This is a genomic window from Pseudomonas sp. KSR10, from assembly GCF_022355455.1.
Taxonomy (GTDB): domain Bacteria; phylum Pseudomonadota; class Gammaproteobacteria; order Pseudomonadales; family Pseudomonadaceae; genus Stutzerimonas; species Stutzerimonas stutzeri_E.
This window is the reverse complement of the sequence record NZ_JAKOEN010000004.1, coordinates 113821-170491: the sequence shown is the minus strand read 5'-3', so window position 1 is coordinate 170491 and position 56671 is coordinate 113821. Positions and strand designations below refer to the sequence as shown.

General features: G+C 61.6%; 51 protein-coding genes. 23 read left to right on the top strand and 28 right to left on the bottom strand.

Annotated features, from left to right (window positions below; genetic code table 11):
• Nucleotides 1-236: 236 nt before the first annotated feature.
• The 3 genes from MCB86_RS01595 to MCB86_RS01585 form a co-directional block, all read right to left on the bottom strand.
• Nucleotides 237-1502, bottom strand: a complete 1266-nt coding sequence (locus MCB86_RS01595) for an OprD family porin (protein ID WP_239609320.1) — start codon at nucleotides 1500-1502, stop codon at nucleotides 237-239.
• 103 nt (nucleotides 1503-1605) lie between these two features.
• Nucleotides 1606-2199, bottom strand: a complete 594-nt coding sequence (locus tag MCB86_RS01590) for a peroxidase-related enzyme (protein ID WP_045161934.1) — start codon at nucleotides 2197-2199, stop codon at nucleotides 1606-1608.
• 70 nt (nucleotides 2200-2269) lie between these two features.
• Complete coding sequence (locus MCB86_RS01585) at nucleotides 2270-3946, bottom strand: AMP-binding protein (protein WP_045161933.1); 1677 nt, start codon at nucleotides 3944-3946, stop codon at nucleotides 2270-2272.
• A 244-nt stretch (nucleotides 3947-4190) separates the two neighbouring features.
• Between MCB86_RS01585 and MCB86_RS01580 the strand changes: the two genes are divergently transcribed.
• The 4 genes from MCB86_RS01580 (at nucleotide 4191) to MCB86_RS01565 (ending at nucleotide 9790) form a co-directional block, all read left to right on the top strand.
• A complete protein-coding gene (locus MCB86_RS01580; protein WP_045161932.1) occupies nucleotides 4191-5354 on the top strand; it encodes an isovaleryl-CoA dehydrogenase in 1164 nt (387 codons plus the stop codon).
• Between the two features lie 79 nt (nucleotides 5355-5433).
• The gene (locus MCB86_RS01575) at nucleotides 5434-7041 is read left to right on the top strand and encodes a carboxyl transferase domain-containing protein (protein WP_045161931.1); all 1608 of its coding nucleotides are present in this window, start codon (nucleotides 5434-5436) and stop codon (nucleotides 7039-7041) included.
• Between the two features lie 38 nt (nucleotides 7042-7079).
• A complete protein-coding gene (locus MCB86_RS01570) occupies nucleotides 7080-7883 on the top strand; it encodes a gamma-carboxygeranoyl-CoA hydratase (RefSeq protein WP_239609318.1) in 804 nt (267 codons plus the stop codon).
• A complete protein-coding gene (locus MCB86_RS01565; RefSeq protein WP_239609316.1) occupies nucleotides 7880-9790 on the top strand; it encodes an acetyl/propionyl/methylcrotonyl-CoA carboxylase subunit alpha in 1911 nt (636 codons plus the stop codon). The genes MCB86_RS01570 and MCB86_RS01565 overlap by 4 nt, the downstream gene beginning before the upstream one ends.
• A gap of 179 nt (nucleotides 9791-9969) precedes the next feature.
• Here the strand turns inward: MCB86_RS01565 and MCB86_RS01560 are convergent, their stop codons facing one another.
• Nucleotides 9970-11592 (bottom strand): methyl-accepting chemotaxis protein, encoded by a 1623-nt coding sequence (locus tag MCB86_RS01560; protein WP_239609313.1) that lies wholly within the window; start codon nucleotides 11590-11592, stop codon nucleotides 9970-9972.
• Nucleotides 11593-11763: 171 nt separating this feature from the next.
• Between MCB86_RS01560 and MCB86_RS01555 the strand changes: the two genes are divergently transcribed.
• The 8 genes from MCB86_RS01555 to MCB86_RS01520 all read left to right on the top strand — a co-directional run bounded on the left by MCB86_RS01555 (nucleotide 11764) and on the right by MCB86_RS01520 (nucleotide 20094).
• Nucleotides 11764-12660: a hydroxymethylglutaryl-CoA lyase gene (locus tag MCB86_RS01555; protein ID WP_239609476.1), complete on the top strand. Its 897-nt coding sequence runs from the start codon at nucleotides 11764-11766 to the stop codon at nucleotides 12658-12660.
• A gap of 77 nt (nucleotides 12661-12737) precedes the next feature.
• Nucleotides 12738-13433 (top strand): CoA transferase subunit A, encoded by a 696-nt coding sequence (locus MCB86_RS01550; RefSeq protein ID WP_045161924.1) that lies wholly within the window; start codon nucleotides 12738-12740, stop codon nucleotides 13431-13433.
• Between the two features lie 2 nt (nucleotides 13434-13435).
• Entirely contained in the window at nucleotides 13436-14062 is a 627-nt protein-coding gene (locus MCB86_RS01545) for a CoA transferase subunit B (RefSeq protein ID WP_239609311.1), read from the top strand.
• Nucleotides 14063-14192: 130 nt separating this feature from the next.
• Entirely contained in the window at nucleotides 14193-14588 is a 396-nt protein-coding gene (locus MCB86_RS01540) for a MerR family DNA-binding transcriptional regulator (RefSeq protein ID WP_045161921.1), read from the top strand.
• A 412-nt stretch (nucleotides 14589-15000) separates the two neighbouring features.
• Nucleotides 15001-16086, top strand: a complete 1086-nt coding sequence (locus tag MCB86_RS01535) for a TRAP transporter substrate-binding protein (RefSeq protein ID WP_239609308.1) — start codon at nucleotides 15001-15003, stop codon at nucleotides 16084-16086.
• A 224-nt stretch (nucleotides 16087-16310) separates the two neighbouring features.
• Nucleotides 16311-16892 carry a TRAP transporter small permease subunit gene (locus MCB86_RS01530; RefSeq protein ID WP_345772235.1) on the top strand — a complete coding sequence of 194 codons (582 nt, stop codon included), beginning with the start codon at nucleotides 16311-16313 and terminating at the stop codon, nucleotides 16890-16892.
• 16 nt (nucleotides 16893-16908) lie between these two features.
• Nucleotides 16909-18276 carry a TRAP transporter large permease subunit gene (locus MCB86_RS01525; protein WP_239609303.1) on the top strand — a complete coding sequence of 456 codons (1368 nt, stop codon included), beginning with the start codon at nucleotides 16909-16911 and terminating at the stop codon, nucleotides 18274-18276.
• A gap of 333 nt (nucleotides 18277-18609) precedes the next feature.
• On the top strand, nucleotides 18610-20094 hold the full coding sequence (locus MCB86_RS01520) for a sigma 54-interacting transcriptional regulator (protein ID WP_239609301.1): 1485 nt from the start codon (nucleotides 18610-18612) through the stop codon (nucleotides 20092-20094).
• 233 nt (nucleotides 20095-20327) lie between these two features.
• Here the strand turns inward: MCB86_RS01520 and MCB86_RS01515 are convergent, their stop codons facing one another.
• The 3 genes from MCB86_RS01515 to MCB86_RS01505 all read right to left on the bottom strand — a co-directional run bounded on the left by MCB86_RS01515 (nucleotide 20328) and on the right by MCB86_RS01505 (nucleotide 23221).
• A complete protein-coding gene (locus tag MCB86_RS01515) occupies nucleotides 20328-21098 on the bottom strand; it encodes a 3-hydroxybutyrate dehydrogenase (RefSeq protein ID WP_045161917.1) in 771 nt (256 codons plus the stop codon).
• A gap of 567 nt (nucleotides 21099-21665) precedes the next feature.
• On the bottom strand, nucleotides 21666-22307 hold the full coding sequence (locus tag MCB86_RS01510; RefSeq protein WP_239609475.1) for an FMN-binding negative transcriptional regulator: 642 nt from the start codon (nucleotides 22305-22307) through the stop codon (nucleotides 21666-21668).
• Nucleotides 22308-22519: 212 nt separating this feature from the next.
• Entirely contained in the window at nucleotides 22520-23221 is a 702-nt protein-coding gene (locus tag MCB86_RS01505; protein ID WP_045161915.1) for a helix-turn-helix transcriptional regulator, read from the bottom strand.
• A 74-nt stretch (nucleotides 23222-23295) separates the two neighbouring features.
• On the opposite strand from MCB86_RS01505, the gene MCB86_RS01500 reads away from it, so the two are divergent.
• Entirely contained in the window at nucleotides 23296-24546 is a 1251-nt protein-coding gene (locus MCB86_RS01500; protein WP_239609299.1) for an MFS transporter, read from the top strand.
• 20 nt (nucleotides 24547-24566) lie between these two features.
• On the opposite strand, the gene gcvA is transcribed toward MCB86_RS01500, so the two are convergent.
• Nucleotides 24567-25481 (bottom strand): transcriptional regulator GcvA, encoded by a 915-nt coding sequence (gcvA, locus tag MCB86_RS01495; protein WP_239609297.1) that lies wholly within the window; start codon nucleotides 25479-25481, stop codon nucleotides 24567-24569.
• A gap of 154 nt (nucleotides 25482-25635) precedes the next feature.
• On the opposite strand from gcvA, the gene MCB86_RS01490 reads away from it, so the two are divergent.
• On the top strand, nucleotides 25636-26409 hold the full coding sequence (locus MCB86_RS01490) for an SDR family NAD(P)-dependent oxidoreductase (RefSeq protein WP_239609295.1): 774 nt from the start codon (nucleotides 25636-25638) through the stop codon (nucleotides 26407-26409).
• 13 nt (nucleotides 26410-26422) lie between these two features.
• A complete protein-coding gene (locus MCB86_RS01485) occupies nucleotides 26423-26758 on the top strand; it encodes a carboxymuconolactone decarboxylase family protein (RefSeq protein ID WP_239609293.1) in 336 nt (111 codons plus the stop codon).
• 153 nt (nucleotides 26759-26911) lie between these two features.
• On the opposite strand, the gene MCB86_RS01480 is transcribed toward MCB86_RS01485, so the two are convergent.
• From MCB86_RS01480 to MCB86_RS01445, 8 genes are all read right to left on the bottom strand, one after another.
• A complete protein-coding gene (locus MCB86_RS01480) occupies nucleotides 26912-28075 on the bottom strand; it encodes an MFS transporter (protein ID WP_239609292.1) in 1164 nt (387 codons plus the stop codon).
• Nucleotides 28072-28620, bottom strand: a complete 549-nt coding sequence (locus MCB86_RS01475; protein ID WP_239609290.1) for a TetR/AcrR family transcriptional regulator — start codon at nucleotides 28618-28620, stop codon at nucleotides 28072-28074. Before MCB86_RS01475 ends, MCB86_RS01480 begins: the two co-directional genes overlap by 4 nt.
• 238 nt (nucleotides 28621-28858) lie before the next feature.
• Entirely contained in the window at nucleotides 28859-29647 is a 789-nt protein-coding gene (gene map / locus MCB86_RS01470) for a type I methionyl aminopeptidase (RefSeq protein ID WP_239609288.1), read from the bottom strand.
• Nucleotides 29644-29856 carry a ParD-like family protein gene (locus MCB86_RS01465; RefSeq protein WP_045161908.1) on the bottom strand — a complete coding sequence of 71 codons (213 nt, stop codon included), beginning with the start codon at nucleotides 29854-29856 and terminating at the stop codon, nucleotides 29644-29646. Before MCB86_RS01465 ends, map begins: the two co-directional genes overlap by 4 nt.
• A gap of 309 nt (nucleotides 29857-30165) precedes the next feature.
• Nucleotides 30166-31830: a phosphoglucomutase (alpha-D-glucose-1,6-bisphosphate-dependent) gene (pgm, locus tag MCB86_RS01460; RefSeq protein WP_239609286.1), complete on the bottom strand. Its 1665-nt coding sequence runs from the start codon at nucleotides 31828-31830 to the stop codon at nucleotides 30166-30168.
• Between the two features lie 455 nt (nucleotides 31831-32285).
• The gene (locus MCB86_RS01455; protein ID WP_239609282.1) at nucleotides 32286-33524 is read right to left on the bottom strand and encodes a nucleoside permease; all 1239 of its coding nucleotides are present in this window, start codon (nucleotides 33522-33524) and stop codon (nucleotides 32286-32288) included.
• A gap of 30 nt (nucleotides 33525-33554) precedes the next feature.
• Nucleotides 33555-34649, bottom strand: coding sequence for a sugar phosphate isomerase/epimerase (locus tag MCB86_RS01450; protein WP_239609280.1), 1095 nt, complete (start codon nucleotides 34647-34649; stop codon nucleotides 33555-33557).
• Nucleotides 34646-35782: a Gfo/Idh/MocA family oxidoreductase gene (locus MCB86_RS01445; RefSeq protein ID WP_239609472.1), complete on the bottom strand. Its 1137-nt coding sequence runs from the start codon at nucleotides 35780-35782 to the stop codon at nucleotides 34646-34648. The genes MCB86_RS01450 and MCB86_RS01445 overlap by 4 nt, the downstream gene beginning before the upstream one ends.
• Before the next feature lie 263 nt (nucleotides 35783-36045).
• On the opposite strand from MCB86_RS01445, the gene MCB86_RS01440 reads away from it, so the two are divergent.
• Complete coding sequence (locus MCB86_RS01440; RefSeq protein WP_045161902.1) at nucleotides 36046-37050, top strand: LacI family DNA-binding transcriptional regulator; 1005 nt, start codon at nucleotides 36046-36048, stop codon at nucleotides 37048-37050.
• A gap of 121 nt (nucleotides 37051-37171) precedes the next feature.
• Here MCB86_RS01440 and MCB86_RS01435 read toward each other — a convergent pair whose 3' ends face one another.
• The 5 genes from MCB86_RS01435 to MCB86_RS01415 all read right to left on the bottom strand — a co-directional run bounded on the left by MCB86_RS01435 (nucleotide 37172) and on the right by MCB86_RS01415 (nucleotide 42703).
• Nucleotides 37172-39436, bottom strand: a complete 2265-nt coding sequence (locus MCB86_RS01435; protein ID WP_239609278.1) for a xanthine dehydrogenase family protein molybdopterin-binding subunit — start codon at nucleotides 39434-39436, stop codon at nucleotides 37172-37174.
• Entirely contained in the window at nucleotides 39433-40431 is a 999-nt protein-coding gene (locus MCB86_RS01430) for a xanthine dehydrogenase family protein subunit M (RefSeq protein ID WP_239609276.1), read from the bottom strand. The genes MCB86_RS01435 and MCB86_RS01430 overlap by 4 nt, the downstream gene beginning before the upstream one ends.
• Before the next feature lie 2 nt (nucleotides 40432-40433).
• Entirely contained in the window at nucleotides 40434-41081 is a 648-nt protein-coding gene (locus MCB86_RS01425) for a 2Fe-2S iron-sulfur cluster-binding protein (protein WP_239609274.1), read from the bottom strand.
• A gap of 60 nt (nucleotides 41082-41141) precedes the next feature.
• Nucleotides 41142-42062 (bottom strand): AraC family transcriptional regulator, encoded by a 921-nt coding sequence (locus MCB86_RS01420; protein ID WP_239609272.1) that lies wholly within the window; start codon nucleotides 42060-42062, stop codon nucleotides 41142-41144.
• Nucleotides 42063-42298: 236 nt separating this feature from the next.
• Complete coding sequence (locus MCB86_RS01415) at nucleotides 42299-42703, bottom strand: RidA family protein (protein ID WP_239609271.1); 405 nt, start codon at nucleotides 42701-42703, stop codon at nucleotides 42299-42301.
• A gap of 142 nt (nucleotides 42704-42845) precedes the next feature.
• Between MCB86_RS01415 and MCB86_RS01410 the strand changes: the two genes are divergently transcribed.
• Entirely contained in the window at nucleotides 42846-43772 is a 927-nt protein-coding gene (locus tag MCB86_RS01410) for a LysR family transcriptional regulator (RefSeq protein ID WP_045161894.1), read from the top strand.
• A gap of 37 nt (nucleotides 43773-43809) precedes the next feature.
• Here the strand turns inward: MCB86_RS01410 and MCB86_RS01405 are convergent, their stop codons facing one another.
• From MCB86_RS01405 to MCB86_RS01395, 3 genes are all read right to left on the bottom strand, one after another.
• Complete coding sequence (locus MCB86_RS01405) at nucleotides 43810-44409, bottom strand: LysE family translocator (RefSeq protein WP_239609268.1); 600 nt, start codon at nucleotides 44407-44409, stop codon at nucleotides 43810-43812.
• 104 nt (nucleotides 44410-44513) lie between these two features.
• Nucleotides 44514-45359, bottom strand: a complete 846-nt coding sequence (locus MCB86_RS01400; RefSeq protein WP_239609266.1) for an AraC family transcriptional regulator — start codon at nucleotides 45357-45359, stop codon at nucleotides 44514-44516.
• An 85-nt stretch (nucleotides 45360-45444) separates the two neighbouring features.
• Nucleotides 45445-46332 (bottom strand): LysR family transcriptional regulator, encoded by an 888-nt coding sequence (locus MCB86_RS01395; RefSeq protein ID WP_045161891.1) that lies wholly within the window; start codon nucleotides 46330-46332, stop codon nucleotides 45445-45447.
• A gap of 114 nt (nucleotides 46333-46446) precedes the next feature.
• Here MCB86_RS01395 and MCB86_RS01390 point away from each other — a divergent pair, with 114 nt between their 5' ends.
• On the top strand, nucleotides 46447-46872 hold the full coding sequence (locus tag MCB86_RS01390; RefSeq protein WP_239609264.1) for a VOC family protein: 426 nt from the start codon (nucleotides 46447-46449) through the stop codon (nucleotides 46870-46872).
• A gap of 156 nt (nucleotides 46873-47028) precedes the next feature.
• On the top strand, nucleotides 47029-47943 hold the full coding sequence (locus tag MCB86_RS01385; RefSeq protein WP_239609262.1) for a DMT family transporter: 915 nt from the start codon (nucleotides 47029-47031) through the stop codon (nucleotides 47941-47943).
• Between the two features lie 27 nt (nucleotides 47944-47970).
• Here MCB86_RS01385 and MCB86_RS01380 read toward each other — a convergent pair whose 3' ends face one another.
• Together MCB86_RS01380 and MCB86_RS01375 are read right to left on the bottom strand one after the other, a co-directional pair.
• Entirely contained in the window at nucleotides 47971-48297 is a 327-nt protein-coding gene (locus tag MCB86_RS01380) for a gamma-glutamylcyclotransferase (protein ID WP_239609260.1), read from the bottom strand.
• Nucleotides 48298-48379: 82 nt separating this feature from the next.
• Nucleotides 48380-49204 carry an AraC family transcriptional regulator gene (locus MCB86_RS01375; RefSeq protein WP_045161887.1) on the bottom strand — a complete coding sequence of 275 codons (825 nt, stop codon included), beginning with the start codon at nucleotides 49202-49204 and terminating at the stop codon, nucleotides 48380-48382.
• Nucleotides 49205-49411: 207 nt separating this feature from the next.
• On the opposite strand from MCB86_RS01375, the gene MCB86_RS01370 reads away from it, so the two are divergent.
• Nucleotides 49412-50209: an alpha/beta fold hydrolase gene (locus MCB86_RS01370; RefSeq protein WP_239609258.1), complete on the top strand. Its 798-nt coding sequence runs from the start codon at nucleotides 49412-49414 to the stop codon at nucleotides 50207-50209.
• A 113-nt stretch (nucleotides 50210-50322) separates the two neighbouring features.
• On the opposite strand, the gene MCB86_RS01365 is transcribed toward MCB86_RS01370, so the two are convergent.
• Nucleotides 50323-51216, bottom strand: a complete 894-nt coding sequence (locus tag MCB86_RS01365; protein ID WP_239609256.1) for a LysR family transcriptional regulator — start codon at nucleotides 51214-51216, stop codon at nucleotides 50323-50325.
• Between the two features lie 107 nt (nucleotides 51217-51323).
• Between MCB86_RS01365 and MCB86_RS01360 the strand changes: the two genes are divergently transcribed.
• Nucleotides 51324-52106: an NAD(P)H-dependent oxidoreductase gene (locus MCB86_RS01360; RefSeq protein ID WP_239609254.1), complete on the top strand. Its 783-nt coding sequence runs from the start codon at nucleotides 51324-51326 to the stop codon at nucleotides 52104-52106.
• A gap of 215 nt (nucleotides 52107-52321) precedes the next feature.
• Complete coding sequence (locus MCB86_RS01355; RefSeq protein WP_045161883.1) at nucleotides 52322-52738, top strand: hypothetical protein; 417 nt, start codon at nucleotides 52322-52324, stop codon at nucleotides 52736-52738.
• Here the strand turns inward: MCB86_RS01355 and MCB86_RS01350 are convergent.
• Nucleotides 52735-54375: a Na+/H+ antiporter gene (locus tag MCB86_RS01350; RefSeq protein ID WP_045161882.1), complete on the bottom strand. Its 1641-nt coding sequence runs from the start codon at nucleotides 54373-54375 to the stop codon at nucleotides 52735-52737. The genes MCB86_RS01355 and MCB86_RS01350 overlap by 4 nt on opposite strands.
• 524 nt (nucleotides 54376-54899) lie before the next feature.
• On the opposite strand from MCB86_RS01350, the gene MCB86_RS01345 reads away from it, so the two are divergent.
• The gene (locus MCB86_RS01345; protein WP_239609253.1) at nucleotides 54900-56627 is read left to right on the top strand and encodes a tannase/feruloyl esterase family alpha/beta hydrolase; all 1728 of its coding nucleotides are present in this window, start codon (nucleotides 54900-54902) and stop codon (nucleotides 56625-56627) included.
• Nucleotides 56628-56671 lie beyond the last annotated feature (44 nt).

The window sequence follows — 56671 nt, the reverse complement described above, 5'->3', positions numbered from 1 at the left end:
TCTAACCTTGATTATTGTTGTTGGTTATGGCGCAGGTCGCTGCGTGACCTTTACGTAAACGATAACAACCGCTTACGACTCGAGGCAAGCTGCAATTTCAAACGGCCGATTGACTTCTGGAGTCAATGATTCGAGGCCGCCCGAACGGAATTCCTCATTGAAGGTAGCCTAAAAAACCGGGCCACAACGGCCCGGCAAAGATCAACGAGGAGGGGTTGCGGTGTTGCGCTCTCCGGTTACCAGAGCGCCAGGGTGTAGCTGAGGATCAGACGGGTTTCGTTCAGGTCGGAGCCGAAGTTGCTGCGCACGGTCGCGTTGCGCACTTTCATGCCAAAGTTCTTCAGCGGTCCACTCTGCACCACGTAGGCGATATCGGTGTCACGCTCCCACTCCTCGCCTTCCCCACCGGCGGCCAGGTTGACGTTGTCACCGGACACGTAACGAGTCATCAGGCTCAACCCTGGCACGCCCACGGCAGCGAAGTCATAGTCGTAGCGAACCTGCCATGATTTCTCATCTTCGTTACCGAAGTCATTGATCTGCAAAAGGTTGATCAGCATGTTGTCGCCACCGCTGACATATGCAAAGCCGGTGTCGCCGCTCATCTTCTGATAGCCACCGGTAAAGCCATGGCCGCCGAGCCGGTAGGTGAACAGCGCGCCGAACGCGTTGTTGTCGACGTTGCTGCCGCCGTCGTCGGTGGAGCGCACGTAGCGCAGATCGGTTTTGAAGCTCTGGTTCTCACCCAGCGGCATGATATGGACCAACTGCATGTTGTGCTGGTCGTAGATGCCGTCCAGTCCGCCGTAGTAGTAGCTGCCGGTCAGTTCGGGGCTGAACTGATATTTGCCCCCAGCAAACAGGAACTCGTCGCTGGTCTTGGTGCTACCCAGCTGGATATTCCGTGCGCCGCCATTGAATACTGCCATCTCCTCGTAATCGGACGAGTCGCGATAACTGGTGCGATCGAGCCGCCCCGCATCCAGGATCAGCCCTTGGACTTCTTTGCTCTGCAGCCAGGCACCGCGGTAGACGTTGGGGAGCAGGCGGCTGTCGTTGCGCATCAGCACCGGAATGATCGGCTGCAGGGTGCCAACGTGCAGCGTGGTGTTTGATAGTTTCGCCTTGGCGGTCAGCCCCGCGGTGCCGTAGTCATCCTGGGCGCGCTTGGTCTCCAGGTCGCGCTGCAGAATGCCGGTGCCGGAACGATCAGGGCTGGAGTCGAGCTTGACGCCCAACAGGCCGATGGCGTCGAGGCCGAAGCCGACCGGCCCGTCCGTGTAGCCTGATTCGATTTTCATGATGAAGCCCTGAGCCCATTCGTCGGCCTTGGACTGGCTCGCACCGCTTTCGCGGAAATCACGGTTCATATAGAAGTTGCGAAGCTCGACGGCCGCCTTGCTGTCGTCGAAAAACGCGGCTGAAGCCATCGTCGAGGCGCCCAGGGCGGATGCCGTCAGGCTGCTTAGGATGAAAAAACGGCTCAGGGGTTTCAGTTGCATAGTCATCTCTCTTGTTATTGTCTTGGTTGATGCAGCTGTGAGCCCGACCTGCTCCAGCCGGGGCTCGTATCTACCGCATATGCGGCAAATCCAGGGCTGTCGCTCAGCTCGCGGCAGGCTTGGGCACGCGGCCCAGCAAATAGAATTCGTCGTTGGGCGGTGTGCGCGCCATCGACACCAGACGATTGGATAGACCGAACAGCGCGGCAATCGCGCCGATGTCCCAGATGTCGTCCAGCGTGAAGCCCAGACTCTCCAGTCGTGTCTGCCAAGCGTCATCCAATACGCCACGCTTGGCAGCCAGGTGCAGGGCGAAATCGAGCATGCCCCGCTGGCGTTGGCTGATCGGCGCGGTGCGATAGTTGACGGCGACCTGATCGGCGATCAGAGGATCCTTGGCCAGGATGCGCAGGATCGCGCCATGGGCCACCACGCAATACAGACAGCCATGATCGGCGCTCACCGCGACCACGATCATCTCTTTCTCGGCCTTGGTCAGGCTGGTGGACTCGCGCTCCATCAGCGCATCGTGGTACGCGAAGAACGCGCGAAATTCAGCAGGCCGATGAGCCAGCATCAGGAAAACGTTAGGAACGAAGCCTGCCTTCTCCTGCACGGCGAGAATACGCTCGCGTACATCCGCAGGCAGCGCGGCGAGATCCTCGACGAGCGGGAAACGACTGATCGATTGAGTCATGTGGCGCTCCGTATCGTTGCGATCGACAATGCGAGCGGCCGGTGCTGCTGACCGGCACGCCGCTGCTTGGTTACTCAGCAAGGCCCAGCTCAGCGACGCTGACTTCGCGCATCTTGAATTTCTGGACTTTGCCGCTGATGGTCATGGGAAATTCGTCGACGAACTTGATGTGGCGCGGCGTCTTGAAGTGGGCGATGCGCCCCTTGCAGAACGCGCGCAGATCGTCCGCCGTAGCCTCATGGCCGGGATGCAGCTTGACCCAGGCGACGATCTCTTCGCCGTAGGTCTTGTCCGGCACCCCGATCACCTGCACGTCAGCCACGGCCGGATGGGTGAAGAGGAATTCTTCGATCTCGCGCGGATATACGTTCTCACCGCCGCGAATGATCATGTCCTTGTTGCGCCCAACGATCTTCAGATAGCCCTCGTCGTCCATGATCGCCAGGTCGCCGGTGTGCATCCAGCGCGCGCCGTCGATGGCACCGGCGGTGGCCTCCGGGTTGTTCCAGTAGCCCAGCATCACGCTGTAGCCACGGGTGCAGAGCTCGCCGATCTGCCCGCGCGGGACGATGCGGTTGTGCTCGTCGACCACCTTGCTCTCCAGATGCGGCTGGGTACGCCCGACGCTGGTCACGCGGCGCTCGAGGTCATCGTCGGCACTGGTTTGAGTGGACACCGGGCTGGTCTCGGTCATGCCGTAGGCGATCTGCATTTCGGCCAGGTGCATGTCGTCGATGACCCGTTTCATCACCTCGATCGGGCAGGTCGAGCCAGCCATGATGCCGGTGCGTAAGCTGCTCAGATCCAGTGAGGGGCGTTCCGGGTGGTCAAGCATGGCGATGAACATGGTCGGCACACCGTACATCCCCGTGGCTTTTTCTTCGGCCGCGGCCTGCAGCGCCGCTAGCGGTTCGAATGCCGCGCTCGGATAGATCATGGTGGTGCCGTGGGTGACGCAGCCCAGGTTGCCCATGACCATGCCGAAGCAGTGATACAGCGGCACCGGAATCACCAGCCGGTCGTGCTCGGTCAGCTTGAGGCTCTCTCCGACCATGTAGCCGTTGTTGAGGATGTTGTAGTGGCTGAGCGTCGCGCCCTTCGGAAAACCGGTGGTGCCCGAGGTGTACTGGATGTTGATCGGGTCGTCGAATTGCAGCTGCTCGCTGCACAGTCGCAGCTGCTCGGGTCCGACCTGATCGGCCATGTCCATCAGCCCTTTCCACAACAGCATGCCGTCCACCGGTGTGTCGCACAGGCTGATCACGCCGCGCAGCTCCGGGAGCATGTGACTTTGCAGGGCGCCAACGGCCGATCGCTCCAGCTCCGGCAGCAACTCGTTGAGCATGGCGTGGTAATCGGAGGTTTTGAAGGCATCGGCGCAGATCAGCCAACGGCAGCCGGACTGCTTGAGCGCATACTCGAGTTCGTTGAGGCGATAGGCCGGGTTGATGTTCACCAGGACCACACCAATCTTGGCGGTCGCGAACTGGGTGATGCACCACTGAGCATTGTTCGGCGACCAGATGCCCACCCGTTCGCCCGGCTGCAGACCGAGCGCCAGCAGTCCCCTTGCGCAGCGGTCTACCTCATCGGACAGCTGGGCCCAGGTGTAGCGCAAGTTCTGATGGCGAACGACCAGGGCCTCACGCTCGGCGAACCGCTCGACTGCCCGATCGAACGCCGCACCGATGGTCATCGCCAACAGGGGTTTGGTCTGCGGACCGCAGGTGTAACTCGGAAGACTCATGTCGGACTCCTCAGTCTTATGTTTGTTATGAGGCCTTGCCGTCCGGGGATATCGATGAGTTGACAGTCATCCCGGCGTTTGATTACGTTAACGTAAAGGTAACAAGCGTGACAACCCACCGCACCCTACACCTAAAGTCGCTGTTGGAGCGTGGTGAGCGAACAGGCCGGACGACAGGCGTTATCAACGTTTCGCGACGTCCGGCAGTCGAACCAGAACAACTACAAAACAGAACAGGTGGCACATGAACTACTCCGGCCTCAACTTCGCCCTCGGTGAAACCGTCGACATGCTCCGCGACCAGGTGCGCGGTTTCGTGGCTGACGAGCTGGCGCCCCGCGCCGAAGCCATCGACCGTGACAACCTCTTCCCCAGTGACATGTGGCGCAAGTTCGGCGACATGGGTCTGCTCGGTATCACCATAGACGAGGAATTCGGCGGCGCTGGCATGGGTTATCTGGCGCACGTCATTGCCATCGAGGAGATCAGCCGCGGCTCGGCTTCGGTTGGACTCTCGTACGGTGCGCATTCGAACCTCTGCGTCAACCAGATCAACCGCAACGGCACACCCGAGCAGAAGGCCAAGTACCTGCCCAAGCTCGTTTCAGGCGAACACGTCGGCGCCCTGGCGATGAGCGAGCCGAATGCCGGCTCCGACGTGGTCTCGATGAAGCTGCGTGCAGACCGCAAGGGCGATCGCTTCGTGCTCAATGGCAGCAAGACCTGGATCACCAACGGCCCGGACGCCAACACCTACGTGATCTATGCCAAGACCGACCTGGACAGAGGCGCCCACGGCATCACTGCGTTCATCGTCGAGCGTGACTGGAAGGGATTCTCGCGTGGGAACAAGTTCGACAAGCTCGGCATGCGCGGCTCCAACACCTGCGAGCTGTTCTTCGATGACGTCGAGGTGCCGGAAGAGAACGTGCTGGGCGTCGAGAACGGCGGCGTGAAGGTACTGATGAGTGGGCTGGACTACGAACGCGTGGTACTGGCCGGCGGCCCGGTCGGAATCATGCAGGCCTGCCTTGATGTGGTCGTGCCCTATATCCACGACCGCAAGCAATTCGGCCAGAGCATCGGCGAATTTCAGTTCATCCAGGGCAAGGTGGCCGACATGTACACCCAGCTCAATGCCAGCCGCGCCTATCTCTACACCGTGGCGCAGGCCTGCGACCGCGGTGAAACCACCCGCAAGGATGCCGCTGGAGTGATCCTCTACACCGCCGAAGCGGCAACGCAGATGGCCTTGCAGGCCATCCAGATCCTCGGCGGCAACGGCTACATCAACGAATTTCCCACTGGCCGACTGCTGCGCGACGCCAAACTCTACGAAATCGGCGCCGGTACCAGTGAGATTCGCCGGATGCTGATCGGCCGCGAGCTGTACAACGAAACCAAATAAGTTCGCCGAATAACGGTGGGCTGAAGCGGAACGTCGCTCGGCCCACGCTACGCAAGATATTCAATTCGGAGTGAGCCGCATGGCTATCCTGAATACCCAGATCAACACCCGCTCCCCCGAATTCGCCGCCAATCGCGACGCTATGCTCGAGCAGGTGGAAAGCCTCCGCACCCTGCTCGGCCGTGTCAGTGAAGGCGGTGGCGAGAAGGCCCAGCAGCGTCACATCGCCCGCGGCAAGTTGCTGGTACGCGACCGCATCAATGCCCTCCTCGACCCCGGTTCGGCGTTTCTCGAAGTCGCGCCGCTGGCGGCTTACGAGGTTTACGGCGAGGACGTTGCCGCCGCTGGCGTGGTCGCCGGCATCGGGCGCGTCGAAGGCGTCGAATGCATGGTCATCGCCAACGACGCCACGGTAAAAGGCGGCAGCTACTACCCATTGACCGTGAAGAAACACCTGCGCGCCCAGGCCATCGCTCAACAGAACCGCTTGCCTTGCATCTACCTGGTGGACTCGGGCGGTGCCAACCTGCCGCGTCAGGACGAGGTTTTCCCGGACCGCGAGCACTTCGGCCGCATTTTCTTCAACCAGGCCAACATGAGCTCGATGGGCATTCCGCAGCTTGCCGTGGTGATGGGCTCCTGCACCGCCGGCGGCGCGTACGTGCCGGCGATGGCCGATGAAACCGTCATGGTGCGCAACCAGGCGACGATCTTTCTCGCTGGCCCGCCCCTCGTGAAAGCCGCCACCGGCGAAGTGGTCACCGCTGAAGACCTGGGCGGCGCCGACGTGCACTGCAAGACGTCCGGTGTGGCCGACCATTACGCCGAGAATGACGAGCATGCACTGGCTATCGCCCGTCGCTGCGTGGCCAACCTCAACTGGCGCAAGCTCGGCCAGCTGCAGAGTCGCGAACCACGCGCGCCGCTGTACGCCGCCGACGAGCTGTACGGGGTGATCCCGGCCCAGGCCAAGCAGCCTTATGACGTGCGCGAGGTGATCGCACGGCTGGTCGATGGCAGCGAGTTCGATGAATTCAAGGCCCTGTTCGGCACCACTTTGGTCTGCGGCTTCGCCACGCTACACGGCTACCCCATCGCTATCCTGGCGAACAACGGCATCCTCTTTGCCGAAGCGGCGCAGAAAGGTGCGCACTTCATTGAGCTGGCCTGTCAACGCGGCATCCCGCTGCTGTTCCTGCAGAACATCACAGGCTTCATGGTCGGGCAGAAGTACGAGACCGGCGGCATCGCCAAGCACGGCGCCAAGCTGGTCACCGCGGTGGCCTGCGCCCAGGTGCCGAAATTCACCGTGGTCATCGGCGGCAGCTTCGGCGCCGGCAATTACGGCATGTGCGGACGCGCCTATGATCCGCGCTTCCTGTGGATGTGGCCCAACGCGCGCATCGGCGTGATGGGTGGCGAACAGGCTGCAGGCGTACTGGTACAGGTCAAGCGTGAGCAGGCTGAACGCAGCGGACAGGAGTTTTCCGAGCAGGACGAAGCCCACCTCAAGCAGCCGATTCTCGAACAGTACGAACGCCAGGGACACCCCTACTATTCCAGCGCCCGGCTATGGGACGACGGGGTTATTGACCCGGCGCAGACACGCGATCTGTTGGGCCTGGCACTCTCGGCCAGTCTCAACGCGCCGATCGAGCCGACCCGCTTTGGCGTATTCCGGATGTGAGCGGCGCTCACGCCCCCAGTGATCGAGGATTTGCCGTCATGACCGATTTCACCACCGTACAACTGGAAATGGATCCGCGCGGCTTCGCCACGCTCTGGCTCAATCGACCGGAAAAAAACAACGCCTTCAACGCCGAGATGATCCGTGAACTGGTGCTCGCCATCGATCAGGTGCAATCGGACAAGAACCTGCGCTTCCTGCTGCTGCGCGGGCGCGGCAAGCATTTCTGCGCGGGGGCCGATCTGGCCTGGATGCAGCAATCGGCGAAGCTGGACTTCGATGCCAACCTCACCGATGCCCGTGAACTGGCTGAAATGATGTACAGCCTCTACCACTTGAAGCTGCCGACGCTTGCGGTCGTGCAAGGCGCGGCCTTTGGCGGCGCAGTCGGGCTGATCGCCTGCTGCGACATGGCTATTGGCGCGCAGGACGCACAACTGTCGCTCTCGGAAGTGCGCATCGGCCTCGCGCCAGCGGTGATCAGCCCCTTCGTGGCCAAGGCCATCGGCGAACGGGCCGCGCGCCGCTATTCGATGACCGGCGAACGCTTCAGCGGCGAACGCGCTCGCGATCTTGGCCTGCTGTCGGAAACCTATGCCGCTGAAGCGCTGGACGACAACCTCTGCGGCTGGATCGACACGCTCCTGCTGAACAGCCCGCAGGCCATGCGCGCCAGCAAGGATCTGATGCGCGAAGCCAGCAGCGGATCGCTCAACCCGGCGCTTCGCCGCTATACCGAAAACAGCATCGCCCGTATCCGCGTCAGCCCTGAGGGGCAAGAAGGCTTGAATGCCTTTCTGGAGAAGCGCAAACCGAATTGGATGCAGGAGCCACAACAATGATAACCACCCTTCTGGTGGCCAACCGCGGCGAAATCGCCTGCCGCGTGATGCGCACCGCCAAGGCCATGGGCCTGACCACCGTCGCCGTGCATAGCGCAATCGACCGTGACGCACGCCATGCGCGCGAAGCCGACATCCGCGTCGAGCTCGGTGGTGCCAAGCCCGCCGAAAGCTATCTGATGATCGACAAGCTGATCGCCGCAGCCAAAGCCAGCGGCGCCCAGGCGATCCACCCGGGCTACGGCTTTCTGTCCGAGAATGCTGATTTCGCCCGTGCCATCGAAGGCGCCGGGCTGATTTTCCTCGGCCCGCCCGCCTCGGCCATCGACGCCATGGGTAGCAAGTCAGCCGCCAAGGCGCTGATGGAAAAGGCTGGTGTTCCGCTGGTACCGGGCTACCACGGTGAAGCCCAGGATGTGGAAACCTTCCGCGCTGCCGCCGAGAAGATCGGCTACCCGGTGCTGCTCAAGGCCACCGCCGGCGGTGGCGGCAAAGGGATGAAGGTCGTGGAGCGCGAAGTGGATCTCGCCGAAGCACTGCAATCGGCCCAGCGTGAGGCGCAATCCTCGTTCGGCGATTCGCGGATGCTGGTGGAAAAATACGTGCTCAAACCACGCCATGTGGAGATTCAGGTGTTCGCCGACCAGCACGGCAACTGCCTGTACCTCAACGAACGCGACTGCTCGATCCAGCGGCGCCATCAGAAGGTCGTCGAAGAAGCACCAGCGCCAGGCCTCTCCCCCGAATTGCGCCGAGCCATGGGCGAAGCGGCGGTCAAGGCGGCGCAGGCCATCGGTTATGTCGGTGCTGGCACCGTGGAGTTTTTGCTCGATGCGCGCGGGGAGTTCTTCTTCATGGAGATGAACACCCGCCTGCAGGTCGAGCATCCAGTCACCGAAGCCATCACCGGTCTCGATCTGGTCGCCTGGCAAATCCGCGTCGCCCGCGGTGAACCCCTGCCGATCAGCCAGGATCAGGTACCGCTTAACGGCCACGCCATCGAGGTGCGACTGTATGCCGAAGATCCTGACAATGACTTCTTGCCGGCCACCGGTACCCTCGACCTGTATCGCGAATCCACTGAGGGGCCGGGTCGTCGGGTCGACAGCGGCGTGGCTGAAGGCGATACGGTTTCGCCGTTCTACGACCCCATGCTTGGCAAGCTGATCGCCTGGGGCGAAAACCGCGAAGAGGCGCGTCTGCGGCTGCTGGCTATGCTCGGCGAAACCTGTGTTGGCGGTGTGCGCACTAACCTGGCGTTCTTGCGGCGGGTGGTTGGGCATCCTGCCTTCGCGGCGGCGGAACTGGATACCGGCTTCATTCCCCGGCACGAAGCCGAACTGATGCGCCAGCCAGGCGAACTGGCGGATGCGTTCTGGCAGTTGGCCGCTGAGCTGTACATCGAAACCGAACCGGCCAAGGTACGCAGTGATGACGTCCACTCGCCCTGGTCGAATCGCGCCGGTCTGCGCTTCGGGATGCCGGCGCGGATTGGCGTGCACCTGACGTGTAACGGTGAAAACCGCCTGGTGCGGGTGGATGAACCGGCCATTCAGCGCGAACCTGTAGCTGGCGGGGTACGCAAGCCGAAGGCAATTCGCCAAGGCCACACGCTCTACCTGGAGTGGGACGGCGAGCTGCACGCGGTAACCGCATTCGACCCCATCGCCGAAGCCGAAGCCAGCCATCAGCACCACGGCGGCCTGACGGCCCCTATGAATGGCAGCATCGTGCGCGTCCTGGTCGAGACCGGGCAAAGCGTCGAAGCCGGGGCCACGCTGATCGTGCTTGAAGCGATGAAGATGGAGCACAGCATCCGTGCGGCAGAAGCCGGCATGGTGAAAGCCGTCTACTGTGCCGAAGGCGAGATGATCAGCGAAGGCACCACGTTGGTGGAGCTTGAGTGATGACCGGTACCGACGGCTGGCAGATCCGGGAGCGCCTGCCAGTGGCGCCCCCCGGTGATAGCCTGCAGGACGTCGGCGCTGCCCTTTGCAGGACCGGGCTCGCTCGCCAGCCGGGCCCCTCGCGAGAACGCCCTAGCAGACCAATTCGCTCCAATAGAAGTACAAACGCCGCTCAATGGCTACATGCGGAAACGACGCACAAGTCCATTCAGGCCCACCGCCAGGCGCGAGAGCTCCTGAGTCGCCACGCTGGTCTGCTGGGCGCCAGCAGATGTTTGCACCGAAAGATCGCGAATGCTGACCAGGTTGCGATCGATCTCACGGGCGACCTGCGCCTGCTCCTCCGACGCACTGGCAATTACCAGATTGCGCTCGTTGATCCCGGCCACCGTCTCGGCGATCCGCACCAGGGCGACGCCAGCCGCCTCGGCTTTATCGAGTGTGCCCTGGGCGCGAGCGGCACCCTGTTGCAGCGCTTCAACCGTCCGCCCCGTGCCTTGCTGGATGCTACCAATCATCGATTCGATTTCGCGGGTCGACTCGCCGGTACGTTTGGCCAGCGCTCGTACTTCATCCGCCACGACAGCGAAGCCACGCCCGGCATCGCCGGCGCGAGCAGCTTCGATGGCCGCATTCAGCGCCAGCAGATTGGTCTGGTCGGCGACGGCACGGATCACATCCAGTACTCGGGTGATGTTATGGGTCTGATCGGCCAGTTCGCCGGCGCGTGCCGAAGCGCTGACGACGTCATCCGCCAACGCCTGAATCGATGCGATCGCCTCTTCGAGCTGCTTACGCCCCTGCTGAGCCGACTCGCTGGAGGCCCGCGACGCTTCAGAAGTGGACACGGCATTGCTGGCCACCTCTTCGACCGCGCAGGTCATTTCGTTCACCGCAGTGGCCGCCTGCTCGATCTGGTCGTTCTGCCGCTGCAGGCCCTGGGTGCTGTCCAGCATGACAGCGCTCATCTCTTCGGCCGAGGCGGTCAATACATGGGCCGAATCGTTGATCTGGCCGATGATGTTACGCAGGTTGATCTGCATTTCGCTCAACGAGGCCAACAGTTCGGTCGCTTCGTCATTGCCATCGACATGCACATCATGGGTGAGGTCGCCTTTGGCTATCTGACTCGAAACGGCGACAGCCCGACGCATGGGCCGGACGATACTGGCGGTCAACAGCAGGGCCAACGCAACGGTCGAGACCAGCGCAATCAGGATCACCGAGGCGATCACTATCTGCGCCTTCTGGTAAACGGAAGTAGCCGCCTCCACTGCATGGTGAGCGCCCTCTTCGTTGAAGGACCGGAGCTTCGACAAGGCCTGCTCGAACTGGTGGCTAAGATCGTTAACCCGCGCCTCAGCCCTGGCGGCCTGCTCGGCACTCAGGTTGCTATCAAGCACGCGCTGCCGTTCCTGAAGCGCCTGCGGATAATTCGCGTATACCTCCTTGACGATGCTAAATGTACGAGCCTCGTCGGGGTTGGAGATGTGATTCTCATAACGAACCATCAGGCGACCGATTTCAGTCATTGCCGCGGCGATCTCCTCACCACTCTTACGAAGCGTTTCGGCATCGTGAAAAGCAAGCTGACGCATGGATTCGATCCGTACGTGAGCGAAGTTCAGCGCCATATCGTCAGCGGCCGCCTGGCTTGGCATCCAATCGGAGTCGATTTCGCTGCCTGCGGCACGTATCGCCGCCATCTGCATCAGACTAAACAACCCAAGCGCGGTCAGCAGTACAGCGACAAGCGCAAAGAACAACAGCGTACGGTGGGAGATCTTCAGTTTGCGTAGCATGGCGGTTCTCGAACGTGGTGCCCCGCCAAGGAGCGGGTCTTCCAAAGTTATCTGCCATGCTGCTGGGAACTTGAGGGAGCAGAGTCGCCGTATGACCCATGGGTCTCCCCAATTTACCGGGACGGCACCGGCACTTGTTCATGAGGACAATCGATGACTACAACCACCGCAATGCCACGCCGGGTACGCCTGGTTGAAGTGGGCCCCCGAGACGGGCTGCAGAACGAAAAGCAGCCGATCAGCGTGGGCGATAAGGTACGCCTCGTGGACGACCTGAGTGCCGCCGGCCTGCATTACATCGAGGTCGGCAGTTTCGTGTCGCCCAAGTGGGTCCCACAGATGGCTGGTTCGGCCGAGGTATTCGCGCAGATCCGGCAGAAAACCGGGGTCACTTACGCCGCCCTGACGCCCAACCTGAAAGGGCTCGAGGCCGCCATCGAAGCCGGAGTCAGCGAGGTTGCGGTGTTCGGCGCCGCTTCCGAGGCTTTCTCGCACAAGAATATCAACTGCTCCATCGAAGAAAGCCTGGCGCGCTTCGCGCCGCTGATGGCAGTCGCGCGAGAGAACGGCATCCAGGTGCGCGGCTACGTGTCCTGCGTGCTCGGTTGTCCCTACGAAGGCGAAGTGGACCCCAAGCGCGTCGCACATGTCGCTCATGAGCTATTCGCCATGGGCTGCTACGAGGTGTCGCTGGGAGACACCATCGGCACCGGCACACCGGGCAAGACCCGGCAGCTGTTCGAGACGGTCAGCCGTGAGGTACCGCGCGACAAACTCGCCGGGCACTTTCATGACACTTACGGCCAGGCGTTGGCAAACATCTATGCCAGCCTGCTGGAAGGCATCTGCGTGTTCGACAGTTCGGTTGCAGGCCTGGGCGGCTGCCCATACGCCAAAGGCGCCAGTGGCAACGTGGCCAGCGAGGACGTGCTCTACATGCTGAACGGCTTGGGCATCGAAACCGGCGTCGATCTCGACGCCCTGATCGCCGCCGGACAATGCATCAGTGACGTGCTGGGACGACCCAACGGCTCACGAGTCGCTCGTGCGCGCCAGGCAGCGCAATGACGACAAAACACCCGCTTGCACCGGCGCGTTCCGGTCCTATGGTTTGAGTGGCGGCACACGGAAAACACGAGGTTCACATGAACAAGCTCTATCCCAACGCCCAGCAAGCGCTCGATGGCCTGATCGAAGACGGCATGACGCTCGCCGTGGGCGGCTTCGGTCTGTGTGGCATCCCTGAAGCGCTGATCGAGGCACTGCGCGACACCGGCAAGAAGGATCTTACGGTGATCAGCAACAACGCGGGTGTCGACGGCTTCGGCCTGGGCGTACTGCTGGAAACGCGCCAGGTGCGCAAGATGATTTCCTCCTATGTCGGCGAGAACAAGGAATTCGAACGCCAGTACCTGGCCGGCGAATTGGAACTCGAATTCACGCCGCAAGGCACCCTGGCCGAGAAGCTGCGTGCAGGCGGTTCCGGCATTCCCGCGTTTTTCACCCGCACCGGCTACGGCACGTTGATCGCCGAAGGCAAGGAAACGCGCCAGTTCAATGGCGAGTGGTACGTGATGGAAGAATCGCTCACCGCCGACATCGCCCTGGTCAAGGCGCACAAGGCCGACAAGGCGGGCAATCTGGTGTTCAACAAAACCGCGCGCAATTTCAACCCGCTCGCAGCCATGGCCGGTAGGGTCTGCGTGGTGGAAGTCGATGTACTGGTCGAAACCGGCGAAATCGACCCCGACCAGGTCCATCTGCCCGGCATCTATGTGCAGCGCATCATCCACAACCCGAACGCCGAGAAGCGCATCGAGAAACGCACGGTGAGGAGCTGATCATGGCCTGGACACGTGAACAGATGGCGCAACGCGCCGCGCAGGAATTGCAGGATGGCTTCTACGTCAACCTGGGGATCGGCCTGCCGACGTTGGTGGCCAACTATATTCCGGACGGCATGGATGTCTGGCTGCAGAGCGAGAACGGTCTGCTCGGCATCGGTCCGTTTCCCACCGAGGAGGAGATTGATCCGGACCTCATCAACGCTGGCAAGCAGACCGTCACCGCCCTCCCCGGCAGCGCCTTTTTCGACAATGCCATGAGCTTCGGCATGATCCGCGGCGGTCATATCAATCTGGCGATTCTTGGCGCCATGCAGGTGTCGGAGAAAGGTGATCTGGCCAACTGGATGATCCCCGGCAAGATGGTCAAGGGCATGGGCGGCGCAATGGACCTTGTCGCCGGGGTCAAACGCGTAGTGGTGCTGATGGAGCACACCGCCAAGGGCGCGCACAAGATCATCAAGCAGTGCGATCTGCCGCTGACCGGCGTCGGCGTGGTCGACCGTATCATCACCGACCTGGGCGTGTTGGACGTCACGGAACAGGGACTGAAGCTGGTCGAACTGGCTGACGGGGTCACCTTCGAGCAGATTCAGGAAGCGACCGGCTGCGCGATCCAACGCTGACGCAACGAGCGCTGGCTAAAAGCCACTGGGCATCGGGTCAGCGCAGCGTGTAGCCTTGGCTCGTTTCACATAAGTACAAGCGCCCGGTTCGTCGCGAGCCGCGGGTGGACAGGCAAGACTGGATATATTCATGGCAAAGCAGACCTACAGCATTTCCGATTTGGCCAACGAGCTCGACATCACCACCCGCGCCATACGCTTCTATGAAGAGCAAGGCATGCTCTCGCCGACCCGCCGCGGCCAGGAGCGCATCTACACCCCCAAGGACCGCGTCGCGCTCAAGCTGATCCTGCGCGGAAAACGCCTCGGTTTCTCGCTCGCCGAATGCAAGACGCTGATCGAGCTGTACGATCCCAAGGCGGGCAACCAGAAGCAGCTCAACATCATGCTCGGCATGATTGCCGAACGCCGCCAGCAGCTTGAGCAGCAACAACTGGATATCCAGCAGATGCAGCTGGAGCTCGATACTGCCGAAGAGCGCTGCCTCACCGCATTGAAAGCGACCCTGGGCAAAGAAGCGAGCTGAATGCCCAACGCACGGCGAGCGCCTAGCGCCGTCTCGGTAACCGTCCCCCCGTTCTTAGCCGCAGCGACTCGCCACAACCACGTGGTGGGGTCGCCGTCTCGGCGTGTCCAACGCACTCACCGTCCAGACCAAAAGACACTTTTCCAGATTATTGGACATACAAAATAATCCGCGCTCAGCATGTCCAGCCTGCTGGACAACACTTTCACCAGGTTGTTGGTGAAATGGCTCTGGGACGCGCGTTTCAACGTATTCATCGGGTCAGGCACAGAACCTGCTAAGTGATAAGCGCTAGAGGCCAGAATATCTGGCGGACGAGCGACCGGATGTCACTCGCCCGCCTCCACTGCGCAGCGCCACACCGGGCTGCACCTTCTGGTTATCCAAAACAACAAAAACAAGGAAACCTGCGATGTCAGTAAAGAAAAAGCTATCCCGCCTCGCCTGTGCCATTGGCGCAACCACACTTCTCAGCGCCACCCTGTTAAGTGGAAACGCGATGGCCGCCGAGAAGATTCGCTGGCAGGTGCCGTTGGCCTTTCCATCCCATCTCGTCGGCCTGACCACGCCGGTCAAGCACCTGTCCGAGTCGCTCAAAGCGATTTCCGGTGGCGATATTCAGCTGCGCTATTACGAACCCGGCGAACTGGTCCCGCCATTCGAGATCATGGATGCGGTGAGCAACGGCAAGTATCCGGCCGGCTACACCTGGATCGGCTACGACCAAGGCACCATCCCAGCGCTGCCGCTCTACTCCGGTGCGCCCTTCAATATGGAGCCGCCAGCATATCTGGCCTGGTACTACGAGGGTGACGGCAAAAAACTGCTCGAAGAGATCTACGCCAAGCGCAACATCCACCCCATGCTGTGCAGCATCATCGGCCCGGAAGGCGCCGGTTGGTTCGCCAAGCCGATCGAGAAGCTGGAAGACATCGACGGCCTGCGCATTCGCTTCGCCGGTATCGGCGGCAAAGTGCTGGAGAAGCTCGGCGCCTCGGTCACCATGATTCCAGGTGGCGAGATCTACCAAGCATTGGAACGCAAGACCATTGATGCCACCGAGTTCTCGCAGCCGGCTATCGACAAGATGCTGGGCCTGGATCAGATCATCAAGAACTACATCATGCCGGGCTGGCACCAGACGTTGACTACCTCCCACCTGCTGGTGAACAAGGGTGTGTGGGACAAGCTGGAGCCGCAGAGCCGTGCACTGATCGAGATGGGCTGTGAATCCGCCACGCTCAAGGGCTTCGCCGAAAGCGAGTGGGCCCAACCGACCGCACTGGGCGACTACGAGAAGCAGGGCGTGAAGGCTCAGGTGCTGCCCGAAGAAGTGTTGCGCGAGCTTGAACGCGTAACCAACGAGGTGCTCGACGAACTCGCCGCCAACGACGAGACATTCAATCGAGTCCTGACCAGCCAGCGCGAGTTCATGAAGCATCACTCGGTCTGGCACAGCAAGGGCTATCTGCCACGCGATTACTACCAGTACGACTGATCGCTGCGCACTGAGTCCGGCGCCCTGACAAGTAGGTGCGTCAGTCAGGTTCGAATGCTCGAGCCCCGATCAGGCGTTTCGATCGAGGCGTCAGGCAGCGAAACTCGTTGACCTAGCCAACCAACCAGGGCGCTGACGGCACGGCTTCGGTCGTGCCATTTCTTCACGAGTGCCGGATTACCGAGGTGGCCGTGTCCGTTCTTCCCGTTTCCCCTGACGATGCAGTGCCCACCGCCCATGCGGATGCACTGCCGCACAACAAATTTTCCCATTGGCTGGACAAGGCGCTGGTCGCCATCGGCGAAGCCAGCGCCTGGATCTGGCTGCTGGTGCTGGCGGTGGTGCTGACCAACGTCTTCAGTCGCTTCGTGCTGTCGCGCGGCTCGATCGCACTGGAGGAGCTGTCCTGGCATCTGTTCGGCGCGGCATTGATGCTCGCGCTCGCCTATGCCGTGGTGCGTGATGACCATGTACGCGTCGATGTGCTACGCGAAAAATTCACCCTGCACAGCCAGGCCATCATCGAGCTGCTATCCATCCTGCTCCTGGCTCTGCCGATCGTGCTGCTGATGGTGGATGCGCTGATTCCCTTCGCCTACCAGGCCTTCATCCACAACGAGCGTTCGCAGGCGCCGAGCGGCCTGCCGCACCGTTTCATCTTCAAGAGTGTGTTGCCGCTGGGCCTGACCCTGGTCGCTCTGGCCCTGCTGTCGCGGGCCACGCGTTGCAGCACCTTGCTGTTCAATTTCCCGCGGGCGTTGTCAGCCCCGACGAATGACCGCGACCGCGGCCGTTCGCAGCCCTGATGGAGTAATCGTAGTCATGGGTCTGGAACAAATTCTCGTCATCAGCATGTTCGCCTCGTTCATGGGGCTCCTGCTGCTTGGTTTCCCGGTGGCCTGGTCGTTGGCCGGCATCGGACTGCTGTTCGCCGTATTAGGCCATGTGCTGATCGAACACTTCGATGCCGACCTCTGGTTCACCTGGGACGGCACCATCGGCGTGCTCGATGCGCGCATCTACGGCATCGTCGCCAATGAACTGATGGTCGCCCTGCCGCTGTTCATCTTCATGGGCATCATGCTCGACCGTTCCGGCATCGCCGAGCGTCTGATGCACAGCCTGGTACGGGTCCTCGGTCCGTTGCGCGGTGGCTATGCAGTCACGGTGGTGCTGGTGGGCATCCTCCTGGCCGCCTCCACCGGCATCGTCGGCGCTTCGGTGGCACTTTTGGGCATGCTCTCGATCGGCCCGATGCTACAGGCCAAGTACAACAAGAGCCTGGCCGTCGGCACCGCCTGCTCGGTAGGCACCTTAGGAATACTGATCCCGCCGAGCATCATGCTGGTGTTGATGGCCGACCGCCTCGGCACTTCGGAAGCCTCGGTGGGCAAACTGTTCATGGGTGCGCTCATCCCTGGGATGATGCTGGCGCTGATGTACATCCTCTATATCGTCATCGCTTCCTGGCTGAAAAAGGATTTCGCGCCTGCACCGGCCAACCGCTCGAAGCTCGACGCCCGCGCGCTGCTCGACGTGTTCTGGGCCGTGGTGCCGCCTTTCGTGCTGATCCTCGCCGTGCTCGGGTCGATTTTCTTCGGTATCGCCACTACCACCGAAGCCTCCGCCGTCGGCGCGTTCGGCGCGGTGCTAATGGCGGCCTGCAGCCGCCGTCTGAACATGGCCGTGTTCAAGGAGGCGCTCTATCAGACCAGCCGCACCTCGGCCTTCATTTTCGGCATATTCATCGGTGCCACGGTGTTCGCCGCCGTGCTGCGCGGCCTGGGTGGAGACGACGTGATTCGTGCGGCACTCACCGGCCTGCCCTTCGGTCAGACCGGGGTGCTGCTGACGGTGCTGTTCATCACCTTCCTGTTGGGATTCTTCCTGGACTGGGTGGAGATCACCCTGATCATTCTGCCCCTGGTGGCACCGGTGCTGTTTTCCATGGGTGTCGACCCGCTGTGGTTCGCGATTCTATTCGCGCTGTGCCTGCAGACCTCGTTCCTGACGCCACCGGTGGGTTTTGCGCTGTTCTACATCAAGGGCGTATGCCCGCCCGAAGTGACCACCCGCGACGTGTATCTCGGGGTAGTGCCCTACATCCTGATCCAGTTGATCGGTCTGGCACTGGTGTTCTTCTATGCGCCTCTGGCCACATGGCTGCCCAACGAGGTGTACGCCCAGTAAAAACTACCTGCGTTGGCAATACTGCGTTGAAACCGGCCTCAGAAAGCCGCTTGCGGCTAACGCGCTTTAGCGCGGCCCGGAGGGCGAACGAAGTGAGTAATGCTCATTTACATAAAGTAAACTCGTACGCGAGCTCGGTCCGCTTCTTCGGCCGTTTGACTCGCTGCGCTCGCCCTTCGGGCCAGCCTTCGGCTGTTACTCCCGCTGGTCGTTGCGCCTTGTCTTGCCTGCCTCGCTAACGTTTTTCCAGCCTAGCTGCTCCGGCCCGGCTACCTTGCTTGAGGCAGCCGGGGCCTCCCATAAACGGCCGAACCCAAACGGATTTCTCTGCCCATGGCGATTGCGCGCAACGACCTCGACCACAACGGCCTGATCATCGGCGTTTCGCCGGAGCGTTTTCGCGCGGTGGCGATGCCGTTGCTGTTCGATCACCTCAATGCGCAATGCGAAGGCACCATCGCGGTCAACCGCCAGGCGCGCATCGTCTGGATCAATGACAAGTACGCCGAGAAGGTCGGCATCAGCGATCCGCGTAGCGTGCTCGGCAAGGAGATCGAGGAAGTGCTGCCGGCCAGTCGTCTGCGCGAGGTGGTGGAAAGCGGCCTGCCGAGCATGCTCGACCTGATGGCATTCGGTGACGAACATTTCGTGGTGACCCGTATCCCGCTGCGTGACGAGGACGGCACGCTCGTGGGCGCGCTGGGGTTCGTCCTGTTCGACCGGGCGCAGCATCTCAAACCGCTGATGTCCAAATTCAACATCCTGCAGACTCAGCTGGTCGCCACCCAGAACGAGTTGGCCAAGGCCCGCCGCGCGCGCTACACCATTGCCGGTTTCATCGGCACCAGCCCCGCCGCCAGCGAGGTCAAGCGCCAGGCCCGGCGCGCCGCACAGCTCGATGCCACGGTGCTGATCCGTGGCGAAACCGGGACCGGTAAGGAATTGCTGGCCCAGGGCATCCACAACCTGTCGCCGCGCGCTAACGGCCCCTTCGTCGCGGTCAACGTCGCGGCCATTCCCGAAACCCTGGTGGAAGCGGAGCTTTTCGGCACCGCACCCGGTGCTTTTACCGGCGCCGATCGTAAGGCACGGATCGGCAAGTTCGAAGTCGCCAACGGCGGTACCTTGTTCCTCGACGAAATCGGCGATCTGCCCATGGCGCTGCAGGCAAAGCTGCTGCGTGTATTGCAGGAACAGGAAATCGAGCCGCTCGGTTCCAACCAGGTCAAACCACTCAACGTACGGGTGATCGCGGCCACCCATATCGATCTGGAAGCCAAGGTCGCCACCGGGCAGTTTCGCGACGACCTCTACTACCGGCTCAATGTTCTCGCTCTCAAGGTGCCGTCACTGCGCGAACGTGCCAGCGATATCCCGGCCCTGGTGGAACACCTGCTCGATGACATCGCTAATCGATCCGGCCAGGCGCCGATGGAGCTCACCGCCGACGCCGTGGCGCTGCTCTGCGGGCAACCCTGGCGTGGCAACGTGCGCGAGTTGAGCAACCTGCTGGAGCGCGCACAACTGAACGCCGACGGTCTGCCGCTGGAGCCGAGGCATCTGCTGCCCTTGCTTGGCGAGCAGACCCACCGGGTCGCACCGCCGGCGGAACCAGCATTGTCCGCGGTCGAACTGCCCACGCTGGAAGATTCGCCCTTGCAGCTGCTGGCCGAAAGCGTTGCACAGGCCGAGCGCCGCGCACTGCAACATGCGCTGCGCGCCTGCAAGGGCAATCGCCGCCGTGCCGCTGTCGAACTGGGAATTTCTCGAGCGAGCTTGTATTCCAAGCTTCAACTGCATGGATTGAGCGAGCGGTAGGTCGCTGCGATAGCCACGCGGCCCCAGCCGCGTCGCATGCGAGCCGTGAGTTCGAATCTCACCGCCCCATCACTTATGGATTATCGGCCCTTCTGCTATTTTCGGTTGCTTTGGCCTCTGCGGAGCCAGATACGCATCGCTGGCGCGATGCACTCCAGCGGCGTGGCCATGCAGGAGCGCAGGCACGGACCGGCCGTGCCGACGGCAGCCATGGGTTTCGCCGCGCTAGTCGATCATTGCGCCAGCCAGCCGCCATCCACGTTCCAGGCCGCCCCGCGCACCTGCCGAGCGGCATCGCTACAGAGAAACAGCGCCAGGTCACCCAGCTCTTCAGGCGTGACGAAATCCAGCGAGGGCTGTTTCTCCATCAGCAGCTCACGGGTCGCTCGGCTCGGGTCGCCATGAACCTGCGCCTTGCTATCGATCTGCTGTTGCACAAGTGGCGTCAGTACCCAGCCGGGGCAAAGCGCGTTGCAGGTAATTCCAGTGGTTGCCGTTTCCAGCGCAACCGTTTTGGTCAGCCCGATCACACCATGCTTGGCCGCCACGTAAGCAGCTTTCTGCGCGGAGGCCACCAGGCCATGTACAGAGGATATGTTGATGATCCGCCCCCAGTTGCGCTCACGCATGCCCGGTAATACCAGGCGCATGGTATGGAACACCGAGGACAGATTGATGGCGATGATGCTGTCCCAGCGCTCGACCGGGAATTTCTCGACCGGCGCGACATGCTGGATACCTGCATTGTTGACCAGCACATCAAGGGAACCGAAATCACGCTCGGTCTGGCTGACCATGTCGCCGATCTGTTCAGCATCGGATACATCGGCCGGGTGGTGCAGCACGCGCGTGCCGTACCTGGACACTTGGGCGACAGCCGCCTCCACATCGCCGAAGCCGTTGAGCATCACGCTGGCGCCCGCCTCCGCCAGTTTGCAGGCGATGCCCAGGCCAATGCCACTGGTCGAACCGGTGACCAGGGCGGTTTTGCCTTTCAAGATCATGGCTGTCTCCGATAACGGCGAATGACGGTCAGGGCATTGGTGCAAAAGGCACCTTGCTGACAATCAGAATAGCGGCTGCCACGAAGGGCGCTGTGCGGGGCTATGGCAAAGCGGGACGGCATATGGCCGGCGGTCGCTCCCCCAGAACGTTCGAGTAAGGCATTCATGCAGTTTTCCTTATTGTTCTAATCGTCCCGCGCTCCAGTCGGCCGCTCGTTGACGGTGCGACTGGGATAACAAACGGGACAGTGGAAAACCAAGAGCGAAAGCCGTGCCAGACTTGACCGAGCGCCGACGAATGCCCGAATTGCACGGGTTGGGTGCGGCAGAGTCAGTCCGTCGCTGGCCTGGGCCACCGGATCCGCCAGCCGAGATGTCTAGAAAATTGAACATGCTTAACAGACAGCACACATTCATCGAAGCAATGTCCTGCAAGCTGGACAGAGCGCTTTGGCCGAAATGCTCAGCAGGCTTGTCGGCATCTCAAACGTCGCCCCCCGCGACGCGATACCCGGCCAATAGCAGACGATGGTGCACACCGGTTGTACGGATGGGCCGAACTCCAAACTATGAGCCTTTCTGGCCTAGGGGTAAATCGAGCATTGATTCACCTAGTGCCTCACGTCCACGCTCTATCAGAATAGTTGCAGCGCTTTGGATATCCCCTAGCTCCTTATTCTGGCTCAGCTTGAACTTGCCGATGAGCTGAGTGATCTCGATCTCCAGACCGACGATAGCCAGCATCATCGAGGCAATGTATTCCTTCGGTGCATCGGTCATTTTCCATGGCTTGGGCTCAGAGACCTCATGCGTACGGGTCAGCTTGGCGACCAACCCCCGCACATAGCGCTCATCATCCCGAATGGTAATGCGGCCGTGCGCATGTACCACCTTGTAGTTCCAGGTGGGTACCTGCTTGTGGTGTTCTTGCTTGCTCGGATACCAGTTAGGCGAGATATAGGCTTCCTCTCCCCGGAATACGACGAGCACCTCATCACCGTTCCGGACGTCTGTCCAAACCGGGTTATTGCGCGCGACATGGGCATGCAGCGTCCCAAACGCACCTGCCTCCGCGACCAATTCGAAGGGAATGTGATTGGCGTCCAAACCGCTTTCGCCATGTGTAAAAAGGACACCTAAAGGATGCTGTCTGACGAGCTGGAACATGGCGTCAGTCGAAGGGGGATCGAAGTGCTCTGGAACGTACATATCACCACCCGTGGGTTGACGGGACATCGTTAGAAAATGAGGAATTGGCCAGGCATCGCCGGACATGCAGCTGCAGGTATTGCAGCCATCTCAGTGCGAAAAATCATCGTCATGGATATTAGTCTCCCCGCCTGCCGAGCCCTAAAGCCATTGCGACAGGAGCATGGATGCCGGATGAAACGTCGCTCGACAGGCTTCGAAGCAACGAGGGATCAGACTGGCCCCTTACCACCAAAGCCAAAACTTCTCGACAACTCGGTACCTCCTTTGGACGTCACGCTCAGCGCCCTGGAGTCCAGATGACGAGTGACCCAGCCACGTTTAAGCATTAGCTCCAACAACGCCGCGCCCAACGCACCGCCGACATGCGGCGATCTCTCGCTCCAGTCCATGCACGGATACGCCAGGCGTCTGCGCTGACGGAGCACTGCGTCGATATCGATCCCCCGCCTCGCCAACGCTTCGGTTCCCACCTCGGTGAGTTTGTAGTCCCTGCCTTGCACCTGTATCCAATTCGCTTCAAGCAAGGCGTCGTGCAGCTTGACCGCGACCTCACCCGCGCAGTGGTCGTAACAGGTTCGCGCGTGCCTCAAAGCGGAGGGGGTCGAGGGCCGGAACGCCGCCGCGGAGCCATTGGCCAGAGACAACAGCGCCTCCAGAACCCGAGCCACCTGGGTACTGGCCAATCTGTAATACCGATGCCTGCCCTGCACATGCAGCTCGACCAGACCCTGTTCACGAAGGCGCGCGAAATGGCTGCTGGCGGTGGAAGCGCCTATATCGGCGACGGCCGCCAATTCGGTCGCAGTGCGAGCGTGTCCATCCAGCAGGCTGCATAGCATTCGCGACCGGGCTGGATCGGCGATGGCGCCTGCCACCGCAGCGAGATATGCGTCAGCGGTATCTACATCCATAGTTCGGCTACCCTCGAAGTGTTCCGTGTCGCCGTCATCATACTCAGGTTCAAACCACTTGAGCGGAGGCAGCAATGAACCAATCCTTTTTCGGCGGGAAAGTCGTAGCGGCAGCCTTTGTAACGGCTTTGTTCGGGTGGGGAATCGGCTTCTACGGCCCGCCGATATTTCTGTACACCGTCATCCAGAGAACCGGCTGGTCCGTGCAACTGTGCTCCGCCGCCGTCACCGTGCATTTTCTGGCTGGGACCCTCGTGGTCGTGAACCTTCCCAAACTGTACAGACACTTTGGTATCCCCCGGATCACCGCCCTGGGTTCGCTGCTGCTTTGCGTGGGCGTATATGGGTGGTCGATAGCGCGCGAGCCCACCGAACTGTTTGTCGCGGCAACGCTCAGCGGCCTAGGTTGGGTGACGCTGGGCGCAGCGGCAATCAACGCAATCATCGCGCCGTGGTTCGTTGCCAAACGTCCCGCCGCTCTGGCGATGGCCTATAACGGCGCCAGCATCGGCGGCGTGATTTTCTCGTCTGCTTGGGTCTATCTGATCGACCACTTGGGCTTTTCGCAGACCGCATTGCTGATAGGTGTGCTAACCATCAGCACCATCGGATTTCTCTCGCTAAAGATCTTCGGCGTTCTCCCAGAGCATCTGGGACAGCATGCAGATGGAGCCGAAGTCAGGCGTGCCGAGCATCATGCTCCGCCAATCGCATCGGCGATATCTCTCTGGAGCAACCCCCAGTTCGTCACCCTGGCGGCCGGAATGTCTCTGGGCCTGTTCGCGCAGATCGGGCTGATCGCCCATATGTTTCTGCTGCTGGCTCCCTATCTCACCGAGCAACAGTCCGGCCTTGCGATGGGATTGGCAACCGCGAGCGCCATTGCAGGCAGATTCCTGGTGGGTTGGTGCATGCCCGCGAATGCCAACCGACGAACAGTCGCTTGCATCAGCTACGCGAGCCAGTTGACGGGTTGCCTGATCATGGCAGCACTGCATACCCATCCCATCTTGTTGTGGATAGGCATCGTCATGTTCGGCGCAGGTATAGGCAACGCCACGTCCGTGCCTCCGCTCATCGCACAGGCCGAATTTCCCAAACATCAAACGCAACGCGTGATCGCACTGATCGTCGCGACATCACAAGGCTGCTATGCATTTGCCCCGGGCCTGTTCGGAATCCTGACATCGCTCACCGACGGACCGGGCTCGGCGATGCTGCTGTTCGGTTTCGCAGCCGTTCTTCAGGCAGCAGCCATCCTGGTTTTCATGCTTGGCGACAGTTCGACTCGAAGAAAAAACATGGTTCAGCGTACGGAAAATTGATCGCACTAATCCCCAATCATCTAGCCGGCCTCGGTAAGCAACCAGTCACGGAAGGCCTGCACCTTCGGCAGCTCGCCATTCTCTGGACGATAGACGACGTAGTACGCCTGCGTCAGGGGGCAATCCAGGCCTTTGTCAGCGAAGGGGCGGATGAGGTGGCCGGTATTCAAGTCCTCCTTGACCATCACACTGCGCGCCAGTGCCAGCCCTTGCCCCTCCATCGCTGCCTGCAGGACGGCCGCCGAGTTGTTGATGCGCAGGCCATGATCGCTCTTCACATGGTTGAAGCCCGATGCATCCAGCCACATTCGCCACGTGGGGTAGTCGCCATAATTTGCCATCGACAGGTCGTGGATCAGCGTGCAACGCGACAAGGCGTCGGCGGGCAATCGTCCGCTCTTCAGCAATGGATAGTTCGGCGAGCAAACCGGAAATATGACTTCGTCCATCAAACGAACGGCGCTTAAACCTGGCCAACTGCCGGAACCGTAGCGTACGCCGACATCGATACGCTCAGCCTGAAAATCCACTGAACGCGAATTGGTATCGAGCAACACATTCAGGTCTGGATAGGCCTGCTGAAACCGCTCGATACGGGGCAACAACCATTTTGAAGCGAAGGCGGGACTGACCGTGATGGTGAGTTCCGCGTGCACACCGGCGTCCTTCAACCGAGCAAAACCCAGCCCCAGTCGTTCGAAGCCCTCGCGTATATCAGGCAGTGCCGCACGCGCTGCATCGGTTAACACCAGGCGTGCCCCCCCACTTGCAGCGCGAGTGAACAGAGCGATCCCCAGCCATGACTCGAGGTTGCGCACCTGCTGCCCTACGGCTGCAGGGGTGACGTTCAACTCGGCTGCTGCGGCAGAAAAGCTCTGATGTCGCGCAGCCGCTTCGAAGGCGCGCAAGGCATTTAGGTACGCAGGCGTAGCCATTGAAAGTTTTTCTTTCTCGGAAAGCGAAATCTTATGCGTTGTCGGCAGTGTCTGGCAAATCAACAATTCGCAGCAGGTCGGCAAACTAACGTTACGCGAAGAGCCTTTGTCGGCCACCATTCCTTGCGCTCAGTAACACTGAGGAGATCAGAGTATGAATAGTTTTTCTAACAAGGTTGCCATCGTCACCGGCGGCGGTTCGGGTATCGGTAAGGAAGTCGCCAAGCGTCTGGTCACATCCGGCGCTTCGGTGGTTATCGGCGGACGCGATGCGGCCAAGCTGACCCAGGCAGCCCGGGAAATCGATGCCAGCGGTCGCCAGATACACACCCTGACCGGCGATATCGCCCACCCCAGCACTGCCCAAGCATTGGTCGACGTGGCGGTACGCGAATTCGGCGGCGTCGACATCCTGGTCAACAATGCGGGCGTGTTCAAACCCAAGCCGTTCCTCGAGGTGAATCCTGACGAGTATGACTGGTTCCTCGATACCATCCTCAAGGGCAAATTCTTCATGGCACAGGCGGCAGCCAAAGCCATGCTTCAACGCGGCGGCGGCGCTATCGTGCAAACGGGTTCGTTGTGGGCCATCCAGGCCATCGGTGCGACGCCTTCGGCAGCCTACTCCGCAGCCAATGCCGGTGTGCATGCGCTGACTCGCAACCTGGCCATTGAGCTTGCCAGCTCGAACATCCGCATCAACACCGTGGCCCCGGCTGTGGTCGAGACGCCGGTATACGGCACATTCATGAATGCTGAACAGGTCAAGGAAGTACTGCCGACGTTCAATGCCTTCCATCCTTTGGGGCGTAACGGCCAGCCGGGCGACATTGCGTCAGCCATCCTGTTCCTCGCCTCAAGCGAGGCTGCCTGGATTACTGGCACCGTGCTGCCGGTCGATGGCGGCGTAACCGCCGGCCGTCACTGAAGGAGTTTGCTCGATGCAGGATTGGAATGAATATTTTGGCGGGTTGATGAACCGGGCCGGTGAGTTCGCCCAATTCGCGCCACAAACCATGCGCGGACTGAACACCATGGGTAGCGCACCGGCCAAACATCTTGATCCGAAAACCCACGAGCTGATCGCGCTTTCGGTGGCCGTTACCACCCGCTGCGACGGCTGCATCGCGGTTCATGTTCAGGATGCGCTCAAGCATGGTGCGACCCGAGAGGAAATCGGCGAAGCCTTGGGCGTGGCCATCGCACTGAACGCGGGCGCTGCCCTGACCTACAGCGCTCGAGTATTCGATGCCATTGGGGCTTTCGGCGAGCCCTGATCTGCAATGGGCGCCTCTAAGCGCCCGCTTCTTATCAGCTCACCTTCTTCCTTCGAACAACGCCGCGATATGGGCCAACTCTGCGCCATCGGAGCGTGTAGAGATATGCCATAGCGAACCGGGATGCACCGCCGAGGCGTTGCTATGTCTCGCTCAGGAACTTCCAATCTGCTGGAGTGATATGCCCGCGCCGCTCCCCCGCGGCCGAATGGCTATCGCAAGACAAGCCACCACCGCCGACGCAATCAGTGCATTAAGGGAACTTGTAGCGGTCAGCGTGGCGCCAAATAGCGGCGTGCCGATAGCCTGGCCAATCGCAAGGAGAAGAAAGGGAATGCCTAAACCCAGGTCGGGACGGTCCGGAAGCAGGTTGATGCCTTGGATCAGATAGGCTCCCGTCGAGACGATATAGGCAGCGCCAAATACGCCCATAGCTACAACGCCGGAGATGGCCGACATGGAAGCTGTTGCCAGTCCTACGGTGCCAAGCGCCATTCCCAGCAGCGCAAATCCATGGACTCGTCCCGTACCGAAGCGGTTGACCAGAACACCAGTCAGCGATCCGCTGATGCCTGCCACGCCCAGCGCTATCCAGGCCCATGCAATACGGGCGTCGGTAAAGCCGAATTCATTGCGCAAGATATCCGCCCCGAACGTCCAGATGGCAGTGCTGGCCAAGCCCATCAAAAAGGCGCTCACGCTCAGCGCGTAAAGACCTGGCCGACCGAAGATCGCGAGGGAAAAACGCTGTGGGGCGTCGCCATTGGCGCGCGGCGGGACGGCGAACCAGAGCCACACCGTTACGCCTGCACCACACAGCGCGAACATGGCGTAAAGCTCGCGCCACGCACCAGCGGCCGTCAAGGCTGCCGCGCCTGAAAATACGATGCCTGCGGCCGTTCCGGCGTTGATCGCTCCATTGGCTTTAGGGCGGTCTTGGTCACCGAACCGGGCTGCAACCGCGGACGCGAGCGGAGGCGATGTCAGGCCAGTACTCACGCCTCCAAGCGTAATGCCTAGGCCCAGCGCCCAACCCGACCATGCAAAAAATACGAGCCCCATGCCAACGGTAGCAGCCAGTCCGGCCAAGCAAGCGATAGTGCGCGGACCGAGTTTGGCAGCGCTTAGAAATGCGAAGACGATACCGACGCAGTAAGCGGCAAAAGCACTGCCACCAATCCACCCGGCTACGGCTACATCGAGCGTCAGTTCCTCGCGGATTTGCGGCAGAAGGAGCCCATAGGCAAAACGTGCGAGACCATAGGAAAGCGCTGTCAGGGCGAAGGCTGCGGCGATGAGATTCAGGCCGCGGCTCATGAGTGCTCTACTCGGGCATGTTCGAGAAGCGACAACGCGGCAGCCTTGGCGTCGTCAATGACCGAAACACTTGTCACACTGGCCGCAGCAGTGGCGCCTTCGAACAGTAACCAGACTTGGGTGGAAAGCGCCGGGCTCTCATACCCAAGGGCGCTTTGAACGCGTTTTTCAACTTCGTTACGGAACTCACCCTTCTGCTGAAGAACCAGTGACACGATTGCGCCGCTGGCTTCGGCGTATTCGCTGCGCGCGCGCAGCAGCATGCATCCTCGCGCGCCGTGCTCTTCTATCCACTGCCGCAGCGTATCGAAAAGCGACTCAACCGGATTGACGTCCGCTGACTGCGCTTCGAGTTGCGTCATGAATGCATGATGCCTCGCTTCGAGCACCGCGATAACCAGTCCGTCTCGTGAGCCGAAGTGCTTGTAGAGCGTGCGGGTGGAGGCACCGGAAGGCGCGAGCGCACGATCGATCCCGATTCCTCGGAACCCCTCTGAGTCGAACATGCGGGCCGCGCCCGCGATCATTTCTTCACGTTTGTCCATGGGCTCAGTGTAAAACGATCATTTTACACGTCAAGCTTGCTACGGCTCTCAATGCCCATATGCCAACTCGCGCCCTACCGCGTGCCGCCTGGAGCAGGCTCCAACTCGCCACAAGAGTCGATTGAAAGGATTAGGCAAGGCCCCAGAGGCGCTGGCATGGGTACGTTGGGCACGGTGAAGTCAGGACGCGCGACATCGTTGCGCTCCTGCTCGCTTGTTCCGGCTAGAAACAGGTGCGCTACCCGGCGCTTTTGGCCTGGCTGATCATACCTAGTTCATCAGGTCGCAAAGTCAGCACCGAAACGCCAGAAGCGGTCACGGCAACGGTGTGCTCGAACTGCGCAGAAAGCGATCCGTCCTTGGTGACAACGGTCCATCCGTCTGCCTTGGTTCTGACATTCCGCGCGCCTCGATTGAGCATCGGCTCGATGGTAAAAACCATGCCCTCTCGCAGGACGAGTCCGGTGCCTGGCCTACCGAAGTGCAGCACCTGAGGTTCCTCATGCATCTCGCGGCCGATGCCGTGGCCGCAATATTCGCGCACCACCGAATAACCGTTGCGCTTGGCATGACGCTCGATTGCCGCCCCTATATCACCAAGCCGGGCACCTGGACGAACCGCCCGAATACCCTTCCACATGGCTTCGTAGGTAACCTGGACCAAGCGTTTGGCGGCTGGGCTGACTTCTCCGACAAGATAGGTCTTGCTCGAATCGGCGATATAGCCATTTTTCTCCAGGGTGATATCGAGGTTGACGATATCGCCATCTCGAAGCACTTCCGATTGCGATGGAACGCCGTGACAAACCACGTCGTTGATCGAGCAATTCAGCACGAAGCCGTAGCCATATTGACCTTTGCTGGCCGGCCGGGCTTGCAGTTCCCGGACAATGAAGTTCTCGACCATTTCATCAATCTGAAGCGTCGACATGCCAATCAGTGGGGTTCGATCCAACAGCTCGAATACGGACGCGAGCAGCCGGCCGGATTCAGCTAACAGCGCCAGTTCCCAGGGTTGCTTGATCATAGGTAGTTCATGGTCAATGGCTGAGCCGAGACCCCGGCGCCGCTGAGCTCGCGTTGGATGATCTCGTTGAAACTGAGCGTAGGGTTGGTCTCACACAGCATCCCCACCTTGATCCAGAAGGCCGCCTGCGCGTTGATCGAACGGCAGGAAACCTTCGTTGCCCGGCGCAATTGATCGTGTAGGTCGTCGTCGATGTTCACAATACCCATTGGCTTCTCCATATATGCTTCGTATATTAATAGCATATGTTTCGCTTACTTAAAAGCCAAAAGCAATTTTGGACGCTGAGACACGCCGTGGTAGTCGCTATGGAATGTGACAGGGGTGCGATTCGAGCGCTTGAAGGCGGCGATGGCAGCTGAAGGTAAGGCACTCGGCGAAGACTACCCCGACATCATCGTGGTAATAGTCATCGGTCATTGAGCAAGCGGAGCTGGCGATGAAGCGGCTACGCCATCGCCAGAAAGGGTCAGCTCCACGAAGCGCGGAAGCCGACCGTAGTGAGAGGCCAGGTCGGTTCAGCCGGCCAACACGCCATCGACCAAGGCTTTGGCTTCTTCCTGGATGCGCTTGAGGTGCGCCTCGCCTTCGAAGCTTTCCGCATAAATCTTGTAGACGTCTTCAGTGCCGGACGGGCGTGCAGCGAACCAGCCATTGTCGGTGACTACCTTGAGCCCGCCGATCGCCGCGCCATTGCCCGGCGCCTCGGTGAGAATCTGTTTGATCGGTTGGCCAGCCAGCTCAGCTGCCGTGACCTGTGAGGCGCTGAGCTTACCCAGCTTGGCCTTCTGTTCGCGATCAGCCGGAGCATCGATACGCTGGTAGACCGGCGCACCGAAACGCTCGGTGAGTGTCTGGTAGCGCTCGCCCGGATCCTTGCCGGTCACCGCGGTGATCTCGGCGGCCAACAGGCCGAGGATCAGACCGTCCTTGTCTGTCGACCATGCGCTACCGGTCTTGCGCAGGAACGACGCGCCCGCAGACTCTTCGCCACCGAAGCCGAGGCTCCCGTCCATCAAGCCATCGACGAACCATTTGAAGCCCACTGGCACTTCCACCACTTTGCGCTCGATACCCTGGGCAACCCGGTCGATCATCGAGGAGGACACCAGCGTCTTGCCGATGCCGGCTTGCGCGCTCCACTCGGGGCGATGGGTGAACAAATATTCGATCGCCACGGCCAGATAGTGGTTTGGGTTCAGCAGCCCGACGGAACGCGCGACGATGCCATGGCGATCATGGTCGGTGTCACAGGCGAAGGACACGTCGAAGCGGTCCTTGTTTTCGATCAGCCCGGCCATGGCGTGCGGCGAACTGCAATCCATACGGATCTTGCCGTCCCAGTCCAGACGCATGAAGCGGAACGTGGGATCGACACCCGTAGACAGTACCTCGAGCGGCAGCCCGTAGCGTTCAGCAATGCGCGTCCAGTAGTGCACGCCGGCACCGCCGAGCGGGTCGACGCCAAACTTCAGACCCGAGCTGCGAATCGCCTCCAGGTCGATTACCTGGCCCAAGCCGCCGACGTAGTGATCGATGAAATCGAATCGTTGAGTGGTGGCAGCCTTCAGCGCTTGGGCGTAATCCATCCGCTCGACGCCCGTGAGCCCGGCCGTCAGTAGGGCATTGGCGCGATCCTGAATCCACTTGGTCACGCCGGTATCAGCCGGACCGCCATTGGTGGGGTTGTATTTAAAACCGCCGTCAGCGGGAGGGTTGTGCGACGGGGTGATGACGATGCCGTCGGCCAGACCAGTACTACGGCCAGCGTTGTACTCAAGAATGGCGTTGGAGATGGCCGGTGTCGGCGTGTAGCCCGGCTCGCCATTGGTTTCGCTGCAGCCGGCGTCGATGCGTGTCTCGACACCGTTGGCCGCCAGCACTTCCAAAGCGGAAACGAAGGCCGGTTCGGACAACGCATGGGTGTCCATGCCGACGAAGATCGGGCCGTCGATACCCTGCTCGCGCCGGTAGTCACAGATCGCCTGGGTCACGGCAAGAATGTGCCACTCATTGAAGCTGTTTTTCAGCGAGGAACCACGATGGCCGGAGGTGCCGAACGCGACCTGCTGCGCCGGATCGGAAGGGTCGGGTCGCTCGCTGTAATAACGCGAGATCAGTCGCGGGATGTTCGTCAGGGTGTGTTCGTCCGGCAGGCGTCCTGCATTGAGGTCGAGACTCATCTGTCGTTCCTTTGGATAAAGTGGAAAGTATCGCCTCAGGCAAAACCGTGTGCCGCATGGGAGGCAATCAACACAAAAAGGCATCGTTCAACGCCGTTCACTAGGCGCTAAGACCATCATCCCTTGGGCTTTGGTTCCCCGTGCGATCGGACCAATGTTCACGCTCGCCGGCGGCGCATGATATTGCCTGTTCCTTCTTCATCCAAACGCCGCTATTTCTGGGTCTGCTGGGGGCTCGCCTTCCTAGACGAAGCTGACGGGAGCCAGGGAATAAACCATGACCCTGAACCCGCCTCGCTTTCGACGATCAGAGCGAATCCCTGCACGCTCTCGCATCGTCGGGTATTGAGTTGAGCGATTGTGCCGCCGTCCAACGAGGGCGTATCGCCGGGCGGGTGCGATACGCTGTATCAGGATCAGGCGTCAGCACACCAGCTGACGCCTGATCAGCGATATCAAGCCGCCTTGGCAGCCGTCGAAAGGCCCGCTGGGCGCTGCTCCCGGAACGCGAGCAGGAACGTCAGGAAGACGCCGAGTGCGAATACCGCGGGGAACAGCCAGATGCTCTGCCAATCGTGCCCGTCGGTTACTTCGAAATGATCGGTCACCTTGCCCGCTACCCAGAAACCGATGAGCATGCCGACGCCATAGGTGGCCAATGTGATCAGCCCTTGTGCCGAGCCCTTGAACGTCTCGCCCGCCTTGGCGTCCGTGTAGATCTGCCCGGAAACGAAGAAGAAGTCGTAGCAGATCCCGTGCAAAGCGATACCTGTGACCAGCATGAACAACAGATCACCATTGTTGCCGTAGGCGAACAGTACGTAGCGCAGCGTCCAGGCCAACATGCCCAGCAGTAGCGTCTTCTTGATGCCGAAACGCTGGATGAACAGCGGCAGCAACAGCATGAACAGCACTTCGGAAATCTGCCCCAAGGTCATCTTGCCGGTCGGATTGTCGACGCCGATTTCGGCCAGAAACGGGTTGGCGTTCTGGTAGTAGAACGCCAGCGGGATGCAGATCAACACCGAGGCGAGAAAGAAAATGGCGAAGCTGCGGTCCTTCAGAAGCTTGAGCGCATCCAGCCCGAGTATTTCCTTCAGCCCGCCCTGCTCTCGTCGTGCCAGCGGTGGCGTGCTCGGCAGGCTGAAGCTGTACAGCCCGAGCAACGCCGACGCGATGGCACACATCAGGAAGGTGTTACGCAGCGCACCGGCCGCGATGGCCTGTTGGGAATCCCAGCCGAACAGAAAGCTGATGACCAATCCGGCGATGATCCAGCCCACGGTGCCCCATACGCGGATTTTCGAGAACTCCTGCGCCGGGTCGCTCATCTGCCGGAAGGCCACGGCGTTCACCAGTGCCAGGGTCGGCATGTAGACGATCATGTAGCCCAGCACGAAGGGGTAGAACGCGCTGAAGTCAGCCGCCCGATAAAGCTGGAACAACAGCACGGCGCCGACCAGATGGAGGATGGCCAACAGGCGCTCGGCGTTGAAATACCGGTCGGCGATCAGGCCGATCACGAACGGAGCCAGAATCGCGCCCCAGGATTGGGTCGAAAACGCCATACCAATCTGGCCACCAGTCGCGCTCAGGTTGTTGGCCAGAAAGGTGCCGAGGGTAACGAACCAGCCGCCCCAGATGAAGAACTGCAGGAACATCATCAGGCTCAGCCGTGCATTGAGTGTGCTCATGGTCTTGTCCTTGTTTTAGTGCACGTCTTGTCAGTGAGATACGCCGTCATCGAGGCCCAACAACCGACGGTTTCTCGAGGCGCTGCTCGCAACGCCGGCAAAATCGTCGAAGGCTCGCGTGGCGCGGTTGATCAAATGCCGTCGAATGAAAGAAGCGCCCTCCTCGGCCCCTTGCGCTGCATCTTTGAGGCAGCACTCCCATTCGAGTACTGCCCAGCCCTCGTAACCGTACTGCGTCAGCTTGCTGAATATCTGTTTGAAATCGACCTGGCCGTCGCCCAGCGAGCGGAAGCGCCCAGGACGCTCGACCCAGCTCTGATATCCCCCGTAGACGCCCGAACGGGCGTCCGGGCGGAACTCTGCGTCCTTGACGTGAAACATGCCGATGCGCTCGTGATAGCGATCGATGAAACCGAGGTAGTCCAACTGCTGTAGCAACAGGTGGCTCGGGTCATAGAGGATTTTCGCGCGCCGGTGATGGTCGACCGCATCGAGGAAGCGCTCGAACGAGGCGCCGTCGTGCAGGTCCTCTCCGGGATGGATCTCGAAGCACAGGTCGACTCCGGCTTCGTCAAAGGCATCGAGAATAGGCCGCCAGCGCCGCGCCAGTTCGGCGAAGCCCTCCTCGATCAGACCACTCGGTCGCTGTGGCCAGGGATACATGTAGGGCCACAACAGTGCGCCGGAAAACGTCGCATGAGCGGTGAGCCCCAGGCGCCGACTGGCTTTGGCGGCCAGCAGCAGTTGGTCCATGGCCCACTCGGTACGGGCCTTTGGCTGGCCACGCAGCTCCACCGGTGCGAAATCATCGAACAGGTCGTCGAATGCCGGATGCACCGCGACCAGCTGGCCCTGCAAGTGAGTCGAAAGCTCGCTGATTTCGACGCCCGCCTCGGCGCAAAGCCCTTTCAGTTCGTCGCAGTAGGTCTGGCTCTCGGCGGCTCTTTTCAAGTCCAGGCATTGCGTGCCAAGCGTAGGTAGCTGAACCCCGCAGTAGCCGAGCGAGGCGGCCCAGCTCACAAGGTTTGCAAGCCCGTCGAACGGTGCTTGCGTGCCAAGAAACTGCGCAAGAAAGATGGCCGGACCGCGAATACCCCTGGATGTGTGGGTGTGCTCCATATTCATACCTGCCTTTCGGTAGCTGCGAATGCCGTCCACTTGCTGTCGCTGCGATGGCTGGCAAGGACCGTCTCGATAAAGGCCATGCCGCGCAGGCCCGCCTCGATGCCGGGGACATCGGGCGTCGCTCCCGATCGGATGGCAGTGGCAAAATCGCTATAAAGGTTGGCCATTGCCTCGAGATAACCCTCCGGGTGCCCAGCGGGCAGGCGCAGGCGTCGCAGGGCTTCGTCACATAACCAGCCCTGATCGACCCCGGCGCGGAGCAGGCGTTGGGCTTCGCCAAGCGGGCGATGGACCAGGCTGTTCGGTTCCTCCTGGCGCCATTCAAGACCGCCGCGCTCGCCGTACAAGCGCAACGTCAAGGCGTTCTCTTCGCCTGTGCAGACTTGACTGGCGATGAGCACGCCGCTTGCGCCTCCGTCGGTCTGGAACAACACAGCACCGTCATCGTCGAGCTGCCGTCCTGCGACATGCACGCCGAGATCCGCGCACAGCCGCTCGATGCGTTGGCAACTGACGAACTCGGCAAGATTGAAGGCGTGCACGCCAATGTCGCCCATGCAACCGCTCGGCCCGGCCTGTTCCGGCTCCCCGCGCCAGACAGCTTGCTTGTTGCCCTGCCCGGCCTGGTCCTGGCTCAGCCAGCCTTGGGGATACTCGACATAGACCTTGCGCAGACGGCCAAGCACGCCGGCTCGCACCATCTGTCGCGCCTGCCAGACCATGGGATAGCCTTGGTAGGTATGCGCCAGCCCATACAAACGTTCGCTACCGGCCAGTGTGGCGGCCAAACGCTGCACCTCGGCGAGCGACAATGCCGCCGGCTTCTCGCTAAACACATGGAAGCCCGCCCGCAGCGCCGCTTCGGCAATAGGTGCATGCAGGTGATTGGGCGTGACGATGGCCAACAGCTCCATGCGTTGGTCCTCCGGCCGCGCCTGCTCTTCGGTCAGCAGCGCCTCCCAGGATCGATAGCAGCGCTCGGGGCTCAGATGCAGTGTTTCACCGCTTCGTCTGTTGTTCTCAGGGTCCCGGCTGAAGGCACCGCAGACCAGTTCGATCCGGTCATCGAGCCGCATTGCCTGACGATGCACCTGGCCGATGAATGCTCCCTCGCCGCCACCCACCATGCCCATCCGGACCCTCGCCCGACTGGCTAAAGCCATTTCCATACTCCGTTCTAATTGTTTTATGATCAATGTAACCGGTTACATTGATCAAGAAACTAGCACCAAAGCCTGTGCTGTCAAGAAAGATTGAATAGAACGTAGCGCGCAGACCGTAATCGTCATCCGAACGTGGCAAGTCGTTGCAACTACCCACGCATGAGCCAAATCGCTGCGTTACGCTATCGACTTGCCGGCGGACCGATCACCACCGGATTGATCAACGAGGAGCTATGCCGAACATTCGCAAGGTGGCCGAACTGGCGGGGGTTTCTGTTGCCACCGTATCGCGCACGTTGAAGTCTCCTGAGAAGGTTTCGCCGCAGACCCGCGATCGCGTGCATACGGCAGTCGAGCAAGCCGGCTATCGCCCTAATCTGATGGCTATACAATTCCGTTCCCGCAGGACCCGCAACCTTGTCGTGCTGGTGCCGGTTATCGCCAACGTATTCTTTGCCCGCGTCATCAGCGGCATACAGGAAGCCGCGCAGGCGTTCGATTACCGCGTGCTGCTGTGCGATACCCGGGGCCGTGAGGAGGTCGAGACGGCCTACGCGGAGCTGGTCCACGCCCACCAGGCCGACGGTGTCATCCAGCTTCGGGCGTTCAATCCGTTCAGCGAGACCTGTCGTCACGGCGACGACCCGCCACCTATGGTCAACGCTTGCGAAGTGCTCGATACGCCGCCCTGTCCCACTGTTCGTCTGGATAACCGTGCCGCCGCCCGCACGATGACCGAACACCTGCTCGCGCTGGGCCATCGCCGCATCGGCCTGATCAAGGGGCCGCAAGGCAGTCCATTGACACGTGACCGGATCGCCGGCTACGAGGATGCACTCAGCGCCGCGGGCATTGCAGCCGACCCCGAACTGCTCTGCCGCGGCAACTTCACCTTGCAGGCCGGCTATCAAGCGGCAGACCAGCTATTGCGTTATCCGAACCGTCCCACGGCGATCTTCTGCGAGAACGATGAGATGGCGATTGGCGCCATCCAGCGCATCCGCCAATCCGGCTTACGGGTCCCGCAGGATATGTCGGTCGCCGGATTCGATGACATCCCCTTCGCTGCCTTCTGCGATCCGCCATTGACGACCATCGCACAACCCGCCGAAGCGTTCGGCCGGCAGGCGGTCGAGATGCTGGTGGCGCAGTTCGAAAAGCGCCCTCTCGAAACACCTCATGTCGTCCTGCCTTACGAGCTGGTCGTGCGCGGCAGCACGGCCGCCGCGCCTTGCTGAGCCTGGGAGCTTGCGCCAGTAAGCGTCGGGCCGTCAGGACATACGACCGCTGTCGGACGTTCGAGCGCTCGATTGGCAACGTTACCCCATGTACGCAGGTACCTGTTGCCCCGGCTGGGGTTCATCGCGCTGTCAGCTCGATCGATTCGAGGCTCGGTAGCAGCTTGTCCAAGGTCAGCGGGAAGTCGCGCACGCGGATGCCCGTCGCGTTGTACACCGCGTTGGCTACCGCTGCTCCAGCACCGCACACGCCCAGCTCACCGAGCCCCTTGCTACCCAGCGGATTGGCATTCAGGTCGGGCTCCCCGATGAAAACCACATCCATATCGGCTATGTCGGCATTGGTCGGCAGCAGGTATTCGGCCAGGTCATGGTTGACGAAATGCCCGTATCGCCCGTCGAGCACGGTCTGTTCCAGCAGCGCCGCACCTATGCCCCAAGCCATGCCGCCGAGTATCTGCGAGCGTGCTGTCTTGGCATTGAGGATGCGCCCGGCATCGATCACCGAGAGCATTCGGCGCATGCGAATCTCGCCGGTATCGATGTTCACCGAGACTTCGGCGAAATGTGCCCCGAACGAATGCTGGGAAAAGTCCTTATACGCATCCCCCATCGGGCCGACGCTCGCTTCGGCCCGTAAGCCGGTCGGCGCAACCCGCCCTAGCAAGTCGGCCAGCCGCTCCCGGTGCTCGCCGATGCCAACGGTGCCATTAACGAATCGGAGATCGTCCGGGTTGGCGTTTTCATAAGGCGAGTCAGGCCGGGCGTTAGCCGCTTCGACGATCAAGGATCTCAACTGCAGACAGGCCGCATCGACCGCCGACGCCGCGCTCGATGCGCCCCATGAGCCGCCCGAGCCTGATGTCCGCGGGAAACGCGTGTCGCCCAGCCGAACCTCGACTGCCGACATCGGGACGCCGAGCCGCTCAGCAGCGACCTGGGTCAGGATGGTATAGGTGCCCGTGCCGATGTCGGTCATGTCGAGCCGGACGCTTACCCGCCCGGTGGCGCTGATTGCTACACGCGCCGAAAAACGGCCCAGGTAGTTCGGACGAATCGCCGCGGCCATCCCCATACCGATGAGCGTCCGCCCTTCTCTGATCTTCGCCGGGGTTGGGTTGCGCCGCTCCCAACCGAAGCGCTCGGCGCCGGTACGCATGCATTCGATCAATGAGCGAGAAGAAAACGGAACGCCGCGCTCCGGATCGACCTCGGGCTCATTACGGACCCGCAGCTCGATCGGGTCGACCGCCAACCGCACGGCCAGTTCGTCCATGGCGCATTCGAACGCCAGCATGCCAGGCGCTTCGCCTGGCGAGCGCATCCACTCGCCCCGGTTGAGGTCCGTGCGCACCAGGCGGTGACGGGTCAGGCGATTGGGCGCGGCGTACAGCGAGCGGGCAAAGATTGCCGTTTGCTCGCAGAACTCCTCGACACGCGAAGTGGCCGACCAGACGTCGAAACCCATCGCCTCGAGCCGGCCATCGCGGTCCGCCCCTAGGCGTACCTGATGCACCATGGCGGCGCGGTGACCGGCGTTGGCGAACATCTGCTGTCGGGTCAGCGCCACCTTGACGGGCCGCCCAAGCTCGCGCGCCGCCAGTGCGGCCAATATGCAATCGGCGTGGGGGATCAGCTTGGCGCCGAAACCACCGCCAACGTAAGGGCTCACGACCCGCACCCGCTCGGGCGCAATACCAAGGGTGGCCGCTACTCCCCCTTGGGTGTTGGCCAGCGTCTGCGTGGAGGTATAGAGCGTAAGACCGTCGCTCGACCAGACCGCCAGCGCCGCGTGCGGCTCCATCGGGTTATGGCTCTGATACGGCGTGCTGTAGCGGACATCCACCATGGAAGCCGCCTGCGCGAACGCCGTCTCGACGTCGCCCATGGCGCTATCGGTCTCGAAGCCGGCATTGGTTCGCACCGGCGTGTACGCCTGTTCCAGACGGGAACGCAGATCGAACTCGCCTTGCTCCGTGGCATAGCGAACCCGTATCAGACCCGCTCCGGCCCGAGCGGCTTCGAAGGTTTGCGCGACCACCAACGCCACTGGCTCATCGTAATAATGCACATCGGCGGTCGCCAGCATTGGCCGCGCACGGGTGAAGGTCTCGGCTGGCGTCGGGGTCACCGGTGGGCCGAACGATGGCTGGTTCGGCGCGTTGCGATGGGTCATGACATGGAGCACACCGGGTGCCCGTTCGGCCTCGCGGGTATCGATCTCGACGATGCGTCCCCTCGCAATCGCCGCGCCGAGAATGTAGCCATAAACCATCCGCTCCACATCGCGATGTTCATAGGCATAGGTGGCTCGCCCGGTCACCTTGAGTCGGCCGTCCACTCGGTTTACGGGCTGCCCGATGGGCCCTTCATTCGCAGCTGTCATGAGGGTACTCGCTCCGTACGGGTGGCCGCCGCCAATGTCTGGCGCACGACTCGCTTGGCCAATGGAATCTTGAAGTCGTTGTCGCCGCGACCTCTTGCTTGTGCCAACGCAGCGTCGGCGGCGGCGACATAGCTCGCGTCGGTAGCCGGTTGCCCAACCAAACGCTGCTCCGCCTCGCTCGGCCGCCAAGGCTTGTGCGCGACGCCGCCGAGCGCGATGCGAGCGTTGCGCACCTCGCCGCCACCCGTCTCGACGATGACCGCCACCGATACCAGCGCAAAGGCGTAGGACGCCCTGTCACGTACCTTGCGGTAGAGCTGCTGGCCGTCTGGCGCAGGCGGCAGAGTCACCGCGACGATGAGTTCACCCTGCGCCAGGTCCGTTTCGATGTGCGGCGTATCGCCGGGCAAGCGGTACAGACGCTCGATCGGAATGCGGCGCGGCGTGCCGTCCGACCGCAGGGTTTCGATGCTGGCGCCCAGCGCAGTCATGGCCACCGCCATGTCGGAAGGATGCACGGCAATGCAGGCGTCGCTGGCTCCGAGCACCGCACTTACGCGATTGTGCCCCTGTAACGCCGAGCAGCCGGCGCCAGGCTGACGTTTGTTGCACGGCATGTTCGTGTCGTAAAAATAAGGGCATCGGGTCCGTTGCAGCAGGTTTCCGGCGGTGGTCGCCTTGTTGCGAATCTGCCCTGAGGCGCCCGCCAGCAACGCTTGCGTCAGCAATGGGTAGCCGTCGCGCACGCGCTGATCGGCCGCTAGATCGCTGTTGCGCACCAGCGCCCCGATACGAAGGCCGCCTTCAGTGGTTTGCTCGATCTCGGTCAGCGGTAGCCTGGTGACGTCGACCAGCTGAGAGGGCCGCTCGATGGATAACTTCATCAAGTCGATCAGATTGGTGCCACCACCTATGAAGCGTGCTTGTGGGTTCGCGGCAACGGTGGCAGCTGCCTCTGCGGGACTGGAGGCACGCTGGTAGTCAAACGAAAGCATGTTCAGGCCTCCTCCGCCGCGTCGCGAATGGCGGCGACGATGTTGGGATAGGCGGCGCAGCGGCATAGATTGCCGCTCATCCGCTCGCGGATTTCCATGTCGGTCAGGGCGGGACTCGCGCGCCCGACATCCGCCGTGACATGGCTCGGCCAGCCGGCCCGGACCTCCGCCAGCATGCCGACGGCGGAGCAGATCTGCCCCGGCGTGCAGTAACCGCACTGGAAGGCATCGCGTTCGATGAACGCCTGCTGCAGTGGATGCAGGATTTCCCCGTTGGCAAGGCCCTCGATGGTGACGATGTCGTCGCCTTCATGCATCACCGCCAAGCTCAGGCACGCGTTGATTCGCCGGCCGTTCACCAACACCGTACAGGCACCACACTGGCCGTGGTCACAGCCCTTTTTGGTTCCGGTCAGGCCAAGGTGTTCCCGCAGTGCATCGAGCAATGTGGTCCGCGCATCGAGCGCCAATTCGTAATCGCTGCCGTTGACCAGCAAGCGGAATGATGCGGCGTCGACCGGAGCGGCAGTTGGAGATGCAGCTTCAGGTCGAGCCAGCGCGCGCACACCGGTGGTGAGCAGCAAGCCGGCGGCAGCACCGGCCTGCAAAAGGGCTCGGCGGGTCGTTCGTGGGGTGTTGTTCTCGTCCATGGTTGTCTCCCGAAACAAGCGGTTGCTCGGGAGTGTCGTGGATCGATGTGCAGCGTTCTTTCATCTATGCGGAAGAATGTCAGCATCCCGGACGCGATGACGCCGATAGAGGTGCGGCGTGGTACCGGTCAAACGCCGGAACGTGGAGGTGAAATGGCTTTGACTGGAAAAGCCGAGCTCGAGCGCCATGAGGCTGATCGGCATTGCACTCGACTGCAGCAGCGCTTCGGCGCGGCGCACGCGGCGCTCCAGCACGTAGGCATAGGGCGCCATGCCAGTTTCCGCCCTGAAGTGGCGCGAGAATGTATCGACCGGCATGCAGGCCAGTCGCGCCAGGTCGGTCAGCGAAATGTCGCTATCGAGTCGCGACTCGATGTATTCCGTCAGACGTTTCACCAGTTGGGGCCCGAGCCTCCGCCGGCGCTTACCCGGTGATTCGTCGGGTCCGCCATTTGCCAAGCGAAGGCTCACCAGGCTCACGAGATGCTCCAGATAGACCGAATCCGGCAGATGCCCGGCACTGACTTCGGCCGCGAGCGAGCCAATCAAGCTGCGGACCACCTCATCGCTGCCGTTGACCCGGATCGGTCGATCCAATAGCGCAGAACATCCCGGAAGATCCAGCGATGGATCCAGCCACAGGGCGCTGTAGACCAAATCCGCCTCGTGAAAGTAACCGGAGCGTTCAACACCGGCGGGCACGAAGGACAAAGCCCCCGGACGGTCGCTGCCCTGATAGATGCGCCGGGATTCGCTGTAAATCTGCGTGGTCGTGGTCATGCCGCGCTCGGTCAGCACGATGACATGGCTGGGCGCGGTCCATTGAATCTCCGCCTCTTTGCAGGCCCACCGGCGCCGGTCGAACGTCACCAGACCGCCGAGCAGCGACAGGGTACCGAGGCCCGTAGCCTCTGCAGCGGCAGCACGCAGCGTTCCGTTACCTAGAAGCGGCTCGAGCGATGCGGACTCAGCTGCAGCCATGCAAGGGCCCTCCTCGGATCAGCAGTTGCGACATGATGGTTGCTCTCAGGCTTTATACACAGCGCATCTTGAACGACTTATTACGAGCGATGGGGTCAGCAGTTTCGAGAAGAAGCCTAGCCCAGATTGGCTGAAACGAACCTGAGCTCGTCAGCAGCCAATCATCGAACGGGCCGCGCTGCTGGCTTCGGCGGTTTAGCCAGCGCGCAGCAGCCGGCCGTTTGCTTTAGATCCGGTCAGCGATCAGTGCCCTCTGGCAGTTTCGCGATCACCTTGATTTCGAACTGGAAGCCGTAGAGCCAGGTCACGCCGACAGCGGTCAGCGTCGGGTGCGGCGCGCTTCCCCAGAACTCGGGTACGACCTGCCAGACGGTTTCGAACGTCGATTGCGGATCGACCATGAACACGGTGACGTCAACCACGTCGTCGAAAGTGCAGTTTGCAGCCTTCAGGATCGCATTCAGGTTCTCGAACGCGAGCCTTACCTGAGCCGTGAGATCCGGCTCCGGCGAGCCGTCTTCACGGCTACCGACCTGCCCCGAAACGAACAGGAAGCCGTTGGCGCGGATCGCCGGCGAATAGCGGTTGCGTTCGTAGAGCGCCTGGCGCCCGGGTGGGAAAACAACACTGCGCTGGGTCATGGGGTTACCTCCGTCTATAGGCCGTCGCCGGCCCGTGATTCACGATGGGTTGAATCTAAGGCGGGCATACCTGGCGGATAAACTGGCGCGTCCAGCCAACACTGTTTGTAGAATCCAAACAATCCCCGAGGCTGGAGCAGAGATGGACCGTTTTGATGCGATGAAGGCATTCATCCGCGTGGTTGAGACCGGCAGCTTCACCAAGGCAGCCGAAACCCTGCATATGAGCAAGACCACCGTGTCACAACTGGTGCAGCAACTGGAGGCCAGATTGCGTGTCAGGCTGCTCAACCGCACCACCCGCAAGGTCAACGTCACGGCCGACGGTGCTGCCTACTATGAGCGCGTAGTACGGCTACTGGCCGACATGGACGACGCCGAAACCAGCCTGTCCAGCGCCTCGGCACTCCCTCGGGGTCGTTTGCGCGTGGACGTGCCCAGCCCCTTTGCCCGGATGATTCTGGTACCAGCGCTGCCTGCGTTTTACGCTCGGTATCCGGACATTCAGCTGGACATGGGCGTAAGCGATCGCACGGTCGATTTGATCGGCGAGAACGTGGACTGTGTCGTGCGCGGCGGCGAACTCACCGACCAGTCACTGATAGCGCGGCATGTCGGCGACCTACGGCTTGGGGTCTACGCGGCGCCGAGCTACCTGGAGCGGGCCGGCACGCCCTCACATCCGCGGGAGTTGCAAGACACGCACCACCGGATTGTGGGTTTCCTCTGGGAACGGGCCGGCAAAGTCGTCCCGTATGCCATGCACGGCAACGGAGAGAACATCAAGGTGCTCGGTCGCTATCTGCTCTCGGTCGACGACGGCAACGCTTACCTCGCGGCCGGCCTGGCCGGGCTGGGTGTTTTATGGCTGCCGGATTACATGGCCAAGGATCATCTGGCACGCGGCGAGTTGATCCCCCTGTTCGAAAGCTGGCAACTCGATTCGATGCCGATGTATATCGCGTTTCCCCCGAACCGACATGTCAGCGCCAAACTGCGCGTGTTCATCGATTGGATCGCAGAGCTGATGGCGCAGCACGCACCCGTAACCGGCCGGCACGGTCGATAACCAAGACGCTTGCGCGCACGACCACGACTGCAGGCAATCAGGGCAATAACGTCGCCAAGGCAGACAGCAACAACAGTACCGCCAGGCTCCGATTGAACATTACCCGCCGTACCCTGGATCCCAGGAGCGCTGCCGCACCTCGTCCGAGGAGCGCCCAAGCGCCCAGGCACGGCAGGGAAATGCAGAAGAACACCAGTGACAGCTGCGTCACGTCATCCCAGCGCTCCGCGCCGGGGCGGGCGAATACGCTGATGACCGCAATGGCCATCATCCAGGCCTTGGGATTGACCAGTTGCAGGCCTGCCGAGGCTAGAAAACCGATACGCGACCCTGCCACCCCATCTTCCACGCGCTCGGGTTCCGGACTCGTGTAGATCTGCCAGGCGAGATAGCTCAGCCAGAGGATACCGAGCCCCTTCATCAGGCTCTGCAGCAGAGTGTGCGTCGCCACCGCATCGCCAACGCCGAGGCCAACCGCCAGCACCACCAGCGCGGCACCTGCGCAGCCACCCAGAACGATTGGCAAAGCGCCAAGCACACCGAAGCGCACGCTGTGGCTGAGCACCAGCACATTGGTCGGCCCTGGCGTGATGGATGCCACGAACGCAAACAAGGCAAACGGCAGGAGTTCGATCATAACGAGCCCCCCCGGCGGCAGTGATTGTGCAACGGCCTATCGAAATTATCGCTCATGTCGTCCGACTCCTGAGTAGCGTCGGTGCCAGTCTGAGCAGCCAGTAATCAGTCGTCTGGAAGATTCGAGCAGCGCGTGCGGTAGTGCGCCGGGGTCAGGCCATAGGCGCGCCGAAACCACCGGCCAAGGTGGCTTTGGTCGGCAAATCCGAGGATGGAGGCGACCTCGGCGGGCGCTTGCCCTCGGGCCAGCAGATAGCGCGCCTTGGCCAGCCGCAACTGGATGAGATAGGCATGCGGTGCGAGCCCAAACGCCGCCTTGAACGCGCGGGACAAGCGAAAGCGACTGACTCCAGTCACCGCAGCGAGCTCATCCAGCCCGATGTCCTGATCGAAATGCGCATGCAGGTATTCGCGCGCACGAATGGCCACCCGTGGCAGTCGCGGGTCGTCCTGTCGCTCCTGCCGCCAGCGAAGATGGCCGCTCAGGTTGAGCAGCAGCGTATCCAGCGCGGTTTGCCGCACGATGCGCAGGTCGCATTGCTCCAGCGCGTGGAATGCGTTCGCGATGGCACTTAGCAGCTGGGGGCGCTCCGTCAGGGTTCTATCGAATCCAGGTTCACCACAGGCTAGCGGCGTATCGTCAAGCGTACGCAACTCCCGCGCGAGCCAGGCCGGCTCCAGGTAAAGCATTGAATAGGTGAACCCGCCGTCGACAGGTGCATCACCGTCGTGGATCTCACCGGGCTCGACGAGAAAGATCTGGCCGGGCGTGCTCTTGTGCAACGCACCCCGGCAACTGAATTGCTGAACGCCCTGTTCGGTGAAGCCAATCAAATAGCTGTCATGCCAGTGAGGGTCGAATGCATGGCCCTCGAAGTGCGCACGAATGGTCTCGATGCCGGTATCGGCATCCTGGCGAAGGGTGATCCAGCTACGATCATCGGTATGCATCGAGCACTCGGGGCAGAAGTATCAACGTGCGAAGGGTGATCCTAGTACGGAGTCAAACTCATGTCTGGAACGTTCGTGCGGGCGCTCAGCCAGTGTGCTCCTCCCCGCCACCCAGTTCGCTTCGCAGGCATCGTCGAAACAACTGATGCAGCGGCAACTGCTGCGCGCTGTGGCGGCTGACCAGCATTAGTTCGCGATAGAAGGTGGCACTGCCGAGTGGCAATATGCGAACCGTCGGTTCACGCTCCAACCAGAGTCCGGCTTTGGGCACCAGCGCCACGCCCAGTCCGCTTTCTACCATTTTGACGATTGCGTCGAGCTCGTCGAGTTCGAGCCCCGGGCGAACCTCCAATCGGTGTTTGCGCAGGAAATGACTGACCTGTCGGCCACCGAACGAACTGCGGTCGTAACGCACCAAGGGATGATCGGCGAGCAACTGGAACGGGTCGTCGCCTTCGGTTTCCAGGGGCGCGATCAAAACGAACGGCTCCTGCTGGATCAGCTCGACATGCAGTTCCTTGGGCAACGCAAACGGGGGGCGGATCATCACCGCCAGGTCGATATCGCCCGCATCGACCTGTGACAGCAGGTTCAGCGAAACACCAGGGACGAGTTTGGGCGCAACGCCTGGGGCCTCACGCCGCAAACGCAACAAAACCGGCGGCAGCAACCCGGTCTGCACCGTGGCGATCGCGCCGATACGCAGCTCGCCACGGTATTCAGTCAGCGACTCGGGCTGCCCCATCTGTGCGAACGTCTCAAGAACCTGCTCGGCCAGTGGCAACGCGCGCAACCCGGCGGCATTGAGGTGCGCCGAACGCCCGGTTCGATCGAACAAACGCAGGCCTAAGCTCTCTTCGAGATTTTTGATCTGGGCGCTCACGGCCGATTGTGTCAGACCGATCTGGTTGCCTGCCGCCGCGAAGCTGCCGCACCGAGCGATCGCCAGGAAGGTTTTTATCTCGCGAATCATGGGCACCGTTCCGATCGATTTTTTTGAGGCTCGGATCAAAACATATCCGTTGTTGGCGGGTGCGACAAATAGACCAGAATGGATGCTGTCGTTCCCACAAAAAAGGAAGTCCCGATGAGCCTCTCCCCCTTTCACCTTGCGATCCCCGTTTACGACTTGCCAGCGGCCCGCCATTTCTACGGAGAAGTATTCGGTCTTGCCGAAGGGCGCTCGTCCGAGCATTGGGTCGACTTCGACTTCTACGGGCATCAACTGGTGATCCATGAACACCCGAAGACCCAGTCCCAGGATGCCGCGCACACCAACGCGGTAGATGGCCACGACGTGCCGGTGCCGCACTTCGGCATCGTGCTGAGCTGGCCGGAGTGGGAAGCCTTGGCCGAGCGCCTACGCTCTTTGGGCACGCAGTTCGTCATCGAGCCTTATGTGCGCTTCCAGGGCCAGGTCGGCGAGCAAGCCACCATGTTCCTCTTCGATCCCTGCGGCAATGCACTGGAATTCAAGGCATTCAAGGATATGAGCCAGCTGTTCGCCAAATGACCGCGTTCGCAGTCCGATGCCAGGCTGGGGCGGCGCGCAGAATAGTCGCGCCTAGTCCGGTATATGACATGCGAGCAAGGGTCGATTCGAGTCGGAGGACGGATAACGGCTCGCCTCCAATGACCACCCAGCCTTACGCCCTGCCGAGACGAATCAATGGACTCCCGTAAACCTTTGGATGCGATGGCCGTTGGTCTGATGCTGCTGCTCTGCCTGATTTGGAGCGCGCAACAGATCGCGCTGAAGGCGACCGCAGCGGATTTCTCCCCTGTGTTGCAGATCGCCCTGCGTTCGGGCATCGGAGCACTGCTGGTCGCGACATTGATGCTCTGGCGTCGTGAACGACTGACCGTCGCGCAGGGCATGTGGAAGCCAGGGTGTCTGGCCGGTATCTGCTTTGCTCTAGAGTTCCTGCTGGTTGGCGAGGCCGTGCGGCACACCTCTGCCGGACATGTCGTGGTATTCGTCTACACCGCGCCGGTGTTCGCGGCCCTCGGCCTGCACTGGAAGCTGCCGAACGAGCGCCTCGCCCCGCTGCAGTGGGTTGGCGTAGGGCTGGCCTTCGTCGGAATCGCTGTGGCCTTCCTACGCGGCGCCGACGCTGAGGCCGGGTTAACCAGCGTGCTGTGGGGCGACTTTCTTGCCCTGCTGGCCGGCGCGGCCTGGGGCGCAACCACCGTGCTGATCCGCGCCTCTCGGCTCTCTTCACTGCCAGCAACCCAGACGCTCCTGTATCAGCTGCTGATGGGTTTCGTACTGCTGCTTCCTATCGCCGCTCTGATCGGTCACACCACTTTCAATCCAACTCCGCTGGTTTGGCTGAGCCTGGGCTTCCAGTCGCTGATCGTCTCCTTTGCCAGCTTTCTACTCTGGTTTGCCTTGCTGCGCCGCTATCTCGCGTCGCGGCTTGGTGTGTTGTCCTTTCTCACGCCATTGCTGGGCGTTGCGCTCGGTGCATGGCTGCTGGCCGAGCCGGTAGAGCCCAGCTTCATTGCCGGGGCGATTCTGGTGCTGAGCGGGATCGTACTGGTCAGTGGCTATGGCTGGATCGCGTCGGTATGGAGGCGGTAGGCCGCGCATGCGGCTAACCTCGGGCGTTCACTTCCGAAGCGCGTAGACATATGCCTCGACTGTCTGGCCGCTGGCCAGCTGCACGACGGTCGGTGTGCGCATGTAGGCGTCACCTTCGAAGGCGTCGAGTCTTGCCCAGTGGTCAGACAGCTGATCGGAGCTGAAAACCAGGCCCTCGATAGTGTCGCCCTGCTCCCCCAGGTCGAGCCCGGGGAACCCCATCGCGGCGCCCCAACCCTCTTCACGCAGCGTGCCCGTCACGCTCGCCGCTTCCCAGGAGCCGGGCACGCCGGCCAGGATGTGTTCGTTCGGCCGTCCGGGTGCCAGCGAGCCGTAAATGAAAAGCCGTTCCATCTCCAATCCCCCCAAAGTGGCAGGCGCCGCCCAGCCAAGATTATCGTCAACATGTCTAATCACCGAGCGATAGGACGCGCTATCACGCACTCGCTGCGGCCTGCCATTCCCGCGGACTGGCACCGGTCTTCCGGCGGAAGGCACGGGCCAGCGCCGACGGGCTCTCGTAGCCGACCTCGTCGGCGATCAATGCGATCGGTCGTCCCTCGCGCAAGCGCTTCTGCGCCAAGCTGATACGCCAGCTGGTGAGGTAATCGGCCGGCGTCTGTCCGACCACCGCGCGGAAACTGGCGGCAAAGCTGGCCCTGGACATGTTCGACTCCGCCGCCAATTCAGCCACTGACCAGGCACGCTCGGGTTCGGCGTGCATCAGCGTCATCGCGCGTGCCAGACGCAGGTCCGCAAGACCGGCCATCATCCCTGAGGTCATGGTCTGACTGGCCATCAGGTGGCGCAGCATCTGCACGATCAGCAGCTCGAAAAGCCGCCCCATCACTGCCTCCCGGCCGCAATAACTGGCAAGCGCCTCCTCGAAAAGCCAGTTCAGCGCGCCATCGAGAATCGGCGCTTCGGCAACCGGCAGCAGCAGTACGTCGGGCAATGCGGCTGCCAGCGGATTGTTCACCCCGCCACTGAAGCGCAACGTCGCGCAGACCAGTCGTGCATGTTCGGATTCACTGGCAATCATCCGGTGACGATAGGGTCGTGGAAATACCATGACGGTTGGCTCGGTCAGCTTGACCTCGCTGTTGTCCTCCAGGCGAAGGGTCATGCTGCCCTCGCGCAAAACGTGGATGTAGCCCACCTGATCGGCCGTTTCGAAAGCCGCTACACCGCACAATTCCCCGCTGTGATAGAGCCCTGCACTCATGCCGAAGTGAGTGAGCAGGCTAGATAGACGATCCATGACAAGCCTCGATTAGACGATCAGTTGCATATTGTCGACGATTTGAACCCAAAGCAACGTTCCGCCTGCGCATTATGTCCCTGCACCTGACGCATGCCGCTCACGAAGTCCTGAGCCATTTCCAGTGTTGGTGCTCTGGTCCGCTGAATGCAACCAGCGACCGACACGCGAACCCGAATCATCTCATCGACAAGGTAGATCAACGTCATGACCACCGCATCCAAAACCCGCAAAACCATAGCCTCCGCTCTTTTCGCCGTCTCCACGCTGGGCAGTGCCATCGGCTTCGCCGCCGACAAACCCACCGTGATTCTGGTGCATGGCGCCTTTGCCGAATCCGCGAGCTGGAACGGCGTAGCCGCTCGGCTGATCGACCAGGGCTACCCTGTGGTCGCTGCAGCCAACCCGCTCCGTGGGGTGGCGAACGATGCGAAGTACGTATCGAACATCATCGAGCACACATCCGGGCCCATCGTATTGGTCGGCCACTCCTACGGCGGTAGCGTCATCACCAACGCAGTGAAGGGCAGCAGCAAGGTTAAGGCGCTGGTCTACGTCGCTGCGTTCGCACCGGCAACTGGCGAAAGCGCTGCCACGCTGGCAGGTAAGTTTCCCGGCGGCACCCTGGGCCCGACGCTTGCGGCACCGGTGCAACTGAGCGATGGCAACCAGGACCTGTACATCCAGCAAGACAAGTTCGCCGAGCAGTTCGCCGCGGACGTCGCACCGGCCGAGGCGGCACTCATGGCGGCGACCCAGCGCCCGATCACCGCCGCGGCGCTCAACGAGGAGAGCCAGCAGGCCGCCTGGGACTACGTGCCGTCCTGGTTCGTTTACGGCACGGGTGACAAGAACATTCCCGAAGCAGCGCTGAAGTTCATGGCCGACCGTGCCGGGTCGAAGAAAACGGTGAACATTCCCGGCGCATCCCACGTCGTGATGACCTCGCATCCAGACGAAGTGGCGGCCCTGATTGCCGAAGCCGCCGAGGCCACGACCAAGTAACCAGCCTGGCCTCGTGCGCCGTTCGATGAGCTCGCCTCATCGAACGGCGTTTTCATTCCAGCAGGAGTGCTTGCGCGTAGCTGCTCGGTTTCGCCAGTTGATGGTTTGCCGACTCACACTGAACGGGCGATACGCTCGCGCAGCCACTGGTGCGCCGGGTCGCGGTGGGAGCGTTCGTGCCACAGCATCGCCATTTCATACCCCGGCACCTCAACCGGCGGTTCAACGAACCGCAGCGCCGCGTTGTCGCGTACCAGTCGCCACGGCAGCATGGCGACCAGATCGGTACTCGCCAGCGCCGCCATCACGAACAGAAAATGCGGGACCGAAAGCGCCACGCGGCGTGACAGACCGGCAGCCTGCAACACCTCGTCGGTCACACCACGAAAGCCACCGCCATCCGGCGAAACGATGACGTGCGCAAGCTTGCAGAACTGGCTGATCGACGGCCGCTTGCGCAGGCCTGGATGCCCTGCTCGCCCCGCCAGCACATAGCGTTCGGCAAACAGCAAACGGCGATGCAAACCCGGTGGCGAGCCGTCACTGGTATGGAAGGCGAGATCGATAGTGCCTTGCTCCGCCTGTTTGGCGATACGCGGCGGAGCCATTTCAATGACGGCCAGTTGAACACCAGGCGCCTGGGAATACAGCCCTGCGAGCGCCGGCATCACGATTGTCGATTCGGCATAGTCGGTGGCTGCAATCCGCCAGGTATGAGTTGCCCTGGAAGGATCGAAGGGAGCCGAAGGCGACACCACCTGCCTCAGCGCCTCGAGTACCTGACGTAGCGGCTCGCGCAACTCCTCCGCTTTCGCGGTGGGTCTCATGCCCCGCGGGCCGGGCAGCAACAGCGGATCGCCAAAGAACTCGCGCAGCTTGGCCAGATGCACACTCACCGAGGGTTGCGCCAGATTCAGACGCTCCGCCGCGCGTGTCACGTTGTGCTCAGCGAGCAGTACGTCGAGTGTCAGTAGCAGATTTAGGTCGAGCCTGTGGAGATTACTCATTGCAATACCTGGAATTTCAATTATTCATTTTTAACATAGCCGAGCACGGGCGACCCTAGGCACTCACCTACTCGCTCACCCTTCTGATGCACCAACGGAGCTCAGCCATGAATATTCTTCTTGTTTACGCCCACCCTGAACCCCAATCACTGAACGGCTCTCTGAAGGACTTCTCGGTCAAGCGGCTCGAAGCGGCAGGCCATGACGTCCAGGTTTCAGACCTCTATGCAATGAAGTGGAAGGCCTCGGTCGACGCCGAAGACAATCTGGAGCATCCGATCGATGCGCGCTTCGAGCCATCGCTCAGTTCCAAGCAGGCGTACGAGAACGGCAGCCAGCGCGCGGACATCGCCGCGGAACAGGAGAAACTGCGCTGGGCCGATGCGGTGATTCTGCAATTCCCGCTGTGGTGGTTCTCGATGCCCGCCATCCTCAAAGGCTGGGTCGATCGCGTGTATGCGTACGGCTTCGCGTATGGCGTCGGGGAGCATTCCGATGCGCGCTGGGGCAACCGATACGGTGAGGGCACGCTCGCAGGCAAGCGCGCCATGCTGGTCGTCACCACGGGCGGGTGGGAGTCGCATTACAGCGCTCGCGGAATCAATGGCCCGATGGACGATGTGCTGTTTCCAATACAACACGGGGTACTGTACTACCCGGGCTTCGACGTTCTGCCGCCCTTCGTCATCTATCGAACCAGCCGGATGGACGAAGACCGTTACGCAACGGTCTGCCATCACCTCGGCGAGCGGCTCGATACGCTGTTCAGCACCGCACCGATTCCCTTCCGCCAGCAGAACGCCGGTGCCTACGAGATACCGGCGCTCACCCTGCGCGATGAATTCGCGCCCGGCGAATCGGGTTTTAAAGTGCATGTCGCTCGCGAATAGATCGGGCGACCGCTAAGGGCCACATTGTTTTTGTGATGGGGAACCGACTCGGAGGGGCTAAACAAAAGCGAGGATCTACCGATAACCCGGCATGCCAGGCGAAACGCATCTTTCGGTACGGTCTCGCGGCATCAGTCAGCCGGTTCTTCACCCTGCCCCGTTCATCGCGGCGGGTGCCAAGGTCGGTATCGCCCATCTGCAAGCGGAGCCCCACCGTGCAACTGATCGATAATCGAGCGCTGATCAACGATGCCCTGAGCCAGTCTGCGGAGCTCACTGGAGGTCGCTTCGATCATCGCTACTGGTTGAGCAAGGTGGCGGACGTGAAGTTGCTGATCATTTCCAAGCCGGAAGTACTGTTCGACCTGTCGGTCAAGGTCTACATTCCGCTGCCTCCCGGACAGAAGACACCACTCACCTACGGCGACGGCTGGTTCAATTGGCACTTTCTCGGTAGCAAAGGCGCGATGGTTACTATCGCCCGGGAGATTCTGACCATCGCCATGCGCAATCGGGCATCCAACTCATCCGTGCTGCAGGTCTGGCTAGCCCAATTGGTGTCGTTCAAGCACAGCGACCATACCATCGCCGTGCTTGAACCCGAGCCGCATAAGGACCTGGTGGGGCACTAGGCCGGTTCGCCCGAACCGAGCGCCGCTTCCTCGTAATCCAGTTCGCGCAGCAGCGTCTGCAGCATCTGCTCGTCAATGACGTAGCGTTTGCGCATCCGATAGAGCTCCTTGCGCTGCACCCCGATGGCCTGCATGCGAATGTCGCGCTCCAGTGCCATCGTCTCGCGGGCCTGGTTGGTTCGCTCGTGGTGATCCATCAGAGCTTCGATGTCCTTGCGGTAGGACTCGGTAACCCGCGCCGTCACTTCGCTACGAAGCAGCACCTGGTCAGGGTCATCGACGGGGTTGGCCTGCTTCCAGTTTTCCAGCCAGCTGACGGCTGCCTGGGCGGCCGTCCGGCGGGCCTTCTTCAGCTCTTCCCGGTGCAGTTCGACGTCGTTGTTGGGCAGCTTCTTGAGAAAAAAAGGAATCCCCAAGGCCCCCACCAGCAACGACAGGATGATCACCGCCGCGGCGAGGAAGATCATCAGGTCGCGGCCCGGGAACGGGGTATCGCCAATCATCAGCGGGATCGACAGCACGCCGGCAAGGGTAATCGCCCCACGTACACCCGCCACTGCGCTCAGCGCGGAAAACAGGGGAAGCGGCTTGGGCTGCACCGTTCTGCCGAGCAGACGAAGCACACGCGCTTCCCCCCAGTGATAGGCGAAGACGAACAGGAAGCGGATCACCAGCAACAGCGCCATGATGGCCAGCGCGCTGAATATCAGCATCGGCATCCGGTAGGTCTCGTGGCCAGCGGCCTCCCAGACGCGTTCGACGATGCGGGGAAACTGCAGCCCCAACAGCAGGAAGACCAGGCCGTTGAAGCTGAAATCGAGCATTTCCCAGATGCTGCGGTTGAGAATGCGCGTGCTGGTCTTGACCGGCAGCATGTCGATGCGGCTCTGTACCATCCCCGCCGCCACCGCCGAGAGAATGCCGGACATCCCGGCATGCTCGGCCAGGAAGAACGCGGCGAACGGCAGCAGCAGGATCATTACCACATAGGTCGACGGATCGAACAGGTCGCGTGCCGTCATCCACTGCTTGGCCTTACCGACCGCCCAGCTCAAGCCGGCGCCGATGGCCAGCCCGCCGAGGGCGATGACGAAGAATTCACCCGTCACGCTGATCATCGAGAACGAGCCGGTGATCGCTGCCGCCAGCGCGAACTTGAAGGAAACCAGGCCGGTGGCGTCGTTCATCATCGCCTCGCCTTCCAGCTGGTGCGCCATATGCCGCGGGAGTCTGCCCTGAGCAATGGCGATCACAGCCAGCGCGTCGGTCGGCGACAGAATGGCTGCCAGCGCGAAGCTTGCACCGAGCGGAATGGCGGGCAACAGCCAGTGAATGAAGTAACCGACCACTACCAGGATGATCAGCACGAGCACCAGTGACATGGCGGTCATTTCCGCGCCATGCTCGGTGAACTCGCGCTTGGGAATTTTCCAGCCGTCGTAGAACAGCAGCGGCGGAATGAACAGCAGCATGAAAATTTCAGGTTGTAGCTCGACCCCCATGCCGAACGGCGGAAGCGCCAGCACACTGCCCATGATGATCTGCAGGATCGGCAGGGGTAGCGGTACGACATTGGCCAGAACGCGGCTTGCACCCACCGCAAGCAACAGCAGGAATATCAGGTAGAGCGTTTCCATGGGGCCGGCGGGCTCTCTGTAAAAGGTAATAGACGGGATGCACGCAACAGATGCGCATGCGAAAAAGTATAGCCAGGTGTTTGGGTATAGCCGCCTCGTTCGTCAGATCTGATCGGACTAAAACCAACGAAGCCGCGTTCGGCGCTTTGTAGCATCAGACGTCGCACCCGCAGGCAACCGTCACTCGCGATGACAGGATTATCGGTCGCCAGACTCACCACCTGTCGGATGTCCGATCCGCTGGACACCATGTCCAGCCTGCCTGGCATTTATTACCGTTCATGTCCCCTCCGCTGGACGGCCGGCGCGCGGGCGAAAACTCCATCTACCCTTAGGTCCGTGGCGCTAGAGCGGCGCACCGGCGCTCAGCGACCAGTTATCGGGAGCGGGGCCGTGAGCGGCTGCGCCTGGCATGGCTTTGGCTCTGATCGATACGCCTGGCCGCTGCCGTATCCTCCGCCCGGGCGCTCCCGCGTCGTGGCGTCTGCACGAGGCACGACAACAACAAGAAGAAGGAAGCCCACATGAAAGCACCCCGTACAACCCGCGCACGCCGCGCCGGGTCGTCGCGTCTGCTGCTGGCCGTACCTGCCTTGCTGGCAGTGGCGATTGCCCAACCCACCTTCGCCGCCAGCTGCAGCGAAATGACCGGAACCCAGATTCCCGCCGCGGCGATCGCCCTGCCAACCTCTGGGGCCCGGGTGATGTCTGCCACTTCGGTGCCAGGCGGCGGTAGCGCACCGCAGACCTTCGGCCCGTATTGCGACCTGAACGTGGAAGTCGCGCCGGTCGACCCGAGCGCACCAACGATCAAGATGCGCATCGCGCTGCCTGAACAGTGGAACAGTAAAGCGATGATGTATGGCGGTGGCGGCTACAACGGCACCATTCCCAACGTCGCCGGCAATGTCCCGGCCGGACCTGCCAACCAACCGACGCCGCTGGGCCGTGGCTATGCCGTGTTCGGCAGCGACTCGGGCCATGTGGCCAACCCGATCAATCCCGGTGATTTCGCCTGGAATGAAGAAGCGCTGGCCAACTACGCCCATGACGCGCTGAAAAAAACCCGCGATACCGCGATCTACCTGATCGAGCGCCGCTACGGCCAGCAGCCGGTTCGCAGCTATTTTGCCGGAGGTTCCACCGGCGGCCGTGAGGCGCTCGCGGTGGTGCAGCAATGGCCTGAGGATTTCAATGGGGCCATCGTTCTCTACCCTGCCTACAATGCGGCGGCGCTGGACCTGCAGTTCGGCCGCATCACCCGTGCGCTGGCCGCTCCCGGCGCCTATCCCAGCCTGGAGAAGCGCTCTGCATTGCTGGAAGCCGCGATGCAGGCATGCGACGGGTTGGATGGCGCCATGGACCGTGTGATCAGCAACCAGGCGGCATGCAACGCCCGGTTCGATCCGGCCAAAGCCAAACTGAACGGCCGTCCATTGCGCTGCCCTGCCGGCGTCGATACCGGCGACAGCTGCCTGTCCGATGCGCAGATCAACGCCTTGAAAATCTTCGATACGCCGATCCGTTTCAACCAACCGCTGGCCAGCGGCGAGCTCGGCTACCCCGGCTTCAACACCTGGGGAACGGATCTGGGCCGGCCCGGCGAAGGCCTGCAGGCGATCGTCAACCGGCTCGGCCTCAACACGCTGCAACCCGATTACCCGATGCCGGTGCACGGGACGGGCTTCGCCGAGGGCGCGCCCTACCACTCCGGATTCTGGGATGAGTGGGTGCGCTACTTCGTGACCCGCAATCCGGCGTTCAACTCGCTGACGCTGGATCCAGCCAACCTCGGTCCATGGCAGACGCGAGTCGACGCCCTGTCGCTACGCCAGGATGTCAACCAGACGGACCTGTCGGCCTTCGTCGCCAATGGCGGCAAGATTCTCATGGCCCATGGCACCTCGGATCAGCTTGTCAGCACCCGCGCCACGGCCGAGTACTACCAGCGCGTGCAACGGGACATGGGTGTCGGCCAGACCCGCAGGTTCATGCGTTATTACGAGATCCCCGGCTACGCCCATGCCGCCAGCACGGTATTCAACGCCGCCTGGGATTCGTTGACGGCGCTGGAAAACTGGGTCGAACAGGGCATCGCGCCAAAGCGGCAGGTCGTCACCGACACCGTCGCGGTGCCCGGCCGTACCCGGCCACTTTGCGAGTACCCCGCCTGGCCGAAATACAAGGGCCGCGGCGATGTGAACGACGCCTCGAGCTTCGTCTGCGTGAAAAGCCAGAAAGGCCGGCACTGAGCTGAGCCGTCGGGCGGACCTAAACCATCAGCTGCGAGCCTGAT

Excerpts from the sequence above, each read along its gene's own strand:
- MCB86_RS01595 (WP_239609320.1), bottom strand. The coding sequence starts at position 1,502 with ATGCAACTGAAACCCCTGAGCCGTTTTTTCATCCTAAGCAGCCTGACG.
- MCB86_RS01590 (WP_045161934.1), bottom strand. The coding sequence starts at position 2,199 with ATGACTCAATCGATCAGTCGTTTCCCGCTCGTCGAGGATCTCGCCGCG.
- MCB86_RS01585 (WP_045161933.1), bottom strand. The coding sequence starts at position 3,946 with ATGAGTCTTCCGAGTTACACCTGCGGTCCGCAGACCAAACCCCTGTTG.
- MCB86_RS01580 (WP_045161932.1), top strand. The coding sequence starts at position 4,191 with ATGAACTACTCCGGCCTCAACTTCGCCCTCGGTGAAACCGTCGACATG.
- MCB86_RS01575 (WP_045161931.1), top strand. The coding sequence starts at position 5,434 with ATGGCTATCCTGAATACCCAGATCAACACCCGCTCCCCCGAATTCGCC.
- MCB86_RS01570 (WP_239609318.1), top strand. The coding sequence starts at position 7,080 with ATGACCGATTTCACCACCGTACAACTGGAAATGGATCCGCGCGGCTTC.
- MCB86_RS01565 (WP_239609316.1), top strand. The coding sequence starts at position 7,880 with ATGATAACCACCCTTCTGGTGGCCAACCGCGGCGAAATCGCCTGCCGC.
- MCB86_RS01560 (WP_239609313.1), bottom strand. The coding sequence starts at position 11,592 with ATGCTACGCAAACTGAAGATCTCCCACCGTACGCTGTTGTTCTTTGCG.
- MCB86_RS01555 (WP_239609476.1), top strand. The coding sequence starts at position 11,764 with ATGCCACGCCGGGTACGCCTGGTTGAAGTGGGCCCCCGAGACGGGCTG.
- MCB86_RS01550 (WP_045161924.1), top strand. The coding sequence starts at position 12,738 with ATGAACAAGCTCTATCCCAACGCCCAGCAAGCGCTCGATGGCCTGATC.
- MCB86_RS01545 (WP_239609311.1), top strand. The coding sequence starts at position 13,436 with ATGGCCTGGACACGTGAACAGATGGCGCAACGCGCCGCGCAGGAATTG.
- MCB86_RS01540 (WP_045161921.1), top strand. The coding sequence starts at position 14,193 with ATGGCAAAGCAGACCTACAGCATTTCCGATTTGGCCAACGAGCTCGAC.
- MCB86_RS01535 (WP_239609308.1), top strand. The coding sequence starts at position 15,001 with ATGTCAGTAAAGAAAAAGCTATCCCGCCTCGCCTGTGCCATTGGCGCA.
- MCB86_RS01525 (WP_239609303.1), top strand. The coding sequence starts at position 16,909 with ATGGGTCTGGAACAAATTCTCGTCATCAGCATGTTCGCCTCGTTCATG.
- MCB86_RS01520 (WP_239609301.1), top strand. The coding sequence starts at position 18,610 with ATGGCGATTGCGCGCAACGACCTCGACCACAACGGCCTGATCATCGGC.
- MCB86_RS01515 (WP_045161917.1), bottom strand. The coding sequence starts at position 21,098 with ATGATCTTGAAAGGCAAAACCGCCCTGGTCACCGGTTCGACCAGTGGC.
- MCB86_RS01510 (WP_239609475.1), bottom strand. The coding sequence starts at position 22,307 with ATGTACGTTCCAGAGCACTTCGATCCCCCTTCGACTGACGCCATGTTC.
- MCB86_RS01505 (WP_045161915.1), bottom strand. The coding sequence starts at position 23,221 with ATGGATGTAGATACCGCTGACGCATATCTCGCTGCGGTGGCAGGCGCC.
- MCB86_RS01500 (WP_239609299.1), top strand. The coding sequence starts at position 23,296 with ATGAACCAATCCTTTTTCGGCGGGAAAGTCGTAGCGGCAGCCTTTGTA.
- gcvA (WP_239609297.1), bottom strand. The coding sequence starts at position 25,481 with ATGGCTACGCCTGCGTACCTAAATGCCTTGCGCGCCTTCGAAGCGGCT.
- MCB86_RS01490 (WP_239609295.1), top strand. The coding sequence starts at position 25,636 with ATGAATAGTTTTTCTAACAAGGTTGCCATCGTCACCGGCGGCGGTTCG.
- MCB86_RS01485 (WP_239609293.1), top strand. The coding sequence starts at position 26,423 with ATGCAGGATTGGAATGAATATTTTGGCGGGTTGATGAACCGGGCCGGT.
- MCB86_RS01480 (WP_239609292.1), bottom strand. The coding sequence starts at position 28,075 with ATGAGCCGCGGCCTGAATCTCATCGCCGCAGCCTTCGCCCTGACAGCG.
- MCB86_RS01475 (WP_239609290.1), bottom strand. The coding sequence starts at position 28,620 with ATGGACAAACGTGAAGAAATGATCGCGGGCGCGGCCCGCATGTTCGAC.
- map (WP_239609288.1), bottom strand. The coding sequence starts at position 29,647 with ATGATCAAGCAACCCTGGGAACTGGCGCTGTTAGCTGAATCCGGCCGG.
- MCB86_RS01465 (WP_045161908.1), bottom strand. The coding sequence starts at position 29,856 with ATGGGTATTGTGAACATCGACGACGACCTACACGATCAATTGCGCCGG.
- pgm (WP_239609286.1), bottom strand. The coding sequence starts at position 31,830 with ATGAGTCTCGACCTCAATGCAGGACGCCTGCCGGACGAACACACCCTG.
- MCB86_RS01455 (WP_239609282.1), bottom strand. The coding sequence starts at position 33,524 with ATGAGCACACTCAATGCACGGCTGAGCCTGATGATGTTCCTGCAGTTC.
- MCB86_RS01450 (WP_239609280.1), bottom strand. The coding sequence starts at position 34,649 with ATGAATATGGAGCACACCCACACATCCAGGGGTATTCGCGGTCCGGCC.
- MCB86_RS01445 (WP_239609472.1), bottom strand. The coding sequence starts at position 35,782 with ATGGGCATGGTGGGTGGCGGCGAGGGAGCATTCATCGGCCAGGTGCAT.
- MCB86_RS01440 (WP_045161902.1), top strand. The coding sequence starts at position 36,046 with ATGCCGAACATTCGCAAGGTGGCCGAACTGGCGGGGGTTTCTGTTGCC.
- MCB86_RS01435 (WP_239609278.1), bottom strand. The coding sequence starts at position 39,436 with ATGACAGCTGCGAATGAAGGGCCCATCGGGCAGCCCGTAAACCGAGTG.
- MCB86_RS01430 (WP_239609276.1), bottom strand. The coding sequence starts at position 40,431 with ATGCTTTCGTTTGACTACCAGCGTGCCTCCAGTCCCGCAGAGGCAGCT.
- MCB86_RS01425 (WP_239609274.1), bottom strand. The coding sequence starts at position 41,081 with ATGGACGAGAACAACACCCCACGAACGACCCGCCGAGCCCTTTTGCAG.
- MCB86_RS01420 (WP_239609272.1), bottom strand. The coding sequence starts at position 42,062 with ATGGCTGCAGCTGAGTCCGCATCGCTCGAGCCGCTTCTAGGTAACGGA.
- MCB86_RS01415 (WP_239609271.1), bottom strand. The coding sequence starts at position 42,703 with ATGACCCAGCGCAGTGTTGTTTTCCCACCCGGGCGCCAGGCGCTCTAC.
- MCB86_RS01410 (WP_045161894.1), top strand. The coding sequence starts at position 42,846 with ATGGACCGTTTTGATGCGATGAAGGCATTCATCCGCGTGGTTGAGACC.
- MCB86_RS01405 (WP_239609268.1), bottom strand. The coding sequence starts at position 44,409 with ATGATCGAACTCCTGCCGTTTGCCTTGTTTGCGTTCGTGGCATCCATC.
- MCB86_RS01400 (WP_239609266.1), bottom strand. The coding sequence starts at position 45,359 with ATGCATACCGATGATCGTAGCTGGATCACCCTTCGCCAGGATGCCGAT.
- MCB86_RS01395 (WP_045161891.1), bottom strand. The coding sequence starts at position 46,332 with ATGATTCGCGAGATAAAAACCTTCCTGGCGATCGCTCGGTGCGGCAGC.
- MCB86_RS01390 (WP_239609264.1), top strand. The coding sequence starts at position 46,447 with ATGAGCCTCTCCCCCTTTCACCTTGCGATCCCCGTTTACGACTTGCCA.
- MCB86_RS01385 (WP_239609262.1), top strand. The coding sequence starts at position 47,029 with ATGGACTCCCGTAAACCTTTGGATGCGATGGCCGTTGGTCTGATGCTG.
- MCB86_RS01380 (WP_239609260.1), bottom strand. The coding sequence starts at position 48,297 with ATGGAACGGCTTTTCATTTACGGCTCGCTGGCACCCGGACGGCCGAAC.
- MCB86_RS01375 (WP_045161887.1), bottom strand. The coding sequence starts at position 49,204 with ATGGATCGTCTATCTAGCCTGCTCACTCACTTCGGCATGAGTGCAGGG.
- MCB86_RS01370 (WP_239609258.1), top strand. The coding sequence starts at position 49,412 with ATGACCACCGCATCCAAAACCCGCAAAACCATAGCCTCCGCTCTTTTC.
- MCB86_RS01365 (WP_239609256.1), bottom strand. The coding sequence starts at position 51,216 with ATGAGTAATCTCCACAGGCTCGACCTAAATCTGCTACTGACACTCGAC.
- MCB86_RS01360 (WP_239609254.1), top strand. The coding sequence starts at position 51,324 with ATGAATATTCTTCTTGTTTACGCCCACCCTGAACCCCAATCACTGAAC.
- MCB86_RS01350 (WP_045161882.1), bottom strand. The coding sequence starts at position 54,375 with ATGGAAACGCTCTACCTGATATTCCTGCTGTTGCTTGCGGTGGGTGCA.
- MCB86_RS01345 (WP_239609253.1), top strand. The coding sequence starts at position 54,900 with ATGAAAGCACCCCGTACAACCCGCGCACGCCGCGCCGGGTCGTCGCGT.